Raw genomic sequence first — 56621 nt, forward strand, 5'->3', positions numbered from 1 at the left:
GCGGTCGAAGGCGGTGGCCAGGAAGTGCACGAGGGCCGGGTGGCGGATCTCCAGGGCGACTTGGCGGTCGTGGCTGGCAGGGATGAAGGCGACGGTGCGGTCGAAGACGAGGAGTCGTTCGGTGACTTCGTCGAGGGTGCGGACTTCGACATCGCCGTCGAGCCGCTCGTAGTGGGCCTGGACGGGGAGTGCGTGGCGGGTGGTGTGCTGGTAGAGGGTGCGCATCCGGGCACCACGTGAGAGGAATGCCTGATCGCGCGGGAAGGCAAGGGCGAGCGCCTCCAGGGGGCGAACTCCGCCTGGCTGAATGGTGAGTACCTCACGGTGACTGGCCGTTATGGCCCGGTCTATGGCCGCGTTCACGTCGGCAAGTCCATCGTGCACGGTGATTGCCGCACGCCCTGGTGCGAGGGGGGATGAGGGGGGGACGAGTGGCAGGAGAGGTTCGAAGAGCCTGGCCAGCTTCTCTTCCTGCAGGCGTCGCTGTGCGATGGTCTCCTCGATGGAGCGCAACAGGCGGGGAAGAGTGACCGCGGGGGCGGTGGGGCGCAGCAGGTGAGGGGTGCCGTCATCCGGATGCAGGAGGTTGTGGTCGAGCAGGCAGGGAGCCTGAGCGGCGAGTTGGCCGGGCACGCCGTTCTCACGAAGGGCGCGGGAGTAGACGATGGTTCCGGTCTCGCACAGCTCGTCGGGTCCGTGCCGGTGGGGCTCAGGCGCCACGGTTTCGCATCCTCCTTCGCTGACGCTGCCGGAGTTTATGCCTCGGGTAACCAGTTGACGGCGAGTAGTCGGGTGGTGGGTGCGGGGGGCACGTGCGGGTTGGCTTGATCTCGACGGTCGAGCAGTTGCTCAGCTCGTGTCGTTGTCCAGGATTCCGGACTTTGCTATGAGGTAGCCGAGTTGAGCCCGGCTGCCGCTGCCGAGAGCTGCCGCGATTTTGGCGATGTGGGCTCGGCAGGTACGGACGTTCATGCCCAGGCGGCGCGCTATGGCCTCGTCCACGAGACCTTCGATGAGGAGCCGGGCGATGGTGCGTTGCACACCGGTGATGCCATTGGCGGTGGGGGCGTAGGGCACTTCTTCGAGGAGCGGAGTTGCTCGGCTCCAGAGTTGTTCGAAGACCTTCGCGAGATAGGCGACGAGGCCGGGTTGGCGTATTTCCAGGGCGACTTGACGATCGTCGCGGGCAGGAATGAACGCGATCGCGTGGTCGAATATGAGCAACCGGTCGATCACTTCTTCCAGCGTCCGGATCTCCACGTTTCCCTGGGCAATGCGCTCCGCGTACGCGAGAGTTCCCTGGCTGTGCCGCACGGTGTGCTGGTACAGGGTGCGCATGGTGACGCCGCGGTCGAGGACGGACTGGCCCCGTTTCAATGCCGCGTTGAGCGTGTTCTCGCTGCGGCCGCCCCCGGGTTGAACGGTGAGTACTTCGTAGCGGCATTCCGCCGTGGCGCGCTCTATGGCCTCTTCGATCCTTGCGTCACCTTCCAGGACGGTGATCGCGTGAGTCGTGGGCTCGGCCCGCGCGGTGATGGCCATGAATGGCTCGAAGATGTCGGTCAGTTCGACGGTGAGCCTTCGCCGTTCCTGGATCTCCCGCTCGATGGGATGGAGACGCTGTGCGAGCGCGGCGGAGGGGGACACCGGGCGAAGCCAGCCAGGGTCGTCCGGGTCGGGGTGCAGCAGGGCCGATTCCACGAGGCAAGGAGTGGTCTCAGCCTCTGCGCGCGCCAGGCGGCCATCGCTCAGTGCGATGGCGTACAACCTTGATCCCTCATCACACAGTGGGGTTGAGGGGTGAGGATGTGTCGTTTTCGCCCGTGTTATGTCCAAATCTCCACCCCCCAGGGTCCTGAACGTGCAGGAACATGATGCATCCACTGTGTGGCTTTGACGTGCTCGATTAGGACATCGTCTTGTTGGAGCCGGGGGAGTGGAACCTACCAAGTGAGGACGAAGCCGACCATGTTTAAGAGCATGCTTCGCTCAGTGCTTGTCGCCGCCTTCTCCGTAGGGTTGGTCGTGGGCGCGGTGAGTACGCTTGATTCAGCCCCGGATGGTGCGTCAGCGAGTACCTACTCCGTCTCCGCGACGCCTGGCGATATTGGCTGGAACGTGGGTCCGGCAGGGGCCGCGTCATGAGCACCCCTCCCGACGACCGCACCTTCCGCCGCGAAATGGCCACCGCCTACCGCTCCGGCTGGCACTTCATCGATCTCGTCACCGCCATCCCCGAGCAGGGCGACTCCCTCATGGTCACCCTCCTCGGCGAGCCCGTCGTTCTCGTTCGCGACGAGGACGACGAAGTGCGCGCCTTCCGGTGCCTGCGCCGCCCCCGCGGCGCCCCGCAGCCCGTGCGCTGTGCCATCCGGTACGGGATGGTCTTCGTCAACCTCGACCAGCGCGATCACGAGCTGGTCGGTGAGCGGCGCGGGCGCGGGCCGCGCTCCGAGTCCGCTCTGCCCACAACTGCCACCCCCCGCAGTGCCTGACGCGATTCCCCCGTCGTTGTAAATCGCGCAGGCGCTTCCCCCAGCAGCGGCGCCACCGTGGACCTGAACACGGTGGCGCCGCTGTGGTGTGTGCGGCCCGCATGCGTCAGGGAGCCTGCAAGGACCTGTGCCCCATCGCCCGGTCCAGCACGATCGCGATCACCACCCGGTCCGGGTTCGGCGACGGCACTCTCCCGTACCGCTCCTCGTAGCGCCGCTCCCCCTCGGCCACCTCCGCCGGATCCGTCCGCACCTCGGCCCGCCCCTCCAGCGTCGCCCATATCCTCCCCTCCACCTGGCAGACCGCCACCCGCGCACCCGGGCCGCCGTCCACGCCCGAGGCCGCGAGGACGTTCGTGACCTTCTTGCTGGACTTGTTCGCGAGGACGCGGGCGAGGCCGGCCTCGGGGTCGTACGTCACGCCGACCGGCACCACGTGCGGGGTGCCGTCCGGGCGGGGCGTCGTCAAGGTGCACAGGTGCCGCTCCCGCCAGAAGCTGAGAAACGGGGTACTCGGGTCTCGCGGGTCGATGGCCATGAGCGGGAACCTAGCTCTCCGGGACCTAGGTCCCTTCAGCCACCTCCTTGAGTGGAATAGGCTCAACTTTGTGTACGTTAGGTAAGTCATGGCGATGGCCATGGGCGTAGCCGTAGTGCCGTAGAGAGGTCTCAGGAGGAGAAGAGCAACGTGGACGCAGAGCTGACCAACAGGAGCCGGGACGCGATCAACGCGGCGACCAGTCGCGCGGTGAAGGACGGGCACGCGGACCTGACCCCCGCACACCTGCTGCTCGCGCTGCTGGAGGGGCAGGACAACGAGAACATCACCGACCTGCTCGTCGCCGTCGAGGCCGACCAGGCCGCCGTGCGCGCCGACGCCGAGCGGGCCCTCGGCGCGCTGCCCAGCGTGACCGGGTCGACCGTCGCCCCGCCGCAGCCCAGCCGCGAGATGCTGGCCGTCGTCGCCGACGCCGACCAGCGGGCCAAGGAGCTGGGGGACGAGTACCTCTCCACCGAGCACCTGCTCATCGCCACCGCCGCCGAGGGCGGGAGCGCCGGTGAGATCCTGAACAAGCACGGGGCGTCGGCGAAGAAGCTGCTGGACGCGTTCGAGAAGAGCAGGGGAGGGCGGCGGGTGACGACACCCGACCCGGAGGGGCAGTACAAGGCGCTGGAGAAGTTCGGGACCGACTTCACCGCGGCCGCGCGCGAAGGAAAGCTTGATCCTGTCATCGGGCGGGATCAGGAGATCCGGCGTGTTGTGCAAGTCCTGTCCCGGCGTACCAAGAACAATCCCGTCCTCATCGGAGAGCCCGGCGTCGGCAAGACCGCCGTCGTCGAAGGGCTCGCCCAGCGCATCGTCAAGGGGGATGTGCCCGAGTCGCTGCGCGACAAGCGGCTGGTCTCGCTGGACCTGGGCGCCATGGTGGCCGGGGCCAAGTACCGGGGTGAGTTCGAGGAGCGGCTGAAGACCGTGCTCTCCGAGATCAAGGAGAGCGACGGGCAGGTCATCACCTTCATCGACGAGCTGCACACCGTCGTGGGCGCGGGCGCGGGCGGAGATTCAGCCATGGACGCCGGCAACATGCTCAAGCCCATGCTGGCGCGTGGTGAGCTGCGCATGGTGGGCGCCACCACCCTGGACGAGTACCGGGAGCGCATCGAGAAGGACCCGGCCCTGGAGCGGCGCTTCCAGCAGGTGCTCGTCGCCGAGCCGTCCGTCGAGGATTCGATCGCCATCCTGCGCGGGCTCAAGGGGCGGTACGAGGCGCACCACAAGGTGCAGATCGCCGACAGCGCGCTGGTGGCGGCCGCCGCGCTCTCCGATCGCTACATCACCTCCCGGTTCCTGCCCGACAAGGCCATCGACCTTGTGGATGAGGCCGCCTCGCGGCTGCGCATGGAGATCGACTCGTCCCCCGTCGAGATCGATGAACTCCAGCGCTCCGTGGACCGGTTGAAGATGGAGGAGATGGCGCTGGCCAAGGAGACCGACCCGGCCAGCCGGGACCGTCTCGCCAAGCTCCGCCGCGACCTCGCCGACAAGGAGGAGGAGCTGCGCGGGCTCAACGCCCGCTGGGAGAAGGAGAAGCAGTCCCTCAACCGCGTCGGTGAGCTCAAGGAACGTCTCGACGAACTGCGCGGGCAGGCCGAACGCGCCCAGCGCGACGGGGACTTCGACACCGCCAGCAAGCTGCTGTACGGGCAGATCCCTTCGCTGGAGCGGGAGTTGGAGGAGGCCAGCGAGGCCGAGGCCCAGCAGGAGGCCGCCAAGGACACCATGGTCAAGGAAGAGGTCGGGCCCGACGACATCGCCGATGTCGTCGCCGCCTGGACCGGGATTCCCGCCGGGCGCCTCCTGGAGGGCGAGACGCAGAAGCTGCTGCGCATGGAGGACGAGCTCGGCAAGCGCCTCATCGGGCAGACCGAAGCCGTGCGTGCCGTGTCCGATGCGGTGCGGCGCACCCGCGCGGGCATCGCCGATCCCGATCGGCCCACCGGGTCCTTCCTCTTCCTCGGCCCGACGGGTGTGGGCAAGACCGAACTCGCCAAGGCCCTCGCCGACTTCCTCTTCGACGACGAGCGGGCCATGGTCCGCATCGACATGAGCGAGTACAGCGAGAAGCACAGCGTGGCCAGGCTGGTCGGGGCTCCGCCCGGATACGTGGGATACGAGGAGGGCGGTCAGCTCACCGAGGCCGTGCGGCGGCGCCCGTACTCCGTCGTCCTGCTCGACGAGGTGGAGAAGGCGCACCCGGAGGTCTTCGACATCCTGCTCCAGGTGTTGGACGACGGGCGGCTGACCGACGGGCAGGGGCGCACCGTCGACTTCCGCAACACCATCCTCGTCCTCACCTCCAACCTGGGCAGCCAGTTCCTGGTCGAGCCGCTCAGCACGGAGGAGGAGAAGAAGCAGCAGGTCCTTGAGGTGGTGCGGGCCTCCTTCAAGCCGGAGTTCCTCAACCGGCTCGACGACCTCGTCGTCTTCTCCGCGCTCACCAAGGACGAGCTCGCCCACATCGCCGAGCTGCAGATCGGGCGACTCGCCAAGCGGCTCGCCGACCGGCGCCTGACGCTCGACGTCACGCCCGAGGCGCTGGCCTGGCTCGCCGACGAGGGCAACGATCCGGCGTACGGGGCGCGGCCGCTGCGCCGCCTCATCCAGACGTCCATCGGTGACCGGCTCGCCAAGGAGATCCTGGCGGGCGAGGTGAAGGACGGGGACACGGTCCGCGTCGACGCCTTCGGGGACGGGCTGATCGTGGGGCCGGCCACGGGCAAGTCGCTGTAACCGGTCGCTGCGTTCCCCGCTGTCCGCAGCGGGCGAACGGCCGAAACCCGGTGGAGGAGGACCCGGGCTTGCCCCCGGGGCCCCTTCCTGGGAGAGGATGGGCCCATCCATACGAAGGGACCAAGCACGTGAGCATCGACCCGTCCTCGATTCCGAATTTCGGGGGACAGCCCGAACCGCAGCAGGGCGCAGGACCGGCGGGCCCCGTCGTCCCCGACCAGGACCTGGTGAAGCAGCTCCTGGACCAGATGGAGCTCAAGCACGTCGTCGACGACGAGGGTGACCTCGCGGCGCCGTGGGAGGAGTTCCGTACGTACTTCATGTTCCGCGGCGAGGACGACCAGCAGGTCTTCTCGGTGCGGACCTTCTACGACCGGCCGCACCAGATCGAAGACAAGCCGCAGCTGCTCGAGTCGATCGACGACTGGAACCGGCGCACGCTCTGGCCGAAGGTCTACAGCCACACCCACGACGACGGCACGGTCCGCCTCATCGGCGAGGCCCAGATGCTGATCGGCACCGGTGTCTCGCTGGAGCACTTCGTGTCGTCGACCGTCAGCTGGGTGCGGGCCGCGATCGAGTTCGACCGCTGGCTCGTGGAGCAGCTGGGTCTTGAAGAGGACGTCGACTCCGCCGAGGGTGACGAGAAGCCCGACGACGAGGGCTGAACCCTTCCGCCGTCACAACGGCATGTCGGCGATCGCGACCAGATACGTCCCGTACGCCAGCGAAAGCCCGGCCAGGGCGCCCACCACCAGGTGGGCGGACCTGCGCCGGGCTTTTGTGAGCGCGCAGGCGAGCGGCAGGAGCAGCGGGAACGCGGGCAGCAGGAAGCGGGGCTTCGACTCGAAGAAGCCGGAGCCGCCGACCGTGATCAGGAGCAGCACGCCCGTGTAGACCGCGAGGGCGAGCGGCGGGCGGTCGGCGAGCAGCAGCGCGTACAGGAGGACCGCCGCCGCCACCAGGACCAGCGTCATGGAGAAGACGAAGCGGTCGCCGTCCAGGAGGACGTGCTTGGCGAAGGCGAGGGAGCCCGCGCCGAAGTCGAAGCGGGAGCCCCACTCGCGCTGCACCGTGAAGTAGCCGCCGAGCGGATCCCCGGTGCGCACCCCCACCCACAGGACGTACGCCCCCCAGCCGAGCGGCGCGAGCGCGGCACCCGCCCAGACCCGGCCCGCGACGCGGCCGCGCCGGCGCCCGATCTCGTACGCCGCCGTGGCGAGGACCGCCGCCGCCACCGCGAAGCCGTTGGGCCGGGAGAGCCCGGCGAGCGCCGCGAGGGTGCCCGCCCAGAGCCAGCGGCCGGTGAGGAGCGCGTACAGGGACCAGGCGGCGAACGCCGTCAGGACCGGCTCCGTGTACGCGAGGGACAGGATCACCGAGTGCGGGAGCAGGGCCCAGAGGGCGACCAGGAAGGCCGCCGTGCGGGGGCCGCGCAGCCGGGCGGTGAGCAGGTAGATGCCGTACGCGGACAGGGCCGCCGCCAGCCAGGACAGGAGCAGGCCCGCGGCGCCCGAGCTGAGCGGCGTGACGGTCGTGACGGCGCGCACCAGGGCCGGATAGAGGGGGAAGAAGGCCAGGTCGCTCTGGGTGACGTCGGGGCCGAAGTGCAGGGTGCGGCCGTAGCCGTGGGCGGCGATGCCCAGGTACCAGCGGGAGTCCCAGGAGCGGCCGAGCAGCCGGAAGGTGTCCTGGTGGGTGAGGTGCGCGGCGACGGCGACCGCGACGAGGCCGGTCAGCCGGGCGGCCGCGAAGACGCCGAGGGCGCGGGCCGCCGCCGGGAGCCGGGTGCCGGGGCGGCGGCCCGCGGCGCGCTCGGACTTCTCGTCGGGCCGCTCGCCGGTCTTCTTGCCGGGGGTGGGGACCAGAGTGGTGCTCAGGTGCGTCACATAGGCACCCTGCGCCCCCGGCGCGGGCCGCGCGACTCGGGCAGAGCCGGACGGAGACGGACCCTGCCCGTACGAGCTACAGCGATACGGGCTGCCGCCTACAGCGATACGGGCTACCGCGATGCGCGCTACAGCGACTTGAGGCGGGCCGCCGCCTCCTCCAGGACGGACGTCTGCTTGCAGAACGCGAACCGTACGAAGGGGGCGCCGGTCTCCTTGTGGTCGTAGAAGACCGCGTTCGGGATGGCCACCACGCCGATCCGCTCCGGCAGCGCCCGGCAGAAGGCGAAGCCGTCGCTCTCGCCGAGCGGCCGGATGTCGGTGGTGATGAAGTACGTGCCCTGCGGGCGGTAGACCTCGAAGCCCGCCTCGGTGAGCCCGGCGGCGAGCACGTCCCGCTTGGCGCGCATGTCCGCGCGGAACGACGCGAAATAGCTGTCCGGGAGCGCGAGCGCCTCGGCGACCGCGTACTGGAAGGGCCCCGAGGAGACGTACGTGAGGAACTGCTTCGCCGAGCGGACGGCGGTCACGAGCTCCGGCGTCGACGTCACCCAGCCGACCTTCCAGCCGGTGAAGGAGAACGTCTTGCCCGCCGAGCCGATGGTGACGGTGCGCTCGCGCATGCCGGGGAACGAGGCCAGCGGGATGTGCTCGGCCTCGTCGAAGACCAGGTGCTCGTAGACCTCGTCGGTGATCACCAACAGGTCGCGCTCCACGGCGAGTTCGGCGATCGCGGTGAGCTCGGCGCGGGTCAGGACCGTGCCGGTCGGGTTGTGCGGGGTGTTGAGCAGGAGGAGGCGGGTGCGGTCGGTGACCGCGTCGCGCAGCTCGTCGAGGTCAAGGCGGAAGCGTCCCTCGCCGGGGCGGAGCGTCACCGGGACGCGGTGGCCGCCCGCGAGCGCGATCGACGCCGCGTACGAGTCGTAGTAGGGCTCCAGGGCGATGACTTCGTCGCCGGGCTCCACCAGGGCGAGCAGGGAGGCGGCGATCGCCTCGGTGGCGCCCGCGGTGACGAGGACCTCGCGGTCCGGGTCGTAGGCGAGGCCGTAGACGGCGGACTGGTGGGCGGAGACGGCCTGGCGCAGCTCGGGGACGCCGGGGCCCGGCGGATACTGGTTGCCGCGGCCGTCGCGCAGCGCGCGCACCGCCGCCTCGCGGATCTCCTCGGGCCCGTCCGTGTCGGGGAAGCCCTGGCCCAGGTTGATGGCCCCGGTCTGCACGGCGAGCGCCGACATTTCGGCGAAGATCGTCGTGCCGAACTCGGCGAGACGGCGGTTGAGTAGCGGTCGGCCGCTCGCCGACGTGCCGGATGTGCTCGCGGACGTGCCGGATGTGGAGGTCATGGCGGCCATCCTGCGCCGAACCTCTGGACTTCCTCAACTCTGCTTTGGCGCCGGGTGGCCGGGGGCATCTGCTTGTCACGCAAGAAGGCACCAACTACCGCAGCAAGCAAGGCACCAAGCAAGGCACCAAGCAAGGCACCAAGCAAGGCACCAAGGCGTGCCACTACGGGGGAACGGAAGGAGCGTGATGGCCATGGTCATGGCCTTCATCTTCATCGGCGTGGTTGTGCTCGCGATCGTGCTCGCGATCGCCACTGGAGGGCGGGGCCGGTCGCGCTCCGGCTTGCGCTCCGGTGCTTCGAGCTCCTCCGGCTCCAGTTGGTGGGCCGGCGGAGCGGGCAGCGGCGGCGGCGGGCACCACCACGGCGGCGGGCACCACGGCGGTCACTCGTGCGGCGGCGGCAGCTCCTGCGGAGGCGGCTCGTCCTGCGGTGGTGGCTCCTCCTGTGGCGGTGGAGGCGGATGCGGCGGCGGAGGAGGCAGCTGACACGGGGCAGCTGGTCCATCACCGGAGCGGGGGCTCCCCCTCCACACCGACCGGGGCGCCCGGCGGGAGGCAACTCCTGCCGGGCGCCCCGCCGTTGTACGCGCGGCACAGGACTGAACAGGTGAGCTGGGTAGCCCTCGGGGGGATGGAAACCCTACGAAGTTGGGTAAAAACGCTGTGGCGGCGTCGCCGTCCATGATTCCCTCTAAATCGTCAACACAGCCCTCGGACGTTCGGTCATCAGGACCTCTTTCCGGTTTACCGGCGTACTCGTGGGCACGAGCCGGCCATCCGACCTCCCGGTGTTCCAGCCGGGCGGGCCGGCACCACCTCCATTGCGTGTTAGCGGAGCCGACCCATGCTCACGACCCTGAAGACTGCCTACACCGACACGCGCGCCGCGGACCTCGCCTGGGCCCTGGGCCGCGAGCCGCTCCCGGCCCTGGCCACGCTCGACCTCCAACTGGCTGACGCGTCACTGGAGTTGAGACTCCTCGGCGCCTCGCACCAAGTCCTCCTCGACCAAGAACAGGGCAGCTGCTCGGAGACCGTCGCCTGCATCCCCGGCAGCAGCACCCCGCTGCCGCTCGGCGTCGCCAAGCGGGTGGGCGACTGGGAGTACGAGTTCGCGGCGCGCGTGGAGACCCTCTCCCGGGGCCAGTTCGCGGGCCGCGCCCAGGAGTTGCTGGCCCTGGTCGCCGAACATCCGCACGGCCTCGCGGGCGTGTTCCCCGGCTCCCCGCACGCGTTCACGGCGCTGCTCGCGCAGTGGCACGAGGGGCAGGTGCAGTGGCGCACCTGGCATGCGTACCCGCAGGACGGTCAACTCGTGGCGACGCGCACACGGGTGGGGGCGAGGATGCCGGTGACCCTGTGACGTGCCCAGGTGAAGATCACGTACACCTCCCGGCCGCGTTTGCACCCTTGTGGGTGACCAGACGTAGGAGTGCGGTGACGTAGCGTTCCCAGCGTGATCGAGCCGCCAGCGCGCCTGCCCGTCACGCCCAGGACGGGCCGTCTCCTCGTCCTCGTGGGCGTCTTCATCTGCGCTGCCTGCGGCCTCGTGTACGAGCTCGAACTCGTGGCCCTCGCCTCGTACTTGATCGGTGACTCCGTCACCCAGGCGTCCGTCGTGCTGTCCGTGATGGTCTTCGCGATGGGCATCGGCGCGCTCCTCGCCAAGCGCATGCGCTGCCGGGCCGCTGTCGGCTTCGGACTCATCGAGGCGGCGCTCGCGCTCGTCGGCGGCTGCAGCGCGATGGCGCTGTACGCGGCGTTCGCGTGGACCGGCGACCGGGGCGGCGTCTGGGCGGGCGGCTCGCGCTACCTCCTCGTCGCGTTCTCGCTCGCCATCGGCGTGCTCATCGGCGCCGAAGTCCCCCTGCTCATGGTGCTGATCCAGCGCATCCGGCGCCAGGACGCGAGCGGCGCGGTCGCCGACCTCTTCGCCGCGGACTACGTGGGAGCGCTGGTCGGCGGCCTGGCCTTCCCCTTCCTCCTGCTCCCCCTCTTCGGCCAGCTCACGGGCGCACTGCTCACCGGAGCCGTCAACGCCCTCGCGGGCGGCGCCCTCGTACTCGGCCTGTTCCGCAGGGACTTGAGCACGCGCGGCCGCTGGGTGCTGTTGGTGGCGAACGTGACGGTGCTCGGCATGCTCGCCTCCGCCGCCGCCCTCGTGGGCGACTTCGAGCGGGCGGCGCGGCACGCGGTGTACGGGGCGGGGGTGCGGGTGGCGGTGCAGACGGATGTGCAGGAGGTGGTGCTGACGGGGGGTGCGCCGCGGGGTGGTGAGGCGGATGGAGCGGGTGGCCAGGGCGGTGGGGGCGGTGCGGGTGGCCCAGGTGGTGCGCGCGGCTCCGGGACGTCGTCCACCTCGTCGCACTCCTCGCACTCCTCGCACTCCTCGCACTCCTCGCACTCCTCGGGCCCCTCCGGTTCCTCGGGCTCCTCCCGCTCCTCCGACACCCCTGACTTCGCCCGCGACTTCGACCTCTTCCTCGACGGGCGGCTGCGGGTCAGCGGCCGGGACGAGCGGCGCTACCACCGGGCGCTGGTCCGCCCCGCGATGCAGGGCCCGCACGCGCGCGTGCTCGTCCTCGGCGGCGGTGACGGGCTGGCCGTCCGCGAGGTGCTCCGCTACCCCGGGGTGCGCCGTGTCGATGTGGTCGAACTCGACCCGGGCGTCGTCGACCTGGCCCGCCACGACCCGGCGCTCAGCGCGCTGAACGAGCACGCGTACCGCGACCGGCGGGTGCGCGTGACGAACGCCGACGCGTTCCGCTGGCTGCGGATGGTGCCGCGCCGCGCCACGTACGACGTGGTGCTCTCCGACCTCCCCGACCCCGGCATCACCGCGTCCACGAAGCTCTACTCGCAGGAGTTCTTCGGCCTCGCGGCCCGCGTCCTCGCGCCCCGCGGCCGCCTCGCCGTGCACGCGGGCCCCTTCGCCTCCCGCCCCCGCGTCTTCTGGACGGTCGAGACGACGCTGCGCGCGGCGGGCCTGCGCACGGCGCCGTATCGGGTGGGTGGCCGCGTCTCCGGCTTCGCCGCGGGCCCGGACCGCACGGCGGACGGCTCCTCGGCCCGTGCCCAGCCGAGGGACTGGGGCTTCGTGCTGGCCGCGCGCGACCGGCCGGTGGTGCGGGACGGGTACTGGGGGAGTGCGCGGGCCGCGGAGCGGGTGCGGGTGCGGGGGCTTGCGCCGTCGACGCTGGTGCATCCGCGCTACGCGAACTGAGTCCGTGGGTCGCGTCCGGCCGGGTCGACCGGCTGAGTCGCCCAATTGAGTCGGTGAATTGCGTACAGGTGCGTACAGGGCGGTGAGGGCGTGAGTAGGCTCGATTGTCATGGACCATGAGGTGTTCGTTCCGGTACCGGCGGAGGCGCTGCGGAAGGTCCTCGACGACCCCGAGCGGGTCGCGGGCGCGGTCCCGGGGCTCCAGCGCGACACCGACGCGTACTCGCCGCCCTTGTCGGGGCGGCTGAAGGTGCGGGTCGGCGGGCACGCGATCACGTACAAGGGGTCCGTGCGCATCGCGCGCCGCGACGGGGACGCCGACGCGTACGAGCTCGAGGCCGAGGGCACGGAGGTGCGGGGCAGCGGGGCGGTGAAGGCCGCGCTGACCGTGAAGCTGGTTCCGGCGGACGGCGGCACGACGCTCGCCTTCGCGGTGACGGCGTCCGGGGACGGGCGGGTCGCCGAGAGTTCTCCACAGGCTGTGGAGGGGGCCGGGCGGAGGCTGCTCGAGCGGTTCGGGGAGGGGCTGGGGGTGGTGGGGTCCCGGGGGGCGGAGCCGGTTGTGGACGCCGCCGAGGCCGACTCCGATCCTGATGTCGCCCCCGATCCTGACGTCGGCTCCGATCCTGACGTCGGCTCCGATCCTCACGCTGACTCCGATTCCGGCGACCTCGGTGAAGTCATCTCCATCTTCGACACGGAGGTGCCGCCGCCCTCCCTCGACCCCCTCGCGGACGAGGGCGCGGACGTGGACGGGGACGCGGACGAGCCCGTGATCGTGCCGCCCGCGGAGGCAGCGCACGCGCGGCGGACGATGATCGGGCGCAGCGCGGAGGAGGTCGACCACGCGCCGCCCCGGGGGCGGTACGCGCCTGCTCCGGCGCCGGAGACGACATCGGCCACGGCCACCTTGCGGTGGGCCGCGCCCGCGGCTGCGGTGGTGCTGGCCTCGGCGATCGTGGTGGGGCGGGTGCTGCGGCGGAGGCGGTGAGCTGTCCTTTCCCCGCCGCATCTATGAGCGCGCTCCGCGCGCGGGCGCCCCTTCCCGGATCCGCCGGCTCCGTCGGCCCTGGGGCACCCGTATCGCCGCTGACGCGGCTCGTCCTCAAACGCCGGACGGGCTGAGTGCGCTCGCCGAGCGGGATTTCGGGTAGGGGCGGGACTGGGGAAAACTCAGGCCCATGACCACCACCGACGTGACCCTCACCGCAGGCGCAGCCCGAGTCACCGTCCAGCCCGGCAACGGCTGCCGCATCGGCAGCCTCGCCCTCGACGGCGTCGAACTCCTCCGCCAAGGCCCCCGCTACGGCTGCTTCCCCATGGTCCCGTGGTGCGGCCGCATCAGGGACGGCCGCTTCCTGGACGGCGCCACCGTCCACCAGATGCCCCTCAACTCCCCGCCCCACGCCATCCACGGCTTCGCCCGCGACGCCGAGTGGACCACCGCGAAGGCCACCCCGACCGAGGCCGCCTTCACGTACGACCTCACCGACCCCTGGCCGTACCCGGGCCGGGTCACCCAGGTCGTCGAGCTCACCGAGGACGCACTCACGCTCAAGCTGGCCGTCGAGACGTACGGGGACTCGTTCCCGGCGCAGGCGGGCTGGCACCCGTGGTTCAACCGGAGCCTCGGGGCGGACCTGGAACCCGTGACCCTGGACTTCCATCCCGCCTGGCAGGAGGAGCGCGGGGACGACCACCTGCCCACGGGGCGGCGCATCGAGCCGCGGCCCGGCCCCTGGGACGACTGCTTCGGGATGCCCGACGGCGGCGTCGACGTCACGCTGACCTGGCCCGGACAGCTGGAGGTCAACGTGAAGAGCCGCGAGGAGTGGGTCGTCGTCTACGACGAGCAGGACGCCGCCGTCTGCGTGGAGCCGCAGACCGGACCGCCCAACGGGCTCAACACCGCGCCCCGCCTCGTCACCCCGCTGGAGCCCCTGGAGGCGGCGACCACGTGGACCTGGCGGCGGCTCGGGCAGGGCTGAACGCGCTCTGAGCTCGCTCTAAGCTCGTAGGCATGACTGACGACGTACGCGGCGCCCTGCTGCAGCAGATCAAGGACAAGGCCGTCGTGCACGGCAAGGTGACCCTCTCCTCGGGCATCGAGGCGGACTACTACGTGGACCTCCGCCGCATCACCCTCGACGGCACCGCCGCCCCGCTGGTCGGCGAGGTCATGCTGGACCTGACCGCCGAGCTCCAGTACGACGCCGTGGGCGGGCTCACCCTCGGTGCCGACCCGATCGCGGACGCGATGCTGCACGCCTCCCACGCGCGCGGGAACCGCTCCGTGCCGCTCGACGCCTTCGTCGTCCGCAAGGCCGCCAAGGCGCACGGCATGCAGCGGCGGGTGGAGGGGCCCGACATCAAGGGGCGGCGGGTCTTGATCGTCGAGGACACCACCACCACCGGCGGCTCGCCGCTGACCGCCGTCGAGGCGGCCCGGGAGGCGGGCGCCGAGGTCGTCGCCGTCGCCACCATCGTGGACCGGGCCACCGGCGCGGGCGAGAAGATCAAGAACGAGACGGGCGTCCCGTACCTCTTCGCGTACTCGAAGGACGAGCTCGGGCTCAGCTGACCCACGGGGAACCGGGGACCTACGGCCCTGGGATTCCGGTCTCTCCCCGGCTGGAGCAATCCGGCAAGTCTGGAAAGATGGGGGCGACGATGACGTCGCCCCCGTAGGTCAGGGCCCAGCACCCACCCGCACATCACAAGGAGCGGACACATGCCCATCGCAACTCCCGAGGTCTACGCCGAGATGCTCGACCGGGCGAAGGCAGGCAAGTTCGCCTACCCGGCCATCAACGTGACCTCGACCCAGACCCTGCACGCTGCCCTGCGCGGCTTCGCGGAGGCCGAGAGCGACGGCATCATCCAGATCTCCACCGGTGGTGCGGAGTTCCTGGGCGGTCAGTACAACAAGGACATGGTCACGGGCGCGGTCGCGCTCGCCGAGTTCGCGCACGTCGTCGCCGCGAAGTACGACATCACCGTCGCGCTGCACACCGACCACTGCCCCAAGGACAAGCTGGACGGCTACGTCCGCCCGCTGCTCGACATCTCCGCCGAGCGCGTCCAGGCCGGCCGCAACCCGCTGTTCCAGTCCCACATGTGGGACGGCTCCGCCGAGACCCTCGCCGACAACCTGGCCATCGGCCAGGAGCTGCTCGCGAAGGCCGCCGCCGCGAAGATCATCCTTGAGGTCGAGATCACCCCGACCGGCGGCGAGGAGGACGGCGTCACGCACGAGATCAACGACGAGCTGTACACGACCGTCGACGACGCGCTGCGCACCGCCGAGGCCCTGGGCCTGGGCGAGAAGGGCCGCTACCTGCTGGCCGCGTCCTTCGGCAACGTCCACGGCGTCTACAAGCCGGGCAACGTCGTCCTGCGCCCCGAGCTCCTCAAGGACCTCCAGGAGGGCGTCGGCGCCAAGTACGGCAAGCAGTCGCCGTTCGACTTCGTCTTCCACGGCGGTTCCGGCTCCACCGAGCAGGAGATCGCCACCGCGCTGGAGAACGGCGTCGTGAAGATGAACCTCGACACCGACACCCAGTACGCCTTCACGCGTCCCGTCGCGGACCACATGTTCAAGAACTACGACGGCGTCCTGAAGGTCGACGGCGAGGTCGGCTCCAAGAAGACCTACGACCCGCGCACCTGGGGCAAGGCCGCCGAGGCGGGCATGGCCAAGCGCGTCACCGAGGCGTGCGCGAACCTGCGCTCCACCGGTACGAAGCTGAAGTGAAGACGAAGCTGACGTAGGCAAGTCCCTTCGTCCGTACGTGGGTTGGGCCCGGCTCCCTCTGGGGGGCCGGGCCCAGCTCATGCCGAGCGGGCGGGCGTCACGCGTCGTCGACGATCTGGTACAGGTAGATCACGTGGGTGTCGTCCCCGACCGGCACCGACTCCCGGTCCGCGGCGTCGTGCTGGATGTAGAACTCGGGGCCCTTGGCGCCCTTGAGCTCGCCCTTGTCCTGCATCTGCGCGAGCTTGTCGAGGAACGTGTTGGCGTCCGGCGTCTTGGTGCCCATCTCCTGGGCGAGCCCGCCGCCCACGACCACCTTGAGGTGGTTCGAGTCGACGAGCAGGTCCGAGGCGGCGCCGGTCGCGCTGCTCGGCGAGAAGTTGGGGCCGTTCTCGTCGCACTCGTAGGAGCCGAGGACCATGCCGAGCACCGGGTAGGGGCTCTCGCCGCCCATGTTGACGGACTCGACCTTCCCGTACTGGTCCTGCTTCTTGGCCTCGCAGATGTTGACGGTCGGCGGCTTCTGCCGGTCCGCGTAGTCCCAGTCGCCGCCCTTCTCGCCGCCGTTCCCGGTCTGGACGTCGGACGGCTTGGAGGTCTGCTTGCCGCCGCTGCCACCGGAGTTGCCGCTGCCACCGGAGTTCCCGGAGCCGTCGGAGTTGCCGGAGCCGCCGTTGCCGGAGGGCTTGTCCGCGGACTGGGAGGCGGTCGCAGACGGCTTGGAATCGCCGCTGTTGTCCTCGCCTCCGCCGGGCTCACAGGCCGTGGTGGCCAGGGCGAGCGCGGCGGTGGCGCCCAGCAGGCCGAGCTTCCAGTTCTTGCGGGTCTTCGTGCGCATTGGGGTTCCCCCGTGGGTCGGGCGTGAGCGGTGAGGGTGGGTACTGCTTGCCAGTACACGGTCAATGAACCGGCCGCAGTAGTGTGCGCCAGGAGCGAGCGATTCCGGCCAGGGCACACGCGATCGTTACCGATCTCGGACAATGGCGCAGACTTGTTCACATGGCCATTCACGAGAACCTGCTCGGGGGACCGCCCCCGACCCATCTGCCCGACGACCCCGAGCCGCGCGAGCTGCTCGCGGGCGGGGCGGCGCCCGCCGACGTCGCCGCCAAGTACCCGAAGTCCTCGCTCGCCTGGGCCCGGCTCGCGGACGAGGCGTTCGAGGCGGGCCGCGTCGTCGAGTCGTACGCGTACGCGCGCACCGGCTACCACCGCGGCCTGGACGCGCTGCGCCGCGCGGGCTGGAAGGGCCACGGCCCGGTGCCGTGGGAGCACGAGCCCAACCGCGGCTTCCTGCGCGCCCTGCATGGGCTCGCGCGGGCGGCGCAGTCCATCGGGGAGCAGGACGAGTACGAGCGCTGCGCGGGCTTCCTGCGGGACTCGTCCGAGACGGCGGCCGACACGCTGGGCTGAGCCTGTCCTCGCGTACGTACGGCAGAAGGGGCCACCGCGGCGATGCGGTGGCCCCTTCGCGTGCGGGGGGGGGCTCAGTGGAGCTTGTGCAGCATGCCCACGTCGTACGGGGTCGCCTCGTCCAGGCGGTCCGTGACCGCCTTGTCCGCCCACTCCGGGTCCGCGATCAGGGAGCGGCCCACCGCGATCATGTCGAACTCGTCCCGCTCCATGCGGTCGAGGAGGAGGTCGATGCCGGGCATGAAACATGCAGAGGCCGTACCAACGGAGCGGGCGGAATCGTTCCGCCTTGCCCTGGCGGAGATCACCCACGGATGATGTGGGTGGGGACCGGGGCCCCCGTGTCGCTACGGCAGGGGCGGACCGCTACCCGGAGTTCGTTCAAGGAGACAGCGATGTCCCACGAGGCGGAGACCTCCTATCCGGAGGCGCCAGAAACCCCGCATCTCGACTTCGCCGGCACGACGCCCTACGAGGACTACGTCCAGGCCGACGTGCTCACCCACCTCCAGCACCCCCTCTCCGACGACCCCGGAGAGATGGTCTTCCTGGTGACGACCCAGGTCATGGAGTTGTGGTTCACCGTGATCGTCCACGAGTGGGAGACCGCGTCGCGGGCCCTGCGCGGGGACGACGTGCCGGTCGCGATCGCGGCCCTGAAGAGGTCGGTCCGGGAACTGGACGCACTGAACGCGTCCTGGCGGCCGCTGGGTCAGCTGACCCCGGCCCAGTTCAACTCGTACCGCAGCGCGCTCGGGGAGGGGTCCGGCTTCCAGTCGGCGATGTACCGGCGCATGGAGTTCCTGCTCGGCGAGAAGTCCGCGTCCATGCTGGTTCCGCACCGGGGCGCGCCGCGCGTCCACGACGAGCTGGAGAAGGCGCTCCAGGAGCCGAGCCTGTACGACGAGGTGCTCCGGCTCCTGGCCCGGCGCGGCCACGCCGTCCCCGCCGCCGTCCTGGAGCGGGACGTGGCCCTGCGCTACGAGCCCTCGCCCGATGTCGAGGCGGTCTGGACGGCCCTCTACTCGGGCGACGAGAGCGACGAACTGGCCCGCCTGGGCGAGGCGTTGACCGACGTCGCCGAGCAGGTCTGGCGCTGGCGCAACGACCATCTGGTGGCCACGCGCCGCGCGATGGGCTCCAAGACGGGCACGGGCGGCTCGGCGGGCGTCGCCTGGCTGGAGAAGCGGGCCCGGAAGAACGTCTTCCCGGAACTGTGGAGTGCGAGGTCACATGTCTGAGCCCGACGAGACGGCGAGCCCCTCCGGTTTCGGGCAGGCGTCCCGCATGGCGGGACGGGTGGGCGAAACCGCCCACGGCGCCGCGGATGACGTCCCGGCGCACATGGCAACGCTGGCCGCGCGAGCGGCGAAGTTGGACGCCACCGACGAACTCGCCGCGAAGCGGGACGAGTTCGTCCTCGATGACACCGTCTACCTGGACGGGAACTCACTGGGCGCCCTGCCCAAGGCTGTCGAGGCCCGCGTAGCGGAGGTCATCACCCACGAGTGGGGGCGACTCAGGATCCGCTCCTGGGACGAGAGCGGCTGGTGGACCGCCCCCGAGCGGATCGGCAACCGCATCGCCCCCCTCGTGGGCGCCGCCGAGGGCCAGATCGTCGTCGGCGACTCCACGAGCGTGAACGTCTTCAAGGCACTGGTCGCGGCGGTCCGCATCGCGCGGGGCGGAACGGACGACGCCCACCCGGACGAGGGGCGCGACGAGATCGTCGTTGACGCCACGACCTTCCCCACGGACGGGTACATCGCCGAGTCCGCGGCCCGCATGACCGGCTGCCGCCTCATCCCGGTCGCCCCGGCGGACACCCCGTCCGTCCTGGGCCCCCGCACCGCCGCCGTCCTCCTCAATCACGCCGACTACCGCACCGGCCGCCTGCACGACCTGCCCGGCCTCACCGCGGCCGGGCACGCGGCGGGCGCCCTCATGGTGTGGGACCTCTGTCACACGGCGGGCGCCCTGCCGGTCGGGCTCGATGCGCACGGCGTGGACCTCGCGGTCGGCTGCACCTACAAGTACCTGAACGGGGGCCCGGGTTCGCCCGCGTACCTCTACGTGCGAAAGGAGCACCAGGCGCGCTTCGACTCGCCGCTGCCCGGGTGGAACGGACACGCCCAACCCTTCGGCATGCGGCCCGAGTTCACACCCGCCGAGGGTGCGGTGCGCGGCCGGGTCGGCACCCCCGACATCCTCTCCATGCTCGCCCTGGAGGCGGCGCTCGGCGTCTGGGACGGGGTGTCGGTCGAGGCGGTGCGGACCAAGTCCCTCGCCCTGACGGACTTCTTCCTGGAGTGCGTCGAGGCGTACGTGCCGAAGGGGCGGGTGGAGCCGGTGACGCCGGCCGCGCACGCCGAGCGCGGCAGCCAGGTCGCGCTGCGCTGTGCGGACGCAGGCGAGGTGATGCGGCGGCTCATCGAGCGGGGCGTGGTCGGTGACTTCCGCGAACCGGACGTGCTCCGCTTCGGCTTCACCCCGCTGTACGTCTCCTTCGCGGAGGCCGAACAGGCCGCCCGGGTACTCGCCCACACGCTGGCCGGGGCCTGATAGCGTCCGGCGGATCTTGCTCCGTGACCGGGCCGCCGCACCGCTGGGCGGCCCGGTCACGGGGAGGCCCGCCGAACGCACGTGACCCGCTGAGAGGTTGAGCATGCAGGAAGACGCAGCCGGTGCCGCGGCCGACGCCGCCGCCGTGGCCCGCGACGCCGCCGAGGCCGAGGCCGCCTTCTCGCATCCGGAGGTGGAACCCGACGCCACCGCCGCCTACGGCGACCACCCCGACCAGGTCGTGGACTTCCACGCGCCGCGCGACAGCACCGCGGTCGCGCCGCTGGTGGTGGTCCTGCACGGCGGTGCCTGGCGGGCCCCGTACGACCGGCGGCACGTGACGCCGTTCGCGGACTTCCTGGCGCGGCGGGGCTTCGCGGTGGCCAACGTCGAGTACCGGCGCGGCAGTCCGCTGCCCGCGCAGGGCGGCACGGGGCCCGTCGCCGGGCGCTGGCCGGAGACCTTCGACGACGTCGCCGCCGCGTTCGACGCGCTGCCCGCCCTCGTACGGGAGTTCCTGCCCGCCGCCGACCCGCGCCGCACCGTCGTGACCGGGCACTCGGCGGGCGGGCAGCTCGCGCTGTGGGCGGCCGCGCGGCACGTGCTGCCCGACGACGCGCCCGCCGCCTGGCGCACCGACCGGCCCGCCCCGCTGCGCGGCGTCGTCGCGCTCGCCCCGATCGCGGACTTCGGGCGGGCGCGCGAGCTCGACGTCTGTTCCGGGGCGGAGACCCAACTCCTCGGCGGCAAGGAGAAGTTCGAGGAGCGGCTGCCGTACGCGGATCCGGCCGCGCTCCTGCCGACGGGCATCGCCACCACCGTGGTGCAGGGCCGCACCGACATCGTCGTGCCGCAGGCCGTCGCCGAGGCGTACGCCGACGCGGCCGCCAAGGCGGGCGAGGTGGTGGGCCTCACGCTCCTGGAAGATGTGGGGCATTTCCCGCTGATCGACCCGGCGGCGGACGCGTGCGCGGTGGTCGCCGAGGAGATCGCGCAGCTCGCGTTCTAGACGGTCACCACTGGCCCGTGGGCGGCCCTGCGGGGCGGCCCTGGGGATACCCGTAATGCCTGAGAGTTACGCGGCAGGTGCATACCCCGGCGTGATGTGGACGACGGTGTGTGATCCCTGCTCGCCGTGTGTGTCGCGGGCGCCGTCGTGGTGCCGGTGTCGGCCGCGGCCCGCCCGCAGGTCCCGGCCCCGGCTCTGGCGCACCTCGCGCCGGCCACCGCCCCAGCGCGGTCACCAGGGACAGGCTCAGCACCACCCGTGCCCCCCCGGGTGCGCCGGGCACGTTCCCCCGCCGCCGCGTCATCCGACCTGCGGCGCCACCACAACAACGACTTCATCAGGTCGGCGAGTGGACAATGGGGGGTGTCCGCGGACAGGGGGGGCCGGGAGTTCGCGCGGTGGGGCCGTGGCGGCGGCCCGTACGTGGGCGCGTAGTACTTACGGCGGACCCCCGAGGACCAGCCTCCAAGGGGACGCGACCCGCCCCCGTGTCGCCGTACCTTCGTAGACGTGACCGAGACGACCAGTTCCAAGCCGCGTACCCCGGGCATGCGGAGCCCCGAGTACAACCTCGCCAAGAACGCCCTGCGCGGTCTCCGCGACGACCTGTTCCGGGATGTCTTCGCCTACCGCCCGCTGCCGAAGGGCACGTACGGGGGCCTGATCGCGCAGCGCCTCCCGCAGGGGATCCGCAGGCACCTCGGGTACTTCCCGCACGGTGTGGTCCTCGCGGCGGCCTGCATCACGCTGGCCCTCGGCCTTATGGAGACCAACCCCGGATACGGCACCAACCAGCTCGGCTGGCTGATCGCTGCCCTCATACCGGGCGTCGCCGTCGCCCTCACCCTGCTCCGCCCGACCCTCGCCTGGTGGGTGTCGCTCGCGGCCGCGCCCCTCGGGGTCATGGCGAGCTACGGCAGTGAGCGCCCCTGGCCGGTGTCGAGCCTCTTCGGGCACATCGCCGTGCTGATGGTGGTCGCGGCGCGGACCCGGCCCCGTACGGCGGTGTGGATGTACGCGCTCACGGCGTTCTACTCCTTCTTCGCGGACGCCGCGTACGGCGGCTGGGACTCGGACACCGCCCCCATGCTGTTCCTCTCCGCCATAGCCGTCGCCTTCGTGGTGTCGATCCAGATCAACTGGAAGGCCCGCCACGAAGTGGTGCGCGAGCGCACAGTCAGCGCTGTCGAGCGCGACAAACGCACCCTCCTCGAAGAGCGCACCACCATCGCCCGCGAGCTGCACGACGTGGTGGCGCACCACATGTCGGTCGTCGCCATCCAGGCGGAGGCGGCGCCCTACCGGGTGGAGAACCCGCCGCCCGAGCTGGAGCAGGCGTTCGTGACGATCCGCGAGAACGCGGTGGCCGCGCTGACCGAGCTGCGCCGTGTCCTCGGCGTCGTACGGGCGGAGGACTACGAGGCACCGGACGCCCCGCAGCCCACCCTCGCCGACCTCGACCGGCTCCTGGCCAACGTCCGCGAGACGGGCCTCACCGTCGAGAAGGCGGTGACCGGCGCGGTCCGCGAACTCCCGCAGGGCGTCGAGCTGTCGGCGTACCGCATCGTGCAGGAGGCGCTCAGCAACGCGCTGCGGCACGCGCCGGGCGCGACCGCGCGCGTCGAGGTCGGCTACGTCCTCGGCGGCCTCGGCCTGCGCGTCGTCAACGGCCCGCCGACCGGCCTCGTCAATCCCACCCGTCACCCGGCCACCGACCCTCAACGAGGGCTGCGCCCGCCCCTTTCAACCGGGGCGGGCCACGGCCTGACCGGCATGCGGGAGCGCGTCACGATGCTGGACGGCGAGATGACGACGCGGAAGACGGAGGACGGCGGTTACGAGGTGACGGTGTTCCTGCCGGTGGCCGCACGCACCGAGGAGGACGACCGCACCGAGGAGAGAGGCCGCACGCAGGAGAGCGGCCGCACGCAGAAGAACGACCGTACGGAGGGCATCGCATGACCATCCGCGTCCTCATCGCCGACGACCAGATGATGGTGCGCGAAGGCTTCTCCGTCCTCCTCAACGCCATGCCCGACATCGAGGTCGTGGGTGAGGCCGTCAACGGCCGCGAGGCCGTCGAGCGGGTCCGCGAACTCGCCCCCGACGTCGTCCTGATGGACATCCGCATGCCCGAGCTGAACGGCATCGAGGCGACCCGCGAGATCGTCGCGACGGCGGACGAGAACCACGCGAAGGTGCTCGTCCTGACCACCTTCGACCTGGACGAGTACGTGTACCAGGCGCTGCGGGCCGGTGCCTCCGGCTTCCTCCTCAAGGACGCCTCGGCGCGCCAACTCGCGGACGGCGTACGGGTGGTGGCCTCCGGCGAGGCCCTCCTCGCCCCGTCCGTGACCCGCCGCCTGATCACGGAGTTCTCGAAGCTGGCGGAGACGCCGAGGCTCTCGGTGGCCGCGAGCCAGGAGGCGTACGGGGAGCTCACGGAGCGCGAGACGGAGGTCCTCGTGCTCATCGCGCAGGGCCTGTCGAACGCGGAGATCGCGGAGCGCCTCGTCGTCGCCGAGTCCACGATCAAGACCCACGTCAGCCGGATCCTGGTGAAGCTGGGCCTGCGCGACCGCACGCAGGCGGCGGTGTTCGCATACGAGGCCCGGCTGGTGACACCCGGTTAGAGCGAGAGCTACCGTCCCGCCATGGACGCCCCCCTCGCACCCTTCGCCCCCGCCTCCCCCGCGTTCCTCGCCGACCCCTACCCCGCCTACGCCGAGCTGCGCGCCCGCGGCCGGGTGCACCACTACGAGCCGAGCGGGCAGTGGCTCGTGCCGCACCACGCCGACGTGTCCGCCCTGCTGCGGGACCGGCGCCTGGGGCGGACCTATCAACACCGCTTCACGCACGAGGAGTTCGGCCGTACCCCGCCGCCGCCCGAGCACGCGCCGTTCCACGTGCTCAACGACCACGGCATGCTCGACCTCGAACCCCCGGACCACCCCCGGATCCGCCGGCTCGTCTCGAAGGCGTTCACGCCGCGCACGGTGGAGCGACTGCGGCCGTACGTGGAGGGGTTGGCCGCGAAGCTGGTGCGGGGGCTCGTGGCGGAGGGCGGGGGCGACCTCGTGAGCGCCGTCGCCGAGCCGCTGCCGGTAGCGGTGATCGCCGAGATGCTGGGCGTCCCGGAGGCGGACCGGGGGCTGCTGCGGCCCTGGTCGGCGGCGATCTGCGGGATGTACGAGCTGAATCCGTCCGAGGGGACGGCGCGGCGCGCGGTCGCGGCGTCCATCGAATTCACCGCGTATTTGCGGGAGTTGATCGCCGCGCGGCGCAAGGAGCCGGGGGACGATCTCATCTCCGGGCTCATCGCCGCGTACGAGGACGGCGAGACGCTCAGTGAGCAGGAGATGATCTCCACCTGTGTGCTGCTCCTGAACGCGGGCCACGAGGCGACGGTCAACGCGACCGCGAACGGCTGGTGGGCGCTGTTCCGGAACCCGGAGCAGCTGGCCGCGCTGCGGGCCGACCCCGAGGGGCTCCTGTCCACTGCCGTGGAGGAGCTGATGCGGTACGACACCCCGCTCCAGCTCTTCGAGCGCTGGGTCCTCGACGACATCGAGATCGACGGGACGGTGCTGCCCCGGGGCGCGGAGGTGGCCCTCCTCTTCGGCTCCGCCAACCGCGACGGGGCGGTCTTCGCCGACCCGGACGCCCTGGACCTGTCCCGCCCCCAGCACCAGAACCCGCACATCTCCTTCAGCGCGGGCATCCACTACTGCATCGGCGCCCCGCTGGCGCGGCTCGAACTGGCGGCGTCCCTGAGGCAGTTGCTGCACCAGGCCCCGACCCTGAAGCTCGCCGCGGACCCGGCCCGCAAGCCCAACTTCGTGATCCGGGGCCTGGAGAGCCTGCTCGTGGAGGTGTAGGGGGGCGCCCCTGGTAGGGCGCCCTCGTGTTCAGGTCGTCATGTCCCGTCGCCGCATGCCTGCGAGCCCGGCCGCGACCAGGGCCGCCGCGACCGCCGTCAGGACCAGGAGCGGGGTCCAGGTCAGCTCCCCACCCGGGAGCTTGGGGAGGTGGCCGAAGGGGGAGAGGTCCATCACGGCCTGCGGCAGCTTCAGCGTGGGGCCGATCCAGCCGATCACGAGCGCCGCACCCGCCACGCCCCACGCGGCCGCCGCGGCCTGCGGCGAGAGGCCCTGGAGCAGGACCGCGAGCCCGCCGATCAGCCAGATCGCGGGGAGCTGCACGAGGCAGGCGCCCAGGATCGGGCCGAGCTCCTGGCCGTAGCCGATGGCGAGGCCGAAGCCGCCGAGGAGCATGATCAGGACGGCGCCGCCGAAGGCGATGGCCAGGTGACCGGAGGCCCAGCGCAGCCGGCCGACGGCGTTCGCGAGGACCGGTTCGGCGCGCTGCGAGGTCTCCTCGCCGTGCAGCCGCAGCACCGCCTGGACGACGTAGAGCGCGGCGACCATGCCGAGCATGCCGACCATCGTGGCGAGGAAAGAGTCCGTGACGCCGGACTGGCCGCCCATCCGCTCGATGAGGTCGCGGGTCTTCTCGTTGTCCCCGACCAGGTCGGCCACGCCGTCCGTGACGCCGCCGAAGGCCACGCCCGAGACGAAGAAGCCGAGGCTCCAGCCGAGGACGCTGCCGCGCTGGAGGCGCCAGGCGAGGGCGCCCGCCGTGGCGAGCTTCCCCTGTGCGGGGCCGGGGCGGGTCGGCAGGAAGCTCATGCCGATGTCGCGGCGCCCGGCGAGGACGTACGCGACGGCGCCCTGTGCGAGCACGGCGGCGGCGAAGAGGAGGAGCACCCACCAGCGTTCGGCGGCGAAGGGCCGTACGTTCTCCGTCCAGCCGATCGGCGACAGCCAGGTCAGCGGCGAGGAACCGTCGGTCTCGGCGGAGTCGCCGGCGGCGCGCAGCACGAAGGCCGCGCCGAGCACCCCGGCGGTCAGACCGCGTGCGAGCCGTGCGCTCTCGGTGAGCTGGGCGACGATCGCGGCCATGGTCGCGAAGACCATGCCGACCCCGCCGACGGCAAGCCCGAACGCGAGGGCGCCGCCCGCCCCTTGGCCCGCGAGGCCCGCGGTGACGAGGAGCGCGAGGACGCCGTTGGCGACGAGCGCGGTGAGCAGCGCGGCCGTCAGCGGGGCCCGCCGCCCGACCATCGCGGACGCCACCAGTTCCTGGCGCCCGCTCTCCTCCTCGTCCCGGGTGTGCCGGATGACGACGAGCAGGCTCATGATGGCGGCGAACAGCGCCACGAACGAGCCGATCTGTGTGGCCGTCAGGCCCCCGAGCGAGTCGCTGAACACCGGCCCGTACAGGGCGCGCAGCGAGCTGTTGGTGGTGATGTCCCGGGCGAAGTCGGCGCGCTCGGCGGCGGTGCCGTAGATGCCTTCCAGGGCCTTGGGGCGGGTGAGCACCGTCATCGTGATGAGGCCGACCCACACCGGGAGCATGACCCGGTCCCGGCGCAGCGCGAGCCGCAACAGGGCGCCCGTGCCCGCGAGGGGGGAGGACCGCCCCGGTCCGCGCGCGGCGCGGGGTGCGGTCGTCACAGCGGCAGTCATCGCGACATCGCCTCTTCCGATGACGAGGCCGAGGACGATGACGAGGCCGTGGCCCGTACGGGGGTGTCGTCCTGGTAGTGGCGCAGGAAGAGCTCCTCCAGGGTGGGCGGGGTGCTGGTCAGGGACCGCACGCCCGACTCGGTGAGGGAGCGCAGGACGGCGTCGAGCTTGTCGGTGTCGACCTGGAGGCGCACCCGGTGCCCCTGCACGTCGAGGTCGTGCACGCCGGGCAGCTTGCTCAACCCGCCCGGTGCGGACGCGAGTTCGGCGCTGACGCTGGTGCGGGTGAGGTGGCGCAGGTCGGCGAGCGAGCCGGTCTCGACGGTGACGCCCTTGCGGATGATGCTGACCCGGTCGCAGAGCGTCTCGACCTCGCTCAGGATGTGCGAGGAGAGCAGGATGGTCCGCCCGCGCTCGCGCTCCTCGGCGACGCAGCCCTGGAAGACCTCCTCCATGAGCGGGTCGAGCCCCGAGGTGGGCTCGTCCAGGATCAGCAGGTCCACGTCCGAGGCGAAGGCGGCGACGAGGGCGACCTTCTGCCGGTTGCCCTTCGAGTAGGTCCGCCCCTTCTTGGTGGGGTCCAGCTCGAACCGCTCGATGAGGTCGGCGCGGCGTGCCGGGTCGAGGCGGCCACCCCTCAACCGTCCGTACAGATCGATGACTTCGCCCCCGGAGAGGTTCCGCCACAGGGTGACGTCGCCCGGCACGTACGCGATGCGGCGGTGCAGCTCGACGGCGTCGTGCCACGGGTCGCCGCCGAGCACCTGGGCGGCGCCGGAGTCGGCGCGCAGCAGGCCGAGCAGGACGCGGATGGTGGTGGACTTCCCGGCGCCGTTGGGCCCGAGGAAGCCGTGCACCTCACCGGTCTCGACGTCGAGGTCGAGACCGTCCAGCGCGTGGGTCTTGCCGAACGACTTGTGCAGTCCGGAGACGGTGATTGCCTTCGTCATGGTTTTGAACGTACGCTACTTTCACAAATTTGTGAAGTTAAGAAAGCGTATAAAGTCGGGGTGGGGGTTCACGTGCGGTGCCGAGGGGAGACGATGGGGCGATGACCAGCGAAGAGAGCGCGACGGACGAGGTTGCCGTGCGGGACGAGGCGGCGATCTCCCGCTTCGTCGAGCGGTTCGCGGGGGAGCTGACCGAGGCGGGCATGCAGCGGATGGCCTCGCGGGTCTTCGCGGCCCTCATCGCCTCCGACAGCGGCGCCCTGAGCTCGGCGGAGATCAGCGAGCGGCTGCAGATCAGCCCGGCCGCGGTCTCCGGCGCGATCCGCTACCTCACCCAGGTGGGCATGGTCCGCCGCGAGCGCGAGCCCGGTTCGCGCCGGGACCGGTACCGGCTCGACCACGACCTCTGGTACGAGACGTTCACGCGGCGGGACCAGATCCTGGTGCGGTGGGAGAAGGTCCTGCGGGACGGCGCGGAACTCCTCGGCCCGCACACCCCGGCGGGGGTGCGGACCCGCGAGTCCGCGGAGTTCATGTCCTTCATGGCGACCCAGCTGGGCACCCTGATGGACCGCTGGCACGAGCACAGGGCGACGCTGGACCTGGGCGAGCTGGAGTAGGCGCCCAGGCGCGCCCCAACGCGCCCTAACGCGGCAGGGTCAGCCCCCACGCGCTGGGCCGCACCGTCCACGTACGCGTGCGGACCGGCCCGCCGACCAGTGCGTCGGCCCGGTAGCGGAAGTCCGCCCCGGAAACGGTGATGGTCCGTGCCCGCACCCGGACGGGCGCCGCCTCGGCGCCCACGGAAGAGGCCCGCACCTCCACCCGCGCGAAGCCGCCCTCCGGTGCCGTGCTGACGCGGACCCCCTCGACCGCCTCGTCCAGATCCACCAGCGTCACGCCGTCCGCCTCGACCCGCAGCCGTGCGGACTCGGGGCCGGGCCCCGCCGCCACCCGCGAGGGGAACGCAAGCGTCCGTACGAACGACTGGCACGTCCGCAGCCACCCGGCCCCCTCGACGGCGGCGCCGGGCCCGACCGGGGCCGGGACCGCGGCCGGGGCGGGCGGGATCCGCAGGTCCCCGAGCACCACCCCGTCCCGGTCGTCCACCAGCAGGTCGAGCCGCCGCTCCGTGCCCTCCAGGACCGCCCGCGCCGCCGCCACCGCGCCCTGCGGCACCCCGAGGGAGCGGGCGAGGCCCAGCGCGGCCGTGCCGCCCACGGGGACCATCGCGAGGGCGCACCCGGCGAGTTCCCGCTCGCGGTGCAGCACCCCGACGGCGCGCAGCAGCGCCCGGTCGTCGCCCACCACGACGGGGCGCCGTCCGCCCCGCTTCTCCAGGGCCCTGACGAACTCCTCCGGGCCGTCCGGCAGGCAGACCCGCACCGCCGCGCCGGCGCCGAGCACGTCGCGCGCGATCCGCACCGACTCTCCGTCCGCGCGCCGGGCGACGGGGTCGATGACCACAAGGAGCTGGTCGCGAGCGGACAACGTGCGCCCTTTCTTTTAGTCGTTCTTTGAGTCCTCGGGTAGCATCTTTGTGCAAGAGCCCCTTGCGCTATTGCGCCAGGGGCTTCGTCTATTCCGGGGCAGCTTCCAGGGCACACCCAGGCCGTACTCGCCACACACCCATATGGGGGCGACGGCCCCTGACCTTGGACATGCCCCGCCCGGAAGGGGTGTACGCCTGTGCCCGCACTTGTGCTGCTCGGTGCTCAGTGGGGTGACGAAGGCAAGGGAAAGGCCACCGACCTGCTCGGTGGCTCCGTGGACTATGTAGTGCGCTACCAGGGCGGCAACAACGCCGGCCACACGGTCGTCGTGGGCGACCAGAAGTACGCGCTGCACCTCCTCCCTTCCGGGATCCTCTCCCCGGACTGCGTGCCCGTCATCGGAAACGGTGTCGTCGTCGACCCGTCGGTCCTGCTCTCCGAGCTGAGCGGACTCAACGAGCGCGGCGTCGACACGTCCAAGCTGCTGATCAGCGGCAACGCGCACATCATCACGCCGTACAACGTCACGGTCGACAAGGTGGGCGAGCGCTTCCTCGGGAAGCGGAAGATCGGGACCACCGGCCGCGGCATCGGTCCCACCTACGCCGACAAGATCAACCGCACCGGCATCCGCGTGCAGGACCTCTACGACGAGTCGATCCTGACGCAGAAGGTCGAAGCCGCTCTTGAGCAGAAGAACCAGCTTCTGACCAAGGTCTTCAACCGCCGCGCCATCGAGGCGGAGCAGATCGTCGAGCAGCTCCTCGAGCACGGCGAGAACATCAAGCAGTACGTCGCCGACACGACGCTGATCCTCAACAACGCCCTCGACCAGGACAAGGTCGTCCTCTTCGAAGGCGGCCAGGGCACGCTCCTGGACGTGGACCACGGCACGTACCCCTTCGTCACCTCGTCCAACCCGACCGCCGGCGGCGCCTGCACCGGCACCGGCGTGGGCCCGACGAAGATCAGCCGCGTCATCGGCATCCTGAAGGCGTACACGACGCGCGTGGGCGCGGGCCCGTTCCCGACGGAGCTCTTCGACGCCGACGGCGAGGCGCTGCGCACCATCGGCGGCGAGCGCGGTGTGACCACCGGCCGTGACCGGCGCTGCGGCTGGTTCGACGCCCCGATCGCGCGCTACGCGACGCGCGTCAACGGCCTCACGGACTTCTTCCTCACCAAGCTGGACGTGCTGACCGGCTGGGAGCAGATCCCGGTCTGCGTGGCGTACGAGATCGACGGCAAGCGCGTCGAGGAACTCCCGTACAACCAGACGGACTTCCACCACGCGAAGCCCGTCTACGAGACGCTGCCGGGCTGGTCCGAGGACATCACGAAGGCCAAGACCTTCGCGGACCTGCCGAAGAACGCGCAGGGGTACGTGAAGGCCCTCGAGGAGATGTCGGGCGCCCCGATCTCCGCGATCGGCGTGGGTCCGGGCCGGGACGAGACGATCGAGATCAACTCGTTCATCTAGCCGCTCGTCCCGGAGTCCGTTCAGGGCTCCGCCCAGGCGTCAGCGCCCCCGGCCGATCCGCATCGGCCGGGGGCGCTTCGTCTTGCGGGCGCCGCTCCGGCATCGGACGATCAACATGGATGTCGCTGTCCGTGTTCGATGACTACGTTCCGTGAGGGGTGGTGTGGATGGCCGGGGACCGTACCCCGCCGCCCCTTCGGGCGCGGCTCCGCTACTGGTTCGACAACACCATGGCCCGTGGCACCCCCGCCCTGATCGGGTGGCTCACCGTCTTCTGCCTGGTCATCGTCGTGCCCGCGAGCGCCGCCCTCGTCTGGGCGGACAAGGACACGCCGACCACCCTCTCCAACCAGGTCGTCGAGATCTGGAAGAACGTCAGCAAGACCTTCAAGCTGGGCGGTGCCCTCGGCACGCCGGCCTATGTCGCGCTCTCCGTGCTGCTCGCCGTCGTCGCGCTGTTCTTCGCGTCCACCCTCGTCGGTCTCATCACGACCGGGGTCAACCGGAAGATCATGGCCCTGCGGCTCGGGAAGTCCGCGGTCCTCGAGGAGCGGCACACCGTGCTGCTCGGCTGGTCGGACCAGGTGTACCCGGTCATCTCGGAGCTGGTGGAGGCCAATGCCAACCGGCGCAGGGCGGCCGTCGCGCTGCTCGCCGACCGGGACAAGGTCGCCATGGAGACCGACATCCACGCGAACGTGCGGCGGACCCACAGCACGCGTGTCATCTGCCGCACGGGCAACACCGCCGACCCCACCGACGTCGGCCGCGTGGGCATCGCCGACGCCCGCGCCGTGCTCGTCCTCACCCCCGGCGACGAGAACGGCGACGCGCAGGTCATCAAGTCCCTGCTCGCCGTCAACGCGGTCCTGGCCGAGGCCGACGGGGAGCGCGGGGCGGACGGGGCGGACGGGGCGCGAGAAGGGGACGGGGAGCGGGGGAGCCCGTACATCGTCGCCGCCGTCCGCAACGGGCGGCATCACGCCGCCGCCTGCCTCGCCGCCGGGGACGCCGGGCGCGTGCTCAACATCGACGACGTCACGGCCCGGCTCATCGTGCAGACCTCCCGCCAGACCGGGCTCTCCCTCGTCTACGCGGAGCTGCTCGACTTCGCGGGCGACGAGTTCTACACCGTCACCGAGCCCCGCCTCGTGGGGCGGAGCTTCGGGGAGGCCGTGCTCGCGTACGACACCTCGTCGGTGGTGGGCCTGGTGCGCACGGACGGGGACGTCGCCGTGAACCCGGCCCCGGACACCCGCATCGAGGAGGGCGACCAGCTCATCGTCGTGACCGCCGACGACGACTCCGCGGTGCTCTCGGAGCAGCCCCTGGAGGTGGACGAGGAGCTCATCGTGGCGCCCGTGCCGCGCGAGCCGGTGCCCGAGCGCATCCTGGTGCTCGGCTGGAACCGCCGCGCCCCGCTGATCATCGAGCAGCTCGACTCCTACGTCGCTCCGGGCTCCGTCCTCGACGTCGTCGCGCGCGGTGAGCGGGGCGCCGAGGAGGCCGGGCGGATCGCCGTCGCCAGCGGGCTCAAGGTGACGTACCGCAGCGGGGAGACCGACCGGCCCGAGGTCCTCGAGGAGCTGGACGTCGGCTCGTACGGCAGCGTGGTCGTACTCGGGTACGAGGACGAGGACGGACTGACGGGCGAGGAGTCGGACAGCGACACCCTCGTCACGCTGCTGCACCTGCGCGCCCTGGAGCAGCGCCTGGGCCGCGAGCTGCCCGTCGTCACCGAGATGGCCGACGACCGCAACCGCTCCCTCGCGCCGATCAGCGAGGGCGCCGACTTCATCGTCAGCGGGAAGATCATCAGCCAGTTGATGACCCAGGTCGCGGAGAACCACCGACTGGCCGGGCTCTTCCGGCAGTTGGGGAGCGCGGAGGGGAGCGAGATCTATCTGAAGCCCGCCGGCGACTATGTGCGCACCGGGCACGAGACCCCCTTCGCCACCGTCGTGGAGTCCGCGCGGCGCCAGGGCCAGTGCGCGATCGGCCACCGGATCCAGGCGGAGGCCACGCTGCCGCCCGCGTTCGGGGTCCGGCTCAACCCGGACAAGCGGAAGCCGGTGACGTTCGCGCCGGGCGACTGCGTGATCGTGGTGGCGCCGGACTGAGGGGGCGGCTCGTGCGGGCTGCCCGGGGTGGGGGTGCGGCTGGCGGGTGGGGCGGGGTGGGGACGCGGCGGTATGTCCGTCCTCGAAAAGCCGGGGGCGCTGTAGGGGTGCATGAGTACTGGCTTGGGTGGCTTGCTGTACTGCGGGCGGACATACCGCCGCGTCCCCACCCCTCCCGCCGTCGTGCATCTGCGGGCCGGTTCTCGCTTCTCGTGCTTCGCCGTGTCTCCGGTGCTTGTGCCGTCGCCCGGCTGCGAGCCGTCCCTTCTTCCGCGCGCGTCGTGGCCTGAGCGAGTTCCGCTACTCCTTCGTGTAAGTGAGTTCCTCGCGGCTGTCGTCGTTGACGCGCCGCAGCCCGCCGTTGCTCAGCAGCGTGATCGTGCTGGCCTTGCCCGCCTTGCAGGACGAGGCGGGCTCGCCCAGCGTGACGGTCGTGGGCCCGATGCTCAGGGTGCCCGCGTCCTTGTCGACGCCCGTCAACTCGCCCTGGAACACGCAGTGATAGGTGCCCCCGCTGTCCGTCGGGCCGTCGGCGGTCAGCGACAGGACCGTGTCGCCGACCTCGCCCTGCTGGAGGGTGAGGCGGCGGGTGTGGTGGCCGTCGTCGTTGTCGAGGCCGCCGTTCCACGTGCCGAGGTAGTCGTCCGGGACGGTGCCGTCCTTGGGGGGCTTCGAGCTCTGCGGGCTCTGGCTGCCGGGCTCGGAGGTGGTGGGTCCCGGGGTGGTGGGGGCGCTGCTGGTGGGCGGCTTCGGCGAGCCGTGGCCGCGCGGGCTCTTGGTGGTGTCCCCCTTCATCACCGCGTACACGGCGCCGCCCGCGCCCACCGCGACGACGAGCGCCACCGCGACGAGCGCGGCGGTGGAGCGGCCGCTTCTACGCGGGGGCGGGGGTGCGGGGGCGTAGGGGTAGGGCGCGGGGGTGTGCGGGTGGGGCTGGGGGTGCGGGTGCGCCGGGGGCTGGTTCTGCGGATAGCCGTACGCGGGCGTCTGCGGATAGCCGTACGCGGGGTTGGGTGCGCCCGGCGGCGGGGTGGGCGGGGGCGTGTGGGGCGGAGTGTGCGGGGCGGCGCCGTTGCCGACCATGGTGGGGAGGTGGTCGAGGGGCGCGGCGGCGTGCGGGGCGGGCGGCCCGTCGGAGGGGGCGCCGGGTGCTGCGGGCGTCGCGGGTGTCGAGGGCGTCGCGGGTGGGGTGGCCGGGGCGGCGGGTGTGGCCCCTCCGGCCGGGGCCGCCGGTGTGTCCGGGGCGGCCGGGGTCGCCTCGTCCGGGTCCTCCGCGTCCAGCAACTGCACCGCGTGGCGCCCGAGTTGGGCGACCAGTGCGGCGGGCAGCCATGGTTCGAGGGTCTTGCCGCCGCCGATCGCGAGGGTGTCGGCGGCGCCCGTGCGCTCCAGGAGGGCGTCGAGGGAGGGCCGGGCGGCGGGGTCCTTGGCGAGGCAGTCGCGGACCAGGTCGGCGAGCTCCTCCGGCACCCCCTCCAGGTCCGGCTCCTCCTGGGCTATCCGGAACATCAGGGCGTGCACCCCGCTGTTGGCGGTGCCGAACGGCAGGGCGCCCGTGGCCGCGTACGCGAGGACGGAGCCCAGGCAGAACACGTCGCAGGCGGGCGTGATGCGGTCGCCGCGCACCTGCTCGGGCGCCATGAAGCCGGGCGAGCCGACCAGGGCGCCGGTCCGGGTGAGCCCGCCGTCCGTGACGGTCTCCAGGGCGCGGGCGATGCCGAAGTCGATGACGCGCGGCCCGTCGATGGTGATCAGCACGTTCGACGGCTTGAGGTCGCGGTGGATGAGGCCCGCCGTGTGGATGTCCTTGAGGGCGTTCGCGAGCCCCGCCGCGAGGACGGTGACGGTGCGCTCGGGGAGCGGGCCGTGGTCGTGGCCGACCACGGTCTGCAGCGAGGGCCCGGCGACATAGCCGGTGGCCACCCAGGGGATCTCCGCCTCGGTGTCGGCGTCCAGGACGGGCGCGGTCCAGGCCCCGCCCACGCGCCGCGCGGCCTGCACCTCCTGCCGGAAGCGGTTCCTGAACTCCTCCTGCTCGGCGAGCTCCTGGCGCACCAGCTTCACGGCGACGGTCCGGCCCCGCCCGGAGCGCGCCAGATACACCTGCCCCATGCCGCCCGCACCGAGCCGACCCAACAGGCGGTACGCGCCGATCCTCCCCCGTGCCCCGACAGGCTCCCACGGGGGGACCCCCTCCGGATCCCCCGGCCCCAGCTTCTCCATGGCCCTGCGGCCTCCCCCACTCCGTCCGTAGCCGCCCGGCCACGGATTGGTCTGCAACAGACCGAGGATAGTTCGGGGTTACGGGGGGTGGGGCGGCCTCTGCCTCTACGGTTCCGTAACGGCGTCGACCGCCTTGGAGAGCCGCTCAAGCACCCGTACGGTCTCGGCGAACTCCTCCTCCCCGAGTTCCGCCGCGAGCCGCGCCGCGAGCTCCGCGTGCCCGGGCCCGATCTTCGCGACGGCCGCCCGCCCCGCCCCGGTGGGCCGCAGCAGCTTGGCGCGGCGGTGGGCCGGGTTCTCCGCGTACTCGGCGAGCCCGTCCCGGACCAGCAGGTCGGCGACGCGCTGCACGCTCTGCCGGGTGATGCCCATGACGCGGGCGATCCCGGCGACGGGCAGGGGCTCGCGCAGCACGGCGCCGAGCACCTGCCACCAGGCGGCGGTGAGCCCGGCGGGCGCGGCCAGCTGCTCGGACAGGGCGAGGAACTGGCCGTTGAGGCGGAAGACGCCGAGGGCGGTGCCGCTGAGCAGGTCCTGCCGGGCCCGCCCGGCGGCATCGCCGTGGTCGGGGGCGCTCATGACGTGAGCGTCTCGTAGGCGGTGACGTCCGAGTCGTGGAAGACCCGGTACCAGGCGTCGAGCTTCTCGCCCTCGAACACCCCGAGCAGGCCGAGGGCTTCGCGGGCGAGGGCGACCGGCTCGGTGGGCCCGGCCGTGATCAGCCCGCCGTCGGTGACGGCGTCCGCGTCCACGTACCGCTCGCCGCCCTTGTAGCCGGTGGCCGCGAGGTACATCGGCACCGCGCTGGTGTGCGCGCGCTCGTCGAGCAGCCCCTCGCGGGCGAGCCCGGCCACGGCGCCGCAGATCGCGGCCACCGGAACGCCCGCGTCCAGGAAGGCGCGTGCGGCCACGGCGAAGGGGGCCAGCCCGTCCCCGGTGTCCCACAGGTCGGCGCCCGGCAGGACCAGCAGGGAGCTGCCCTCGGGGCGCAGTGCGTCGAGCGTGAGGTCGGGCGTGATGCGCAGGCCGCCGATGGTGGTGACGGGCTCGGGGGAGAGGGCGACCGTGCGGACCTCGTACCCGGCGCGGGCGAGGTGGGCGGTGGTGTGGCCGGTCTCCCAGTCGGCGAGCGTGTCGTAGACGGCGAGGTGAACGGTGCGGACGCGTGTGCTGCTGCTCATGGTGACCTCCGTGAGTGCGCCGGACGCTTATGTAAGCATACTGTCAAATCGACAGTGTGCTGTCAATGGGCGGCGGCGGGGGCAGGCCACCCCCGGGCGCCCCCCCGGCCAGCCCCGGGGCACTCTCGGGCGCTCGCGTTAACTCCTGCCTGGCGCGCCGTTAACCCGCCGTTCCCTAGCGTCACCGCCATGAACGCGCCAGAGAACTTCGGAGAGATCGCCGCCCACCTAGGACTCGACCTCGCGGCGGTGACGCTGCTGACCTTCGGTGTCTTCTATCCACGGCACCGAAGGCGGGAGCTGGTCCCCGCCTATCTCGCCCTGAACGTCGCCCTGTTCGCGGTCGTCGCGGCCCTCGCGAGCGCCGGCGGCAACGGCGGGCTCGCGCTCGGCTTCGGGCTCTTCGGGGTGCTCTCGATCGTGCGGCTGCGTTCCGACGCGGTGCAGCACCAGGAAGTGGCCTACTACTTCATCACCCTCGTCCTCGGCCTGCTCTGCGGCCTTCCTGGCCTCTCGCTGCCGATGGCGACGGCGCTCAGCGCGGTCCTGCTCCTGGTCATGTACGTCGCCGACCACCCCCGCCTGTTCGCCCGCGACCGGCGCGCGGTGATCACGCTGGACGCGGTGTTCCGCGAGGAGACGGCGCTGCGCGCGGAGTTGGCGCGGCGGCTCGGGGAGCCCCTCGGGTGGACGGTCCAGGAAGTGGACTACGTACGGGACTTGATGGTTCTGGAAGTGAGATTCCGCCAACCGGAACCTTCTAGGGGTGGCAAAGAGTTGGTAAGGGCAGTACCACGGATGACAGGCACGAACCGGTCCCGCACGATCACACCCGCACACCCGAAGGAGACCGTGTGAACCCCGCCGTACGAGCCATCGGCCGCGCCGCCCTGGCCGCGCACCCCATCTCGCTCGACGAGGTCAACTCCCGGGCACAGCTGCTCGCCCGCCGCGACAACAGCTACCTGGTGCCCGTGGAGATATTCCAGGACTTCGCGGCGCTGCTCACCGACCCACGGCGCGGGGACGGCCCGTTCCGGGCGCTCAGCATCGGCGGCCGGCGCTGGTTCCGGTACCACTCCACGTACTACGACACCCCGGACCTGCTCACCTTCCACGAGCACCGCCAGGGCCGCAGGCTGCGCTACCGCATCCGGGAGCGGGTCTACCAGGACAGCGGGGAGCGGCAGTTCGAGATCAAGCTGAAGAGCGGCCGCGGCGAGACGGTCAAGCACCGCACGGAGCTCTCCGGCGACGACCACGCCCTGGACGAGGCGCGGCGCGGCTTCCTGGCCGGGGTCCTGAGCGGCTCGTACGGCGTGCAGGCGCCGAGCGACCTCGGCACGTCCCTGGTCACCGACTACCAGCGTGCGACGTTCGTGGCCGACGGCCAGCGCATCACCTGCGACGCGGGCCTCGTGGTCCGGGACACGGCGACGGGGCGCACGGCGGCGGCCGACCCCGGCCTGGTCCTCGTGGAGACGAAGACGAAGGGCCACCTGACGGAGGCCGACCGCGTCCTGCACCGCTACGGGGTACGGGCCGCCGACTTCACCAAGTACTGCGGCGGCTATGCGGCGCTCCGCCCCGAGCTGGGCATCAACCGCTGGGCGCGGGCGGTCCGTACGGCGTTCCCCCGGACTCCGGCCCCGGCCCCGGTGGCGGGAACTCCAGCGTGACCTCGGCGCCCGCGCCGGTCGACCGCACGGTGAAGGTGCCGCCCGCGTCCTGAGCGGTCCGGCGCGCGATGTCGAGCCCGAGCCCGGTGGAGCCGCCCCCGCTGACACCACGCGCGGACTCCCCTCCCTCGTCGGCGAATCCAGGCCCTTCGTCGGCGACGACGAGCCGGGCCCGCCCTCCCCCGAGCGCACGAACGCAGACACGGAACCCGGTGCCGTGCGGCGTGTGATCGAGGACGTTGCCGATGAGGGCGTCCAGCGCGGCGCCCAGCTCATCGGCGGGCACGGGCACCGGGACGTCCCGGCCGTCGGGCGCGTCGATGCCGAGGGCGCGCCCGTGGTCCTCGGCCAACGGCAGCCAGAAGGCGGCCCGTTCCCGGGCGACGGCGGCGAGATCGGCCCGGGCGGCCTCCCTGAGGGGCCGCCGCGCCTTGCGGATGACGTCGTCGACGCTCCGCTCCAGGGCGGCCACGTCGGCGCCGATCCGCTCGGCCTCGGCGGGGTCCCGCAGGGTCTCCGCGTCCAGGCGGAGCGCGGCGACGGGGGTACGGAGGCGGTGGGCGAGGTCGGCGGCGTTCTCGCGCTCGGCGTCGAGCAGCTCGTCGATGCGACCGGCGAGCCGGTTCAACTCCCTCCCGATCAGCTGGAGTTCCGGCGGCCCCTCCGGCTCGGCCCGCGCGCTCAGATCGCCCGCCGCGAGCCGGTCGGCGGTCCCCGCGAGCCGCCGCGTCGCCCCCACGAGCCGCGCCCCGAGCCGGTCGGCGAGCAGCAGCCCCAGCAGCACGAGCCCCACCCCGATCCCGGCCAGGACCAGCCACGAGGTCATCATCCCCGCGTACAACTGCCGCTCGGTGAGGGTGACGCGCACGACGGCGGTCCCGTCGGCGGCCCCGTGCACGGGCACGAGCACGATGCGCCCGCCCGCGTCGGGCTCATAGGTGAAGGCCCGCCCGGTGCGCGCGAGTTCGACGGCGTGCTCGGCCTTGACGGTGGGCCGGGGCCCGATGACGGAACCGTTCCCGAGCACCAGCGAGGTGACGGGCAGCCCCTTCCCGTTGACGCTCTCCACGGTCTGCTCGGCGGTGCCGCGCTCGTCGGAGGTGGCGAGCACGGGACCGAGGGCGTGGGCGACCCACTGGGCCCGTGCGGTGGCGTCGGAGAGGGAGCGGTCGGCGGCGTGGCTGCGGGTGAGGAGGGTGAGGGGGACGAGGAGGGCGGTGAGCACGAGGGCGGTGGTGGCGGCGGTGAGGAGCAGGAGCCGGCGGCGCATCAGTCGGCGTCCGTGGCGGGCCTGGCGCCCGAGGGGCCGCTCTCTTCGTTGTTGCCGTTGCCGTTGCCGTTGCCGTTGCCGTTGCCGTTGCCGCTGCCGCTTTCGCCGCCCCTTTCGCCGCTGGCGCTGCTGCCGCCGCAGCCGCCGCTGCGGTCGTTCCCGCTCTCCGGCCCTTCCTCGCCTGTGCCTTCGGCGCACGCGCCGTCCGCTTCCCCGTCGCCCGCTGCGGGCGGCGGGACGAGCTTCACGCCCACGGTCCGTACGGTGTGCAGATAGCGCGGCGCCTGTGCCGTCTCGCCCAACTTCCGCCGCAGCCAGGAGAGATGGACGTCCACCGTCTTGTCGGCGCCGCCGAGCGGCTGCTGCCAGACCTCGGCGAGGAGTTCGCGCCGGGACACGACCTGGCCGGGTCTGCGTACGAGATAGGCGAGCAGGTCGAACTCGCGGGGCGTGAGGTCGAGCGGGGCGCCGTCGAGGCGGACGTCGCGGGCGGCGAGGTCGACGCGGAGCCCGCCCACGCAGAGGGGTTCCTCGACGTCGACGACGCCGAGGCGGCGCAGCACGGCCTTGACCCGGGCGTCCAGCTGGGCCGCCCCGAAGGGCTTCACGATGTAGTCGTCGGCCCCGTCGCCGAGGAGCGAGACCATCTCCGGCTCCTCGTCGCGGGCGGTCGCCACGATCACGGGGACGTCGCTGACCGCGCGGAGCATCCGCAGGACCTGGGCCCCGTCGACGTCCGGGAGACCCAGGTCCAGCACGACGAGGTCGGGCCGGTCCGTGACGGCGGCGTCGAGCCCGGCCATGCCGCTGGGGGCGGTCACCACGGCGTGCCCCTTGTCGCGCAGCGCGCGCACGAGGGCGCCGCGGAGCTGGGGATCGTCCTCCACAACAAGAAGATGGGCCATACAACCACCGTAGTCAGGGGTAACTGAGCGCCTTTGTCCGGGCCTTAACCGGACGTTAGGAAACGATGGGGGAGAGTGGGCGGGACGGGTAGGGGGCGATCGGGGAGGTTCTGGTGAGTACGTGGCGCAGCGCGGCGGTGACCGCGGCGTGGGTGGCCGTGGGGACGGCGGCGGGAGGCTTGGGCGCCTGGCAGCTGGCGAGTTCGGACAGCGGCGGGGCACCGCACAGCCGTCCGCTGGACAAGGCGGCGGTGGAGCGGGCGCTGGCGGCGACGACGGCGACGGCGACACCGTCGGAGGGCTCGCACCCTTCGGGCACCCCGCCCACGAGCGCGTCGCCGCCGAAGCCTTCGAAGTCCTCGTCCCCGTCCTCCCCCTCGCGTTCGACGCTCCGCTTCACGGGGGGCACGGCGACGGCCGAGTGCCGGGACGACGGGACGGTGTACCTCGTGTCGTGGAGCCCTACGGACGGCTACCACATCGACGAGGACGTGAAGCGGGGGCCGGGGGCGGTGGCCCGCCTGGAGGCGGAGCCGAGCGACGACGACGAGGCGGACGACCTGCACTACGAGATCCGGTGCGACGGGGGCGGGCGGCCGAGGGCGAGGGTGGTGGCGGACGAGGACTGAGGAGGCTCGGCCTCGACTGGGAAACCCTCGACAGACTGTCGCGTCCACCGCGCCCCGCCACACAAGACGCCCATGTCGTGTCCGGTCCGTGGACATCTACCCTCACCCCATGACCCCTCAGCCGAACCCGAACCCCCAGGTCGGCGCCGCCGTAAAGGCCGCGGACCGCGCCCACGTGTTCCACTCCTGGTCCGCACAGGAGCTCATCGACCCGCTGCCCGTCGCGGGAGCCGAAGGCTCGTACTTCTGGGACTACGACGGAAACCGCTACCTCGACTTCACCTCCGGCCTCGTCTACACCAACATCGGGTACCAGCACCCGAAGGTCGTCGCCGCCATCCAGGAGCAGGCCGCGAAGCTCACCACCTTCGCGCCCGCCTTCGCCGTGGAGTCCCGCTCCGAGGCCGCACGCCTCATCGCCGAGCGCACCCCGGGCGACCTGGACAAGATCTTCTTCACCAACGCGGGCGCCGACGCCGTCGAGCACGCCGTCCGCATGGCCCGTCTGCACACGGGCCGCCCGAAGGTGATGTCCGCCTACCGCTCGTACCACGGCGGCACCCACCAGGCGATCAACGTCACCGGCGACCCGCGCCGCTGGGCCTCCGACACCGCCTCCGCCGGAGTCGTCCGGTTCTGGGCGCCCTTCCTCTACCGGTCCCGCTTCTACGCGGAGACCGAGGAGCAGGAGTGCGAGCGCGCCCTGGCGCACCTGGAGGACACGATCGTCTTCGAGGGGCCGGCCAGCATCGCCGCGATCATCCTGGAGACCGTCCCCGGCACCGCCGGGATCATGGTGCCGCCGCCCGGCTACCTCGCCGGGGTCCGCGCCCTCTGCGACCGCTACGGCATCGTCCTCGTCTTCGACGAGGTCATGGCCGGGTTCGGGCGCACCGGCAGCTGGTTCGCCGCCGACCTCTTCGACGTCACCCCCGACCTCCTCACCTTCGCCAAGGGGGTCAACAGCGGATACGTGCCGCTGGGCGGCGTCGCGATCTCCGGGGCCATCGCCGAGACCTTCGCCCGGCGCCCGTACCCCGGCGGTCTCACCTACTCCGGCCACCCCCTCGCCTGCGCCGCCGCCGTCGCGACGATCAACGCCATGGAGGAGGAGGGCATCGTCGAGCACGCCAGGACGCTCGGTGAGCAGGTGGTGAGCCCCGCACTCCGTGACCTCGCCGAGCGGCACCCCGCCATCGGCGAGGTCCGCGGCGTCGGCATGTTCTGGGCCCTTGAGCTGGTGAAGAACCGGGAGACGCGCGAGCCCCTCGTCCCGTACAACGCGACGGGCGAGGCGAACACGCCCATGGCCGCCTTCGGTGCCGCCGCCAAGAAGCAGGGGCTGTGGCCGTTCATCAACATGAACCGCACCCACGTCGTGCCCGCCTGCAACATCACGGAGGCCGAGTTCAAGGAGGGCCTCGCCGCCCTCGACACGGCGCTCTCCGTCGCCGACGAGTACACGGAGTAGCCCCCTGTAGTGCCCTCGGCACCGCAAAGTGAGGAGCCTTCCCCCGCAACCCCGAACGCGTAGTCTGACGTGCTCGTAACCGAAGATGCCCACGTAGGCGAACACGATGACCACGCACGACCGGTTCATGACCAGAACCGCGCGGGGGAGGCCCACCACCATGCCCGGAACCGACGGCAGTGCCGTCATCCGCAGCACGCTCCGCCAGCAGATCGCCGACGCCCTGCGCGACGAGATCCTGGGCGGGCGCCTCGTCCCGGGCCAGGAGTTCACGGTCAAGGAGATCGCCGAGCAGTACGGCGTCTCCGCGACCCCCGTGCGCGAGGCCCTCGTCGACCTGTCCGCGCAGGGGCTCCTGGACGCGGTCCAGCACCGCGGCTTCCGCGTGCACGAGCACACCCTCGACGACTACCGGGGCATGCTCCAGGCCCGCAGCCTCGTCGCGGACGGCATCTTCCGGGACCTGATGGCACGGCCGCCCGAGCCCGCCGACGCGTCGGGCGCCGCGGCCCTCGTCTCCGTGCGGCGGCGCGGCGAAGAGGCCGCCCGCGCGGCGGCCGCCGGTGACCTGAACGTCCTCATCGGCTACGACCTGCGCTTCTGGCGCGAACTCAGCGGCCTCTTCGGCAACCCGTACGTCTCCGACTTCCTGCACCGGCTGCGGGTCCGGTCCTGGATGTGCGCGGTGCCCCATCTCCGCCGCGACCAGGCGGGGCTGCGCGGGCAGCTGTGGGCCCGGCACACCGAGCTCGTCGACGCGCTGGCCCGCCGGGACGCCGAGGGCGCGCACGCGATCATCCGCGAGTACAACGCCCACTCCCTGGCCCTCGTCGAGCGTCTGGCCACGGAATGAGCGCGGCGGAGAGCACGCGCGCCGCCCCCCGGCGCAGCGACCGCACCCGCCCCGAGCTGACCGTCGTCGTGCCCGCCTTCGACGAGGAGGGGCGGCTCGGGCCCACCCTGGAGGCGATCCGCGGCTACCTGGAGGACCGGGGCAGCAGCTGGGAACTGATCGTCGTGGACGACGGCTCCACCGACCGCACCGCCGAGATCGCCGCCGCCACGGCCGCCGCCGACCCGCGCGTCCGGCTGCTGAGCTCCGGGCAGAACCGCGGCAAGGGCCACGCCCTGCGCCTCGGCGTGCTCGCCTCCACGGGACGCCGCGTCCTGATCACCGACGCCGACCTGGCCGCCCCCATCGACGACCTCGAACTCCTCGACAAGGCGCTCACGGACGGCCACGCCGCCGCCGTCGGCTCCCGCGCGCACCCCGGCGCCCGCATCGGCACCCACCAGCACCGCCTGCGCGAACTCCTCGGCCGCTGCGGCAACTTCCTCATCCGCGCGGTCGCCGTGCCCGGGATCCGCGACACCCAGTGCGGCTTCAAGCTCTTCGACGGCGACCGCGCCCGCGCGGCCTTCGCGGCCTCGCGCATCGACGGCTGGGGCATCGACGTCGAGATCCTGCAGTACTTCCGCCGCCGGGGCTGGCCGCTCGCGGAGGTCCCGGTGCACTGGTCGCACCAGGAAGGCTCGAAGGTGCGGCCCTTCGACTACGCCCGCGTCCTCGCGGAGCTGGTGGCGCTCAAGGCGCGCTCCCTGCGCCGTACGGACATCGTCGTCGCGCTGTTGTTCCTGGCCCTGTCCGTGGGCCTGTACTGGGGCCGCTGGGAGTCGCCGGGCGGCCGCTACCTGCCCGACTCGCTGCAGGACCAGAACCAGTGGGAGTGGTTCTTCGCGGTGACGGCCGACAACGTCCGCCACCTCCACAACCCCCTGTTCACCACCCTCCAGAACGTCCCCGACGGCGTGAACCTCATGGCCAACACGGCCATGCTCGGCCTCTCCGTGCCGCTCGCCCCGGTGACCTGGCTGTTCGGCCCGGCCGTCGCCCTGAACGTGGCGATGACGGGCGGCCTCGCCGCGACCGCCACCGCCTGGTACTGGCTGATCGTCAAGCGCCTGATGCCGGGCGGCGGAGTACGGGACCGGAGCGCCGCGGCCGTCGGCGCCGCCCTCGCCGCCTTCGCGCCGCCGATGGTCAGCCACGCGCACGCGCACCCCAACTTCGTGGTCCTGTTCATGATCCCGCTGATCATCGACCGGGCGCTGCGCCTGTGCACGGGCTCCGAACGCCCGCTGCGCGACGGGCTGATCCTCGGCCTGTTCTGCACGTACCAGATCTTCCTCGGCGAGGAGCCGCTGCTCCTGGCGGCGCTCGGCATGCTGCTCTTCGCCCTCGCGTACGGGGTCGTGCGCCGGGATGTGGCGCGTGCCGCCTGGCGCCCCCTCCTCAAGGGCCTCGGCGTGGCCCTCGCGGTCTGCGTCTCGCTGACCCTCTTCCCGCTCTACTGGCAGTTCTTCGGCCCGCAGAGCTACAAGAGCGTGCTGCACGGCGACAACGCGGGCAACAGCCCGCTCGCCCTCCTCTCCTTCGCGGAGCGCTCCCTCGCGGGCAGCGAGAAGACCGCCGACGCGCTCTCCCAGAACCCCACCGAGCAGAATGCTTTCTACGGCTGGCCGCTCGTCGCCCTCGCCTTCGCGATCGTCGTACGCCTGTGGGAGCAGGCGCTGGTCAAGGCGCTCGCGTTCACGGCCGTGGCCGCGGCGTTCCTCTCCCTCGGCCCCACGTTCCGCATCCCCCTCACGGACGTGGTCTGGCCGGGCCCGTGGAAGCTCCTCGCCGACCGGCCGCTCTTCGAGTCGGTCATCGAGTCCCGGGTGGCGATGGTCTGCGCCCCCGTCCTCGGCATGCTCCTGGCCCTGGCGCTGTCCCGTCTTCTCGCCCCGTCCTGCCGGGGCACGACGCGCTACGCGGGGGTGGCGGCCGTCGCCCTCGCCCTCCTCCCGATCGTCCCGGCGCCGCTGCGGGCCGTGGACCGCGCCCCCGTACCGGAGTTCATCGCCGCGGGCACCTGGAAGAAGTACGTGGACACGGCGGCCGGCGAGTCCCTCGTCCCGGTGCCGCTGCCCGACCCCGCCGTCGCGGAGGCCCTGCACTGGCAGACCACGGCGGACCTCGGCTTCCGCGTCCCCGGCGGCTACTTCAACGGCCCGTGGGGCCCCGACCGCATCGGCATCTACGGAGCGTCCCCCCGCAACACCTCCAACCTGCTGCGGGACGTCCGCTCCTCGGGCCGCGCGCCGCTCATCACGGACGCCTGGCGGGCGGCGGCCCGCGAGGACCTCAGGTACTGGAAGGCGGGCGCCCTCGTCCTCGCGCCCCAGCGGCACGACACCGAGCTGCGGGCGACGGTCGACGCTCTGCTCGGCCGGCCGGCGAAATGGGTGGACGGGGTATGGGTCTGGGATCTGCACAGGGGCAGATGACAGAGGCAGGGGCCGACTACGCTGCCTGCGACAAGGCACGCCGAATTGGTGAAGGATCAAGGATTGGGGAGCCCTCTTGGCCTGTGACCTGTGGCTGGTCCCGCTCGTCGACGTGCTGTGCCACAGCCCCGACAACCCGTTCGCCGAGGAGATCGCGACCTACGACAAGGCACTGCACGAGGCGGGCTTCCCGCCCGTCCCCGTCTTCGCCTACATGCCGGGCCTCTCCGGGGACGTGGCGCCCGTCGCGGGCTTCGACTACGACGCGCTGCACTTCCTGCGGCGCGCGTATCTGCTCCAGATCTGCGGGCTCGAAGTGACGCCGGTCGACGAACTGGGCGGCGACTACGAGCAGTTGCTGGAGATGTTCGACTCGACGGCCCAGCAGTCCCACCTGGTCTGGCACTACGACCACGCGGGCGCGTACGTCCCGGTGGACTTCCCCGCACCCCTCGCCAACGACGAACTCCTCGCGGGCGGCGGCCCCCTGGGCTCCTCCCAGGCCCTCCTCCGCGAACTCGAATACGTGGCCCCCTCGATCGGCATAGACCCCGCGAACCCACCCGCTCCCCCCAGCCCTCCGGCGGCCCCCACGTCCCTGGAGGAACGAGCGGCCCCGGCTCCCCCCGACACCAGCCCCTTCGCCAGGGAACGCCACGTGTGGCTGGGCCTCCACACGGCGACGACGCGGAGCCTGGCGCAGGGTTCGATGCTGATCTACAGCTAGCCTCAATCGCCGGACGGGCTCTTTGGAGCCCGTCCGGCGATTGAGGACGAGCCCTTAAGGCGATATCGGGTGCCCCAGGGCCGCGGGAGCGGCGGATTCGGGAAGGGGCGGGATCGGGGAAAGAAGCCCCGCAGGGCAACGCTCACCGAGCCTCAGGCGGCCGCTGCCGCGGCATGTTGGGCCGCGCCCCCGGCGGCAGGGAAGCGCCCCGCGCCCCCTGGGCCGGCACCTCCCCCCGAGAGGGAACCATCGCCTGCATGGCCATCGGCGCGGGCCCCGACCGGAACTCCACCATCCAGTCCGCCGTCTCCGCCCGCACCAGCTCCGTCACGTCCTCGGAGAACTTCCGCAGCACCCCGAGACACCGCTCCGCCGCCTCGCTCGCCGTCCCGTCCGTCGGCCCGAGCACCTCCCGCACGCTCTCCGACGCCCAGTCGAACTGCAGCGCCTGCAGCCGCCGTTGCACCGCCTGCGCCGTGGCGACGTCCCGCATCCACCCGGACGTCAGCCCGAAGAAGCGGTCGCAGCCCACACAGGCCACCCCGGCGAGCAGCGACACGAAGCCCCACGCGGCGATCCCCGCCCCCGCAGCCGTCCCCACCCCCGCGAGGTCCAGCAGCGGCAGCACCCCCGCGCCCAGCGCGCCCAGCGCCGCCCCGCCCCGCAGCAGCCGCGCCCCGCGCCGCTTCCAGGCGCGGTCGGAGAGGTACCACTCCGCCGTGTTCAGGGCGCCGCGCTCCACCCACCGGTAGAGCTCGTCGAGCCGGGCGGCGGGCTCGCCCCAGTCGCCGAGGGGAAAGGTCCGCCCGGACAGGTCCGAACCACCCGCACCCGGCGTCCCATGCATCTCCGGCTGGCTCACCCGGCACTCCCTCTCCCTATGTGGTGGTGCGCACGTAACGACAAGTGACGCAACGTAACGGATGGTGCCGATGCGCAGGTCCAGTCCTACCTCCCAATGGGTGGCCATGAGCCCGCTTTCGCGGCTTTTCCGCCCGGAAGAGCTGCTTAATCAGGTATAGGAAGCCCGGTGATTCGCTCGAAAGAGTGCTGGGGCGAGGGCACCCCCGACGACGTAGGCTCGTCCCAGGCGGAAACCCCGCCCAGTGAGTCCCGTACCGACCAGGAGCTGATTCGTGATCCCCGGTGGTGGCCAGCCCAACATGCAGCAGCTGCTGCAGCAGGCCCAGAAGATGCAGCAGGACCTCGCGACCGCACAGGAGGAGCTGGCGCGCACCGAGGTCGAGGGCCAGGCCGGCGGCGGCCTGGTCAAGGCGACGGTGACCGGCTCCGGCGAGCTGCGCGGCCTCGTCATCGACCCGAAGGCGGTCGACCCCGAAGACACGGAGACGCTCGCGGACCTGGTCGTCGCGGCGGTCCAGGCGGCGAACGAGAACGCGCAGGCGCTCCAGCAGGAGAAGCTCGGCCCGCTCGCCCAGGGCCTCGGCGGCGGTGGCGGCTTCCCGGGCCTGCCCTTCTAAGCGACCGCGAACCCAACTACCGTACGTACGGGGCCGACAGGCCCTTCAATCCCCCAGGAAAGGCGTTCCGCGTGTACGAAGGCGTGGTTCAGGACCTCATCGACGAACTCGGCAGGCTGCCGGGCGTCGGTCCCAAGAGCGCGCAGCGGATCGCCTTCCACATCCTCCAGGCGGAGCCGACCGACGTGCGCCGTCTCGCGCACGCGCTCCTGGAGGTGAAGGACAAGGTCCGCTTCTGTGCGACCTGCGGCAACGTCGCACAGGAAGAGCTCTGCAACATCTGCCGCGACGCGCGCCGCGACCCGGCCGTCATCTGTGTGGTCGAGGAGCCCAAGGACGTCGTCGCGATCGAGCGCACCCGCGAGTTCCGCGGCCGCTACCACGTCCTGGGCGGCGCGATCAGTCCCATCGAGGGCGTGGGCCCGGACGACCTGCGCATACGGGAACTCCTTGCCAGGCTCGCGGACGGCACGGTCACGGAGCTGATCCTGGCCACCGACCCGAACCTGGAGGGCGAGGCCACGGCGACGTACCTCGCGCGCATGATCAAGCCCATGGGCCTGAAGGTCACCCGCCTGGCCAGCGGGCTCCCTGTCGGGGGAGATCTGGAATACGCGGACGAGGTGACTCTCGGCCGCGCCTTCGAGGGGAGACGACTCCTAGATGTCTGACGCCACGCTGCACGCGACGACGCAGGACCCGAACGACTTCGCGGTCCAGATCGCCGACCAGGTAGAGAGCTTCATCGTCTCGGTCAAGGAGGTGGCCAAGGGCGACGAGCCCGACTCGGCCGTCCCCTTCCTCCTCCTGGAGGTCTCCCAACTCCTGCTCGCGGGCGGCCGGTTGGGCGCCCACGAGGACATCGTCCCGGACGAGCGCTACGAGCCGGACCTGGGCCCCGAGCAGGACGTCGACGACCTCCGCGAGCGGCTCGCGCTGCTCCTGGACCCGATCGACGTCTACTCCGAGGTCTTCGACCCGTACGAGCCCCGCAAGGCCCCGGTCGCCCACCGGATCTCGGACGACTTCGCGGACGTGGTCGCGGACCTCGCGCACGGCCTCGCCCACTACAAGGCGGGCCGCGTCACGGAGGCCCTGTGGTGGTGGCAGTTCTCCTACTTCTCGAACTGGGGCTCCACGGCCTCGGCCGCCCTGCGCGCCCTCCAGTCCCTGGTCGCCCACGTCCGCCTCAACCAGCCCCTCGAGGACCTCAACGGCCTCGACACGGACGAGGACCTGGCGGAGGACGCGCTCGCCGAGGCGGCGGGCCAGGTGATGGCGGAGGAGATCGCGGGACCGCTGGGACTGCGCACGGTCAAGTAGTCCGGGTGGCGCGGGCGGCCCGGTAGCGCGCGTGGCGCGGGCGGGACGCGGATTCCCGCAGACAGGCCCTGGCCCGCGCGCCCTGGGGCGATGATGTCCCCATGGCAGCAAGTGCGTTGACGTGGACGGGAATTGCGGCGTGCGCGCTCGGTTCCGCCGGTCTGGTCACCGTCGCGTTCGTGGACCTCGGCAGCGCGGACCAGCTGGCGAGCGTCGGCGGCGGCGTCCTGGCCCTGCTCGGCTTCGCTGTGGCGCTCTGGTCCCGCCGGTCCGGGACGGCGCCCGAGCCGGACGGCACCCCGCCGCCCGCGGTGACCGCTTCTGGTGAGCGGTCGGTGGCGGCGGGCGGGTCGATCGGGTCAGTGGCCACGGGCGACGGCGCGGCGGCCTCACCACCAGCTCCGGCGCCCACTCCAACTCCTGCGCCCACTCCAACTCCTGCGCCAATTCCGGCTCAGACTCCGGCTCCTGGACCCGCTCCGGGCGCCCCACCCCCCACCGTGACCGCCTCCGGCGACCGCTCCATAGCCGCGGGCGGCGACATCGGCGGCGCGGCGACGGGGGACGCGTGAGCGCCCCCGGGGCGAGTGCCGAGGGAGACCGGTCCGTGGCCGGGGGCGGGGACGTCGGCGCCGTGGCCACCGGAGACGGAGCCCTCGCGGTCCATCAGGCCATCGCGAACGCCACCGTCCTGCCACCGGAGGCACTCGTACCCGCCGCCGGCGTCGACTGCCCGCCGGGCCTGCGCAACCTCCCCGCGCGCCCGGCCCTGTTCGTGGGGCGGGAGGGTGAACTCGACGCGCTGGACGCCGCGTTGGCGGGGGCGGGAGGGGTCGTCGTGCAGGCCCTGCACGGGCTGGGCGGCATCGGCAAGTCCACGCTCGCCGCGCACTGGGCGGCTACCCGGGCCGGGCACCGCAACCCCGTGTGGTGGATCAGCGCCGACTCGGCCGAGGGCGTGGCGGCCGGGCTCGCGGGGCTCGGGGGCGCGCTGCAGCCGATGCTGGGCGGCGGCGTCGTACCGCAGGAGATCCTGCAGGAGCGGGCCGAGCAGTGGCTGGCCGCGCACGAGGGCTGGGTGGTCGTCCTCGACAACGTCACGAACCCGGCGCACGTCAAGCCGCTGCTCGCCCGGGTGCCGCAGGGCCGCTTCCTGATCACCAGCCGCCGGGCCACGGGCTGGCACGGCGTCGCGGACCCGCTCGGCCTCGGGGTGCTCGAACTCCCCGAAGCCGTCGAGCTGTTCCGTCGCATCCACCCGGAGGGCGACCCGGGCGGCACCCCGGAGCTCTGCGCCGAACTCGGCTGTCTGCCGCTCGCGGTGGAGCAGGCCGCCGCGTACTGCGCCGAGACCGGCATCGGCCCGCGCGCCTACCTCGGGCTGCTCGCCGACTTCCCGGCGGACCTGTACGCGGCGGCGCCGGAGGGCGGCGACGCGGAGCGGACCGTCGCGCGGGTGTGGCGGCTGACCCTGGACCTGCTCGCGGAGTCGGGGCCGCTGCCGGGGCGGATCCTGCGGATGCTGGCGTGGTGCGCGCCGGACGGGATCCCGCGGGCGCTGCTCGACCCGCTCGGCAGACCGCCGGAGGTCCACCGGGCGGTGGGGCGGCTGCGCGCACACAACATGGTCGCCGTCGACGGCGACCGGCTCTCCGTGCACCGGCTCGTGCAGGCGGTGGCGCGGACGGCGGACCCAGAAGACCCGTACCGGGCACCGGAGTTCGTGGCGGTCGCGCGGGAAGACGGCGTGGCGGCGCTCTCCGGGCTGCTCCCGGAGGACGTGGACCACCAGTCCAACTGGCCTGTTGTTCTTGGTTTGTTGCCGCATGTGGAGGCGCTGGTCCGGTACGCGCCCGAGGAGAAGGACACCCTCGCCGTGAGCGCGCTGCTGCGGGAGATCGGTGAACGGCTGCGGGCCCAGGGCGCCGGGCGGCGGGCCCGGCCCCTCCTGGAGCGGGCGGAGCGGGGCTTCGTACGGCACGTGGGAAGCGAACACCCCGACACCCTCGCCGCCCGCAACCTGCTGGCCTGGTGCCTGCGCGCTTCCGCAGAGCCGGAGGCCGCGTACGCCCTGGCCGAGGGCAATCTCGCCGATGCGCTGCGCACGCTGGGCAGGGACCACGTGGTCACGCTCGATGCCCGGAGCCAACTGGCCGTCGCCTGCCTGGCGTCGGGACGGCCGCAGCAGGGCCTGCCGCTCGGGGAGGAGAACCTCACCGAGCGGATCCGGGTGCTGGGTGCCGAGGACCTGTCGGTCCACAAGGGGCGGGTCACCCTGGGGGCGCTGTACATGGGGACGGGGCAGGTGGCGGAGGCCCTCGCCTGTATGGAGGCGGCCGTGCCGGGGCTGCGCGCCGAGCTGGGGGCCGAGCACTCCGCCACACGAGAAGCCGCCCTGCTGCACGACAACCTCTCCCGGGTGTCCGAACTCTTCGCGGCCGGTGCGGAGTTGGACAGCCTCGCCGCCCTGGCCGACGCCGATCCGCACTCGGAGGCGGCCCGCGACAGCCTGAAGGCCATGGGCAGGACCATGGGGAAAGCCATGGCCGCCTCGGCGGAGCGGACGCGCGAACTCCTCGACGGCGAGCTGCGAGGGCTCCGGGAGAGCTCCGCCGCACTGGGGGAGCGGCACCCCGAGGTGCTGTGGGCCAGGATGCGGATCATGAGCCTGTACGCGCAGACCGGGGAACTGGAGCGTGCGGTGGAGGTGGGCGAGCCCCTTCTGGCCGACTGCGACCAGGAGATGGGTGCGGAGGACGTCTTCACCGGCGCCGTGACCGTCTTCCTCTCCCTCCTGTACGAGGGGCTGAGCCGCCCCGACCTCGCCGAGGACCTGCTCGAACGCCACTCCCTCACCACTGAGCGGGCAGAACACATGCTCGGCATGTACCTGGGCGGCTTCGACGGCCTCCGCTCCCTCTTGAACGTCGAGCCGGACGCCGAGCCGGACGACAAGCCGGATGGCGCGCCCCTGTGAGCCACCCCACTTTCCGGAGTGCCGCCCTCCGAAGGGGGAAGGGGTCTGTCCGGAGCGGCCGGAACGTACGGCCCGAGCAGCGGGTCCGTATGCCACGGTGATCACTTTGTGAGCGGGACATCTCACGATGCGATACTCGCCGGGCGAATTTCGGCCGCTCGTTAGACTGAGCCGACCGCAGTACACGCGTACGTGCGGTGACAGACGGACTGAGCGAGGAGCGCACGTGGGCCTTGTCGTGCAGAAGTACGGAGGCTCCTCCGTAGCCGATGCCGAAGGCATCAAGCGGGTCGCCAAGCGCATCGTCGACGCCAAGAAGAACGGCAACCAAGTCGTTGTCGTGGTGTCGGCCATGGGTGACACGACGGATGAGTTGATCGATCTTGCCGAGCAGGTTTCCCCGATTCCTGCAGGGCGCGAATTCGACATGCTGCTGACCGCGGGAGAGCGGATCTCCATGGCCCTGCTGGCCATGGCGATCAAAAACCTGGGCCACGAGGCCCAGTCGTTCACCGGCAGTCAGGCCGGCGTCATCACGGACTCGGTCCACAACAAAGCGCGCATCATCGATGTCACCCCGGGCCGCATCCGGACCTCGATCGACGAGGGCAACATCGCCATCGTCGCCGGGTTCCAGGGCGTCAGCCAGGAGGGCAAGAACATCACCACGCTGGGGCGTGGCGGCTCGGACACGACCGCCGTCGCCCTCGCCGCCGCGCTGGACGCCGAGGTCTGCGAGATCTACACGGACGTCGACGGTGTGTTCACCGCCGACCCGCGGGTGGTGAAGAAGGCCCGCAAGATCGACTGGATCTCGTTCGAGGACATGCTGGAGCTCGCCAGCTCCGGGTCCAAGGTGCTGCTCCACCGCTGCGTGGAGTACGCCCGCCGCTACAACATCCCGATCCATGTGCGCAGCTCGTTCTCCGGACTGCAGGGCACGTGGGTCAGCAACGAACCGCAAGGGGACCGCAAGGTGGAGCAGGCCATCATCTCCGGTGTCGCGCACGACACCTCCGAGGCCAAGGTCACGGTCGTCGGCGTGCCCGACAAGCCGGGCGAGGCCGCGGCGATCTTCCGCACCATCGCCGACGCCGAGATCAACATCGACATGGTCGTGCAGAACGTGTCGGCGGCCTCGACCGGTCTCACCGACATCTCGTTCACGCTGCCCAAGTCCGAGGGCCGCAAGGCGATCGACGCCCTGGAGAAGACCCGGGCGCGCGTCGGCTTCGACTCGCTGCGCTACGACGACCAGATCGCGAAGATCTCCCTGGTCGGCGCGGGCATGAAGACCAACCCCGGCGTCACCGCGGGCTTCTTCGAGGCGCTCAGCGACGCGGGCGTGAACATCGAGCTGATCTCGACGTCGGAGATCCGCATCTCCGTGGTCACGCGCGCCGACGACGTCAAGGAAGCCGTGCGCGCGGTGCACTCCGCCTTCGGTCTCGACTCCGACACGGACGAGGCCGTGGTGTATGGAGGCACCGGGCGATGAGCCGTAAGCCGACGCTCGCGGTCGTCGGGGCGACCGGGGCGGTCGGCACGGTCATGCTCCAGATCCTGTCGCAGCACGCCGACATCTGGGGCGAGATCCGACTCGTGGCCTCGCCGCGTTCGGCCGGGCGCAAGCTGGCCGTGCGCGGCGAGGAGGTCGAGGTCGTCGCGCTGTCCGAAGAGGCATTCGACGGCGTCGACATCGCCATGTTCGACGTGCCCGACGAGGTGTCCGCGCAGTGGGCGCCGATCGCCGCGGCCAAGGGCGTCGTCGTGGTCGACAACTCCGCCGCTTTCCGGATGGACCCGGACGTTCCGCTGGTCGTCCCCGAGGTCAATCCGCATGCCGCCCGGGTGCGCCCGCGCGGCATCGTCGCGAACCCCAACTGCACGACGCTCTCCATGATCGTGGCCATCGGCGCCCTGCACGCCGAGTTCGGCCTGCGCGAGCTGATCGTCTCCTCGTACCAGGCGGTGAGCGGGGCGGGCCGCGAGGGCGTGGAGACGCTGCGGCGGCAGCTGGACCTCGTCGCCGCGAACCGGGAGAGCGAGCTCGGCACGCGCCCCGGTGACGTACGCCGGGCGGTGGGCGACGACACGGGGCCGTTCCCGGAGCCGGTGGCGCTCAACGTCGTGCCCTGGTCCGGGACGCTGCGCGAGGACGGCTGGTCGTCCGAGGAGATGAAGGTCCGGGACGAGTCCCGGAAGATTCTCGGCCTGCCCGGCCTGAAAGTGGCCGTCACCTGTGTACGGGTCCCGGTGGTGACCACCCACTCGCTGGCCGTCCACGCGCGCTTCGAGAACGAGGTGACGGTGGACCACGTCCGCGAGATCCTCGCCACCGCGCCGGGCGTCGTGCTCTTCGACAACCCGGCCGCCGGTGAGTTCCCCACGCCCGCTGACGCGGTGGGCACCGACCCGACCTGGGTCGGCCGGGTGCGCCGCGCCCTGGACGACCCGACCGCGCTCGAACTCTTCGTCTGCGGCGACAACCTGCGCAAGGGCGCCGCCCTGAACACGGCGCAGATCGCGGAGTTGGTGGCGGCGGAGTTCGCGGGGCAGTAGCGCCGCGCTGTCCGGAGGACGTCTCCGGGCGGGGGAGCGGAGCCCCCGAAGCGGAGTCCTTTGTGGGATCTGTGTAAGTTCTGTGAGCAGTTCGATGGTCCGGACCACTTGAACTGGAGCGTCTCCGCGTTCGAAGATTCGCAACCCGCCCACTGCAACCGGCGACGAGGCGGGCCGCGTCTTTGCGGTCGCCCTCAGGGGCGGCCGAGCGCTGCGGAAAATGGGGCATAGGGGAAGAGCTGGTACGCATGGGGGCATTTGATGCATCGTCACAAGCGATGCCTGCGCATGCTGAAAACGCGATACCGGGCGCGTACAACCCTTACGGGGGGGAGCGTGTCCAACAGGCGTGGCAGAGGTACTCGACTTCACAGTGGTTCAGGCGAGAGGCGCGGCTCTGCGCCCGCCGCGCCGACGCGCGCCCGGCGGCATGCCGGTGATCGCGCCCATGCCCGCTGCGCGGCCGGCCCGCATCCCCAATCAGCGCGAGGGCGATGACTTGCGCGTGAGTGCGGGGACCACAGTCGACCATCTCACCGAGACCTATCGCGCGCACTACCGTTCACTGCTCGGCCTCGCGGCCCTGCTCCTGGACGACACGGCGTCCTGCGAGGACGTGGTGCAGGAGGCGTTCATCCGGGTCCACTCGGCGCGCAAGCGCGTCCGCGACCCGGAGAAGACCCTCGCGTATCTGCGCCAGACCGTCGTGAACCTCTCCCGGTCCGCGCTGCGCCGCCGCATCCTCGGCCTCAAGCTCCTGTCGAAGCCGATGCCCGACATGGCGAGCGCGGAGGAGGGGGCCTACGACCAGCTGGAGCGGGACGAGCTCATCAAGGCGATGCGCGGCCTCCAGCGCCGCCAGCGCGAGGTCCTCGTCCTGCGCTACTTCGCGGACATGACCGAGGCCCAGGTCGCCGAGACGCTCGGGATATCGCTCGGCTCGGTGAAGGCGTACGGCTCGCGCGGCATCGCGGCGCTGCGGGTGGCCATGGAGGCCCCGGCATGAGCGGCGACCGGCGGCACCACGATGCGCACCAGACTCATGGGCGCGATGCACACAAGGCTTTTGGGAACGAGAACGTGAACGACGGCCACGGCCCCGCCGACACCGGGGAGCCCGCCGAGGGGCTCGGCACGGACGGATTCGGCAGCGACGACGGGTTCGGCACGGACGAGCTCGCGCTGCGCAGGCTGCTGCGCCAGTCCGTGCGGGAGATCGAGCCGAACGACCACGCGCTCGAGCGGCTCCAGCGCGCCGTGCCCGCACGCCGGGCCCGCAAGCGCCAGGCGGTCGTCGGCGTCGCGGCCGCGGCGCTCTTCATCGGTACGGCGGTCCCCGCCCTGGTGCACGTCACCAACTCCCGCGGCGGCGACGACCACCCGTCGATCGCCGGGGCGGGCAGCAGCGAGCGGACCCACGACGGGTCGAACCAGGGGAAGGGGGAGGCGGGCACCGGGGACAAGAACTCCGGTGGCCATTCCGGCTCCTCCACCTCCAAGGACAAGAAGGACAAGAAGGACAAGGGCAAGGGCGACAAGGGGAAGGAGGGCGGCGGCACCGGCGGCGCGACCGGCGGCCCCGACCCGCAGAACTCCGAAGCCGCCACCTCGCCCGCCTGCGAGGCGGCCCAACTGGCCGGCGCCGCCCCCGACGTCGGCACCGCCGACGCGAACGGCACGGTCTACGGCACCTTCCGCATCTCCAACACCTCGGGCAACACCTGCACGGTGGAGGCGGCGGGCACCGTCACCGCCACCGCCCAGGGCGCGGCCGACCCCACGAAGGTCACCGTCGTCGACCACACGGCGGGCGACGCGGCCGCCGGGCTGCCGGACCCGGCCCTCGAGACCACGTCCCTGGTCCTCAAGCCCGGCGCGGCCTACGAGGTCAAGTTCGCCTGGGTGCCCGCCAAGGAGTGCCCCTCGGAGGGCGGCGACCCCTCGCCCGACCCGACCCCCTCGGAGGGCGGCGGCGGCACGGACGGCGGCTCGTCCGCACCGGACGGCGTCCAGACCCAGCTGGTCCGCGAGGACGGCGGCACGCCGGCCGACGGCAGCGTGGCGGTGAACCTGACGGCGGAGGCGGGCTCCCCGGCGGTGGGCGCGACGGTGCCCAACGCGTGTGCGGGGACGGTGTACAAGACGGGCGTGCTGCCGGGTCAGTGACCCGGCCCCGCCGTCGGGCGCTCAGGCCCGGGAGGATTCGGCCGCTGTACCGGCGCCGGGAGCCTCGTCCGGTACGAGCCCCAGCGCAGCGTCCCGCGCGAACTCCCGCTCGCGCCGGAACAGCCGGAACCACATGAACACCACG

General features: G+C 72.0%; 52 protein-coding genes and 1 pseudogene (1 of these 53 running past the window's edge). 35 read left to right on the forward strand and 18 right to left on the reverse strand.

Annotated features, from left to right (window positions below; all coding sequences use genetic code 11):
* The coding region (locus ACQB60_RS44470) for a helix-turn-helix transcriptional regulator (RefSeq protein ID WP_496931818.1) at nucleotides 1–720 on the reverse strand (720 nt) is incomplete at its 3' end.
* A 129-nt stretch (nucleotides 721–849) separates the two neighbouring features.
* Nucleotides 850–1767 carry a helix-turn-helix transcriptional regulator gene (locus ACQB60_RS44475; protein WP_384846895.1) on the reverse strand — a complete coding sequence of 306 codons (918 nt, stop codon included), beginning with the start codon at nucleotides 1765–1767 and terminating at the stop codon, nucleotides 850–852.
* 374 nt (nucleotides 1768–2141) lie between these two features.
* On the opposite strand from ACQB60_RS44475, the gene ACQB60_RS44480 reads away from it, so the two are divergent.
* Entirely contained in the window at nucleotides 2142–2495 is a 354-nt protein-coding gene (locus ACQB60_RS44480) for a hypothetical protein (RefSeq protein WP_384846893.1), read from the forward strand.
* A gap of 106 nt (nucleotides 2496–2601) precedes the next feature.
* Here the strand turns inward: ACQB60_RS44480 and ACQB60_RS44485 are convergent, their stop codons facing one another.
* Nucleotides 2602–3033, reverse strand: coding sequence for a pyridoxamine 5'-phosphate oxidase family protein (locus ACQB60_RS44485; protein WP_496931819.1), 432 nt, complete (start codon nucleotides 3031–3033; stop codon nucleotides 2602–2604).
* Between the two features lie 150 nt (nucleotides 3034–3183).
* On the opposite strand from ACQB60_RS44485, the gene clpB reads away from it, so the two are divergent.
* Both clpB and ACQB60_RS44495 read left to right on the forward strand, forming a co-directional pair.
* Nucleotides 3184–5787: an ATP-dependent chaperone ClpB gene (gene clpB, locus ACQB60_RS44490; RefSeq protein ID WP_496931820.1), complete on the forward strand. Its 2604-nt coding sequence runs from the start codon at nucleotides 3184–3186 to the stop codon at nucleotides 5785–5787.
* 128 nt (nucleotides 5788–5915) lie between these two features.
* Entirely contained in the window at nucleotides 5916–6455 is a 540-nt protein-coding gene (locus tag ACQB60_RS44495; RefSeq protein WP_496931821.1) for a type III secretion system chaperone family protein, read from the forward strand.
* A gap of 12 nt (nucleotides 6456–6467) precedes the next feature.
* On the opposite strand, the gene ACQB60_RS44500 is transcribed toward ACQB60_RS44495, so the two are convergent.
* Nucleotides 6468–7676 carry a glycosyltransferase family 39 protein gene (locus ACQB60_RS44500; protein WP_496931822.1) on the reverse strand — a complete coding sequence of 403 codons (1209 nt, stop codon included), beginning with the start codon at nucleotides 7674–7676 and terminating at the stop codon, nucleotides 6468–6470.
* Between the two features lie 128 nt (nucleotides 7677–7804).
* Entirely contained in the window at nucleotides 7805–9028 is a 1224-nt protein-coding gene (locus ACQB60_RS44505) for a pyridoxal phosphate-dependent aminotransferase (RefSeq protein ID WP_496931823.1), read from the reverse strand.
* Between the two features lie 836 nt (nucleotides 9029–9864).
* Here ACQB60_RS44505 and ACQB60_RS44510 point away from each other — a divergent pair.
* From ACQB60_RS44510 to fbaA, 6 genes are all read left to right on the forward strand, one after another.
* On the forward strand, nucleotides 9865–10383 hold the full coding sequence (locus tag ACQB60_RS44510) for a DUF2617 family protein (RefSeq protein ID WP_496931824.1): 519 nt from the start codon (nucleotides 9865–9867) through the stop codon (nucleotides 10381–10383).
* A 93-nt stretch (nucleotides 10384–10476) separates the two neighbouring features.
* The gene (locus tag ACQB60_RS44515; protein WP_496931825.1) at nucleotides 10477–12243 is read left to right on the forward strand and encodes a spermine/spermidine synthase domain-containing protein; all 1767 of its coding nucleotides are present in this window, start codon (nucleotides 10477–10479) and stop codon (nucleotides 12241–12243) included.
* A 109-nt stretch (nucleotides 12244–12352) separates the two neighbouring features.
* Nucleotides 12353–13234 (forward strand): SRPBCC domain-containing protein, encoded by an 882-nt coding sequence (locus tag ACQB60_RS44520; protein ID WP_496931826.1) that lies wholly within the window; start codon nucleotides 12353–12355, stop codon nucleotides 13232–13234.
* Between the two features lie 190 nt (nucleotides 13235–13424).
* Nucleotides 13425–14231 carry an aldose epimerase family protein gene (locus tag ACQB60_RS44525; protein ID WP_496931827.1) on the forward strand — a complete coding sequence of 269 codons (807 nt, stop codon included), beginning with the start codon at nucleotides 13425–13427 and terminating at the stop codon, nucleotides 14229–14231.
* 32 nt (nucleotides 14232–14263) lie between these two features.
* Entirely contained in the window at nucleotides 14264–14824 is a 561-nt protein-coding gene (gene pyrE, locus ACQB60_RS44530; protein WP_496931828.1) for an orotate phosphoribosyltransferase, read from the forward strand.
* Between the two features lie 150 nt (nucleotides 14825–14974).
* Nucleotides 14975–15997, forward strand: a complete 1023-nt coding sequence (fbaA, locus tag ACQB60_RS44535) for a class II fructose-bisphosphate aldolase (RefSeq protein WP_496931829.1) — start codon at nucleotides 14975–14977, stop codon at nucleotides 15995–15997.
* Between the two features lie 97 nt (nucleotides 15998–16094).
* Here fbaA and ACQB60_RS44540 read toward each other — a convergent pair whose 3' ends face one another.
* Nucleotides 16095–16835 carry a hypothetical protein gene (locus ACQB60_RS44540; RefSeq protein ID WP_496931830.1) on the reverse strand — a complete coding sequence of 247 codons (741 nt, stop codon included), beginning with the start codon at nucleotides 16833–16835 and terminating at the stop codon, nucleotides 16095–16097.
* A gap of 161 nt (nucleotides 16836–16996) precedes the next feature.
* Here ACQB60_RS44540 and ACQB60_RS44545 point away from each other — a divergent pair, with 161 nt between their 5' ends.
* Entirely contained in the window at nucleotides 16997–17410 is a 414-nt protein-coding gene (locus ACQB60_RS44545) for a DUF3151 domain-containing protein (protein WP_496931831.1), read from the forward strand.
* A gap of 74 nt (nucleotides 17411–17484) precedes the next feature.
* Here ACQB60_RS44545 and ACQB60_RS44550 read toward each other — a convergent pair whose 3' ends face one another.
* A complete protein-coding gene (locus tag ACQB60_RS44550; RefSeq protein WP_496931832.1) occupies nucleotides 17485–17652 on the reverse strand; it encodes a hypothetical protein in 168 nt (55 codons plus the stop codon).
* 153 nt (nucleotides 17653–17805) lie between these two features.
* Between ACQB60_RS44550 and ACQB60_RS44555 the strand changes: the two genes are divergently transcribed.
* The 6 genes from ACQB60_RS44555 (at nucleotide 17806) to ACQB60_RS44580 (ending at nucleotide 24859) form a co-directional block, all read left to right on the forward strand.
* Nucleotides 17806–18651: a tryptophan 2,3-dioxygenase family protein gene (locus ACQB60_RS44555; RefSeq protein ID WP_496931833.1), complete on the forward strand. Its 846-nt coding sequence runs from the start codon at nucleotides 17806–17808 to the stop codon at nucleotides 18649–18651.
* 103 nt (nucleotides 18652–18754) lie between these two features.
* Nucleotides 18755–19972: a kynureninase gene (kynU, locus tag ACQB60_RS44560; RefSeq protein ID WP_496931862.1), complete on the forward strand. Its 1218-nt coding sequence runs from the start codon at nucleotides 18755–18757 to the stop codon at nucleotides 19970–19972.
* Between the two features lie 103 nt (nucleotides 19973–20075).
* Nucleotides 20076–20981, forward strand: coding sequence for an alpha/beta hydrolase (locus ACQB60_RS44565; RefSeq protein WP_496931834.1), 906 nt, complete (start codon nucleotides 20076–20078; stop codon nucleotides 20979–20981).
* A gap of 549 nt (nucleotides 20982–21530) precedes the next feature.
* On the forward strand, nucleotides 21531–22943 hold the full coding sequence (locus ACQB60_RS44570) for a sensor histidine kinase (RefSeq protein ID WP_496931863.1): 1413 nt from the start codon (nucleotides 21531–21533) through the stop codon (nucleotides 22941–22943).
* Nucleotides 22940–23614: a response regulator gene (locus ACQB60_RS44575; protein ID WP_496931835.1), complete on the forward strand. Its 675-nt coding sequence runs from the start codon at nucleotides 22940–22942 to the stop codon at nucleotides 23612–23614. Before ACQB60_RS44570 ends, ACQB60_RS44575 begins: the two co-directional genes overlap by 4 nt.
* A gap of 21 nt (nucleotides 23615–23635) precedes the next feature.
* Nucleotides 23636–24859 carry a cytochrome P450 gene (locus ACQB60_RS44580; protein ID WP_496931836.1) on the forward strand — a complete coding sequence of 408 codons (1224 nt, stop codon included), beginning with the start codon at nucleotides 23636–23638 and terminating at the stop codon, nucleotides 24857–24859.
* 30 nt (nucleotides 24860–24889) lie between these two features.
* Here the strand turns inward: ACQB60_RS44580 and ACQB60_RS44585 are convergent, their stop codons facing one another.
* Entirely contained in the window at nucleotides 24890–26509 is a 1620-nt protein-coding gene (locus ACQB60_RS44585; RefSeq protein WP_496931837.1) for an ABC transporter permease, read from the reverse strand.
* The gene (locus ACQB60_RS44590; protein WP_496931838.1) at nucleotides 26506–27459 is read right to left on the reverse strand and encodes an ABC transporter ATP-binding protein; all 954 of its coding nucleotides are present in this window, start codon (nucleotides 27457–27459) and stop codon (nucleotides 26506–26508) included. Before ACQB60_RS44590 ends, ACQB60_RS44585 begins: the two co-directional genes overlap by 4 nt.
* A gap of 101 nt (nucleotides 27460–27560) precedes the next feature.
* On the opposite strand from ACQB60_RS44590, the gene ACQB60_RS44595 reads away from it, so the two are divergent.
* Nucleotides 27561–28079 (forward strand): GbsR/MarR family transcriptional regulator, encoded by a 519-nt coding sequence (locus ACQB60_RS44595; protein WP_496931839.1) that lies wholly within the window; start codon nucleotides 27561–27563, stop codon nucleotides 28077–28079.
* Nucleotides 28080–28104: 25 nt separating this feature from the next.
* Here ACQB60_RS44595 and ACQB60_RS44600 read toward each other — a convergent pair whose 3' ends face one another.
* Nucleotides 28105–28950 carry a diacylglycerol kinase family protein gene (locus ACQB60_RS44600; protein WP_496931840.1) on the reverse strand — a complete coding sequence of 282 codons (846 nt, stop codon included), beginning with the start codon at nucleotides 28948–28950 and terminating at the stop codon, nucleotides 28105–28107.
* Between the two features lie 198 nt (nucleotides 28951–29148).
* Here ACQB60_RS44600 and ACQB60_RS44605 point away from each other — a divergent pair, with 198 nt between their 5' ends.
* Both ACQB60_RS44605 and ACQB60_RS44610 read left to right on the forward strand, forming a co-directional pair.
* Nucleotides 29149–30432 (forward strand): adenylosuccinate synthase, encoded by a 1284-nt coding sequence (locus tag ACQB60_RS44605; protein WP_496931841.1) that lies wholly within the window; start codon nucleotides 29149–29151, stop codon nucleotides 30430–30432.
* A 167-nt stretch (nucleotides 30433–30599) separates the two neighbouring features.
* Nucleotides 30600–32552, forward strand: coding sequence for a CASTOR/POLLUX-related putative ion channel (locus ACQB60_RS44610; protein WP_496931842.1), 1953 nt, complete (start codon nucleotides 30600–30602; stop codon nucleotides 32550–32552).
* A gap of 300 nt (nucleotides 32553–32852) precedes the next feature.
* On the opposite strand, the gene ACQB60_RS44615 is transcribed toward ACQB60_RS44610, so the two are convergent.
* The 3 genes from ACQB60_RS44615 to ACQB60_RS44625 all read right to left on the reverse strand — a co-directional run bounded on the left by ACQB60_RS44615 (nucleotide 32853) and on the right by ACQB60_RS44625 (nucleotide 35956).
* On the reverse strand, nucleotides 32853–34775 hold the full coding sequence (locus tag ACQB60_RS44615; protein WP_496931864.1) for a serine/threonine-protein kinase: 1923 nt from the start codon (nucleotides 34773–34775) through the stop codon (nucleotides 32853–32855).
* Between the two features lie 105 nt (nucleotides 34776–34880).
* Nucleotides 34881–35354, reverse strand: a complete 474-nt coding sequence (locus tag ACQB60_RS44620; protein ID WP_496931843.1) for a MarR family winged helix-turn-helix transcriptional regulator — start codon at nucleotides 35352–35354, stop codon at nucleotides 34881–34883.
* Nucleotides 35351–35956, reverse strand: coding sequence for a DJ-1/PfpI family protein (locus ACQB60_RS44625; RefSeq protein WP_496931844.1), 606 nt, complete (start codon nucleotides 35954–35956; stop codon nucleotides 35351–35353). Before ACQB60_RS44625 ends, ACQB60_RS44620 begins: the two co-directional genes overlap by 4 nt.
* A gap of 189 nt (nucleotides 35957–36145) precedes the next feature.
* Between ACQB60_RS44625 and ACQB60_RS44630 the strand changes: the two genes are divergently transcribed.
* Nucleotides 36146–36814, forward strand: a complete 669-nt coding sequence (locus ACQB60_RS44630) for a DUF4956 domain-containing protein (RefSeq protein WP_496931845.1) — start codon at nucleotides 36146–36148, stop codon at nucleotides 36812–36814.
* Nucleotides 36811–37635: a VTC domain-containing protein gene (locus ACQB60_RS44635; protein ID WP_496931846.1), complete on the forward strand. Its 825-nt coding sequence runs from the start codon at nucleotides 36811–36813 to the stop codon at nucleotides 37633–37635. Before ACQB60_RS44630 ends, ACQB60_RS44635 begins: the two co-directional genes overlap by 4 nt.
* Here ACQB60_RS44635 and ACQB60_RS44640 read toward each other — a convergent pair.
* From ACQB60_RS44640 to ACQB60_RS44650, 3 genes and pseudogenes are all read right to left on the reverse strand, one after another.
* Nucleotides 37556–38905, reverse strand: coding sequence for a sensor histidine kinase (locus tag ACQB60_RS44640; RefSeq protein WP_496931847.1), 1350 nt, complete (start codon nucleotides 38903–38905; stop codon nucleotides 37556–37558). The two genes, ACQB60_RS44635 and ACQB60_RS44640, sit on opposite strands and share 80 nt — an antisense overlap.
* A 230-nt stretch (nucleotides 38906–39135) precedes the next feature.
* Nucleotides 39136–39810, reverse strand: a pseudogene (locus ACQB60_RS44645) (response regulator transcription factor); the annotation flags it as partial.
* A 55-nt stretch (nucleotides 39811–39865) separates the two neighbouring features.
* Nucleotides 39866–40210 (reverse strand): hypothetical protein, encoded by a 345-nt coding sequence (locus ACQB60_RS44650; RefSeq protein WP_496931848.1) that lies wholly within the window; start codon nucleotides 40208–40210, stop codon nucleotides 39866–39868.
* 49 nt (nucleotides 40211–40259) lie between these two features.
* On the opposite strand from ACQB60_RS44650, the gene ACQB60_RS44655 reads away from it, so the two are divergent.
* From ACQB60_RS44655 to ACQB60_RS44675, 5 genes are all read left to right on the forward strand, one after another.
* Nucleotides 40260–40439, forward strand: a complete 180-nt coding sequence (locus ACQB60_RS44655) for a hypothetical protein (RefSeq protein ID WP_496931849.1) — start codon at nucleotides 40260–40262, stop codon at nucleotides 40437–40439.
* A gap of 109 nt (nucleotides 40440–40548) precedes the next feature.
* Nucleotides 40549–41910: an aspartate aminotransferase family protein gene (locus tag ACQB60_RS44660; RefSeq protein WP_496931850.1), complete on the forward strand. Its 1362-nt coding sequence runs from the start codon at nucleotides 40549–40551 to the stop codon at nucleotides 41908–41910.
* 160 nt (nucleotides 41911–42070) lie between these two features.
* Complete coding sequence (locus ACQB60_RS44665) at nucleotides 42071–42763, forward strand: GntR family transcriptional regulator (protein WP_496931851.1); 693 nt, start codon at nucleotides 42071–42073, stop codon at nucleotides 42761–42763.
* Nucleotides 42760–45240, forward strand: a complete 2481-nt coding sequence (locus ACQB60_RS44670) for a dolichyl-phosphate beta-glucosyltransferase (RefSeq protein ID WP_496931852.1) — start codon at nucleotides 42760–42762, stop codon at nucleotides 45238–45240. The genes ACQB60_RS44665 and ACQB60_RS44670 overlap by 4 nt, the downstream gene beginning before the upstream one ends.
* 76 nt (nucleotides 45241–45316) lie before the next feature.
* Entirely contained in the window at nucleotides 45317–45967 is a 651-nt protein-coding gene (locus ACQB60_RS44675) for a putative DNA-mimic protein (protein WP_496931853.1), read from the forward strand.
* 142 nt (nucleotides 45968–46109) lie between these two features.
* On the opposite strand, the gene ACQB60_RS44680 is transcribed toward ACQB60_RS44675, so the two are convergent.
* Nucleotides 46110–46814 (reverse strand): SLATT domain-containing protein, encoded by a 705-nt coding sequence (locus tag ACQB60_RS44680; protein ID WP_496931865.1) that lies wholly within the window; start codon nucleotides 46812–46814, stop codon nucleotides 46110–46112.
* A 289-nt stretch (nucleotides 46815–47103) separates the two neighbouring features.
* Here ACQB60_RS44680 and ACQB60_RS44685 point away from each other — a divergent pair, with 289 nt between their 5' ends.
* The 9 genes from ACQB60_RS44685 (at nucleotide 47104) to ACQB60_RS44725 (ending at nucleotide 56476) form a co-directional block, all read left to right on the forward strand.
* Nucleotides 47104–47448: a YbaB/EbfC family nucleoid-associated protein gene (locus tag ACQB60_RS44685; RefSeq protein ID WP_496931854.1), complete on the forward strand. Its 345-nt coding sequence runs from the start codon at nucleotides 47104–47106 to the stop codon at nucleotides 47446–47448.
* Between the two features lie 71 nt (nucleotides 47449–47519).
* Complete coding sequence (gene recR / locus ACQB60_RS44690; protein ID WP_384834703.1) at nucleotides 47520–48119, forward strand: recombination mediator RecR; 600 nt, start codon at nucleotides 47520–47522, stop codon at nucleotides 48117–48119.
* Nucleotides 48112–48771, forward strand: coding sequence for a DUF5063 domain-containing protein (locus tag ACQB60_RS44695; protein ID WP_496931855.1), 660 nt, complete (start codon nucleotides 48112–48114; stop codon nucleotides 48769–48771). The genes recR and ACQB60_RS44695 overlap by 8 nt, the downstream gene beginning before the upstream one ends.
* 101 nt (nucleotides 48772–48872) lie before the next feature.
* Nucleotides 48873–49343, forward strand: coding sequence for a hypothetical protein (locus tag ACQB60_RS44700; RefSeq protein WP_496931856.1), 471 nt, complete (start codon nucleotides 48873–48875; stop codon nucleotides 49341–49343).
* On the forward strand, nucleotides 49340–51748 hold the full coding sequence (locus tag ACQB60_RS44705; RefSeq protein ID WP_496931857.1) for a tetratricopeptide repeat protein: 2409 nt from the start codon (nucleotides 49340–49342) through the stop codon (nucleotides 51746–51748). Before ACQB60_RS44700 ends, ACQB60_RS44705 begins: the two co-directional genes overlap by 4 nt.
* Nucleotides 51749–51974: 226 nt before the next feature.
* On the forward strand, nucleotides 51975–53246 hold the full coding sequence (locus ACQB60_RS44710; protein WP_384834714.1) for an aspartate kinase: 1272 nt from the start codon (nucleotides 51975–51977) through the stop codon (nucleotides 53244–53246).
* Nucleotides 53243–54310: an aspartate-semialdehyde dehydrogenase gene (locus ACQB60_RS44715; RefSeq protein ID WP_384834717.1), complete on the forward strand. Its 1068-nt coding sequence runs from the start codon at nucleotides 53243–53245 to the stop codon at nucleotides 54308–54310. Before ACQB60_RS44710 ends, ACQB60_RS44715 begins: the two co-directional genes overlap by 4 nt.
* A 349-nt stretch (nucleotides 54311–54659) precedes the next feature.
* Nucleotides 54660–55316, forward strand: coding sequence for a SigE family RNA polymerase sigma factor (locus tag ACQB60_RS44720; protein ID WP_384834720.1), 657 nt, complete (start codon nucleotides 54660–54662; stop codon nucleotides 55314–55316).
* Nucleotides 55317–55390: 74 nt separating this feature from the next.
* The gene (locus ACQB60_RS44725; protein WP_496931858.1) at nucleotides 55391–56476 is read left to right on the forward strand and encodes a hypothetical protein; all 1086 of its coding nucleotides are present in this window, start codon (nucleotides 55391–55393) and stop codon (nucleotides 56474–56476) included.
* Between the two features lie 21 nt (nucleotides 56477–56497).
* Here the strand turns inward: ACQB60_RS44725 and ACQB60_RS44730 are convergent, their stop codons facing one another.
* A protein-coding gene (locus ACQB60_RS44730) for an SURF1 family protein (RefSeq protein WP_496931859.1) crosses the window boundary here: on the reverse strand, nucleotides 56498–56621 show its end. It continues 695 nt past the right edge of the window; the window shows 124 of its 819 coding nt (coding positions 696–819); the start codon falls outside the window, past its right edge; its stop codon occupies nucleotides 56498–56500.

It is taken from the genome of Streptomyces odontotermitis (assembly GCF_050510915.1).
GTDB lineage: Bacteria > Actinomycetota > Actinomycetes > Streptomycetales > Streptomycetaceae > Streptomyces.

Bases quoted from the DNA above. Each gene is read 5' to 3' on its own strand.
- ACQB60_RS44480 (WP_384846893.1), top strand. From the start codon at position 2,142: ATGAGCACCCCTCCCGACGACCGCACCTTCCGCCGCGAAATGGCCACC.
- ACQB60_RS44485 (WP_496931819.1), bottom strand. From the start codon at position 3,033: ATGGCCATCGACCCGCGAGACCCGAGTACCCCGTTTCTCAGCTTCTGG.
- ACQB60_RS44505 (WP_496931823.1), bottom strand. From the start codon at position 9,028: ATGGCCGCCATGACCTCCACATCCGGCACGTCCGCGAGCACATCCGGC.
- ACQB60_RS44510 (WP_496931824.1), top strand. From the start codon at position 9,865: ATGCTCACGACCCTGAAGACTGCCTACACCGACACGCGCGCCGCGGAC.
- ACQB60_RS44520 (WP_496931826.1), top strand. From the start codon at position 12,353: ATGGACCATGAGGTGTTCGTTCCGGTACCGGCGGAGGCGCTGCGGAAG.
- ACQB60_RS44525 (WP_496931827.1), top strand. From the start codon at position 13,425: ATGACCACCACCGACGTGACCCTCACCGCAGGCGCAGCCCGAGTCACC.
- pyrE (WP_496931828.1), top strand. From the start codon at position 14,264: ATGACTGACGACGTACGCGGCGCCCTGCTGCAGCAGATCAAGGACAAG.
- fbaA (WP_496931829.1), top strand. From the start codon at position 14,975: ATGCCCATCGCAACTCCCGAGGTCTACGCCGAGATGCTCGACCGGGCG.
- ACQB60_RS44540 (WP_496931830.1), bottom strand. From the start codon at position 16,835: ATGCGCACGAAGACCCGCAAGAACTGGAAGCTCGGCCTGCTGGGCGCC.
- ACQB60_RS44545 (WP_496931831.1), top strand. From the start codon at position 16,997: ATGGCCATTCACGAGAACCTGCTCGGGGGACCGCCCCCGACCCATCTG.
- ACQB60_RS44550 (WP_496931832.1), bottom strand. From the start codon at position 17,652: ATGCCCGGCATCGACCTCCTCCTCGACCGCATGGAGCGGGACGAGTTC.
- ACQB60_RS44555 (WP_496931833.1), top strand. From the start codon at position 17,806: ATGTCCCACGAGGCGGAGACCTCCTATCCGGAGGCGCCAGAAACCCCG.
- kynU (WP_496931862.1), top strand. From the start codon at position 18,755: ATGGCAACGCTGGCCGCGCGAGCGGCGAAGTTGGACGCCACCGACGAA.
- ACQB60_RS44565 (WP_496931834.1), top strand. From the start codon at position 20,076: ATGCAGGAAGACGCAGCCGGTGCCGCGGCCGACGCCGCCGCCGTGGCC.
- ACQB60_RS44570 (WP_496931863.1), top strand. From the start codon at position 21,531: ATGCGGAGCCCCGAGTACAACCTCGCCAAGAACGCCCTGCGCGGTCTC.
- ACQB60_RS44575 (WP_496931835.1), top strand. From the start codon at position 22,940: ATGACCATCCGCGTCCTCATCGCCGACGACCAGATGATGGTGCGCGAA.
- ACQB60_RS44580 (WP_496931836.1), top strand. From the start codon at position 23,636: ATGGACGCCCCCCTCGCACCCTTCGCCCCCGCCTCCCCCGCGTTCCTC.
- ACQB60_RS44585 (WP_496931837.1), bottom strand. From the start codon at position 26,509: ATGACTGCCGCTGTGACGACCGCACCCCGCGCCGCGCGCGGACCGGGG.
- ACQB60_RS44590 (WP_496931838.1), bottom strand. From the start codon at position 27,459: ATGACGAAGGCAATCACCGTCTCCGGACTGCACAAGTCGTTCGGCAAG.
- ACQB60_RS44595 (WP_496931839.1), top strand. From the start codon at position 27,561: ATGACCAGCGAAGAGAGCGCGACGGACGAGGTTGCCGTGCGGGACGAG.
- ACQB60_RS44610 (WP_496931842.1), top strand. From the start codon at position 30,600: ATGGCCGGGGACCGTACCCCGCCGCCCCTTCGGGCGCGGCTCCGCTAC.
- ACQB60_RS44615 (WP_496931864.1), bottom strand. From the start codon at position 34,775: ATGGAGAAGCTGGGGCCGGGGGATCCGGAGGGGGTCCCCCCGTGGGAG.
- ACQB60_RS44620 (WP_496931843.1), bottom strand. From the start codon at position 35,354: ATGAGCGCCCCCGACCACGGCGATGCCGCCGGGCGGGCCCGGCAGGAC.
- ACQB60_RS44625 (WP_496931844.1), bottom strand. From the start codon at position 35,956: ATGAGCAGCAGCACACGCGTCCGCACCGTTCACCTCGCCGTCTACGAC.
- ACQB60_RS44630 (WP_496931845.1), top strand. From the start codon at position 36,146: ATGAACGCGCCAGAGAACTTCGGAGAGATCGCCGCCCACCTAGGACTC.
- ACQB60_RS44640 (WP_496931847.1), bottom strand. From the start codon at position 38,905: ATGCGCCGCCGGCTCCTGCTCCTCACCGCCGCCACCACCGCCCTCGTG.
- ACQB60_RS44660 (WP_496931850.1), top strand. From the start codon at position 40,549: ATGACCCCTCAGCCGAACCCGAACCCCCAGGTCGGCGCCGCCGTAAAG.
- ACQB60_RS44665 (WP_496931851.1), top strand. From the start codon at position 42,071: ATGCCCGGAACCGACGGCAGTGCCGTCATCCGCAGCACGCTCCGCCAG.
- ACQB60_RS44670 (WP_496931852.1), top strand. From the start codon at position 42,760: ATGAGCGCGGCGGAGAGCACGCGCGCCGCCCCCCGGCGCAGCGACCGC.
- ACQB60_RS44680 (WP_496931865.1), bottom strand. From the start codon at position 46,814: ATGCATGGGACGCCGGGTGCGGGTGGTTCGGACCTGTCCGGGCGGACC.
- ACQB60_RS44695 (WP_496931855.1), top strand. From the start codon at position 48,112: ATGTCTGACGCCACGCTGCACGCGACGACGCAGGACCCGAACGACTTC.
- ACQB60_RS44700 (WP_496931856.1), top strand. From the start codon at position 48,873: ATGGCAGCAAGTGCGTTGACGTGGACGGGAATTGCGGCGTGCGCGCTC.
- ACQB60_RS44715 (WP_384834717.1), top strand. From the start codon at position 53,243: ATGAGCCGTAAGCCGACGCTCGCGGTCGTCGGGGCGACCGGGGCGGTC.